This is a genomic window from Paenibacillus sp. FSL L8-0638, from assembly GCF_038593075.1.
Taxonomy (GTDB): domain Bacteria; phylum Bacillota; class Bacilli; order Paenibacillales; family Paenibacillaceae; genus Paenibacillus; species Paenibacillus polymyxa_D.
The window spans coordinates 1857230-1914083 of sequence record NZ_CP151960.1; the positions used below are offsets into that span (position 1 = coordinate 1857230).

A 56854-nucleotide genomic window follows, 5' to 3' on the forward strand; every position below is an offset into this window, starting at 1 on the left:
GGCATCTTGATTTTATGTGGGGTCTGGACGGTGTGGAAAAGGTACAGCTTTCGAACGGCTACCAATTCCAAGGTGTGGAAACAAGAGCGGAAACCGCACGCTTGTCCGGTAAAATCGGACATTCCCGTCATCCTTTCATTGAAGATTTCAAATTCTTGAAACAAGTAGCGGGTGAGGATGCTATCGCGCGCCAAACGATTCCGGCACCTGCGCAATTCCTGGCCGAGCTGTTGCGTGGAGAAAATAAAGAATCAACCGATACGTATTACAGCAATTTGGATGAACTGGTAACGGATATCGCCAAAGCCTACAAATCCGTGATTCAAGCGTTGTACAATGAGGGCTGCCGCAGCTTGCAACTGGATGATTGCACATGGGGTATGCTCTGTGATAAAAACTATTGGGAAGCTAGACAGCATGCGGGTGAGAATGTGGAAGATACCAAAAAGCTATTCGCTCGTGTGAATCAGGAAACGGTGAAGGATCTTCCAGCCGATTTGGTCGTTACGACCCATGTATGCCGTGGTAACTACCATTCCACCTGGGCATCTTCTGGCGGCTATGAGCCTGTAGCTGAAACTCTGTTTGGAATCGACAACATCGACGGCTACTATCTCGAATTCGATACCGACCGTGCAGGTGATTTCACACCGCTTAAGCATCTGAAAGATCAAAAGCAGGTCGTACTAGGCCTCGTTTCCTCCAAAACAGGTGAACTGGAAGACAAGCAGACGGTCATTAACCGTATTAAGGAAGCGACTCAATTCGTCGACATCAACCACATCTGCCTCAGCCCACAATGCGGATTCGCTTCGACAGAAGAGGGCAATATTCTGACAGAAGAGCAGCAGTGGAAAAAGCTTGCCTTCATTAAAGAGATTGCGGACGAGATTTGGAAGTAAGATTTGGTTTATGGAATTAAAAGATTCTATTAGTTAAAGATATTTTATTAAAAAACACGTCATATATTGACGTGTTTTTTAACCTTTACACGATTAGGTGTGATTATTCTTTTGATTCAATTCCATAACATATACAATATGGTCATATGATTTCGCCAAACTGACGGCGGGAAACTCTAAAACAGCACAATTTCTGAATATCCTAAAAAAGGCTAAGACTCTTTTATGTTTGTCCACTTCCTATTTACAACTCTTGCATACAATGGATTTTAGAATGGCATTAAGAGGGAGTGACAAAAAATGAGTCTTTATTTTCGAAACAGCACCAATTCTACCGTACAAGTAGCTATTTTCTATCACGCGAGTAAGTGTGGGTTTGTTTTTGTGGGACAAACTGGTATATTGTCTACCTGGTACCGTTTGGCGCCTGGACAAACGAGGGAAGTTGTTACTGGCAACGTAGGGGATAGAACAATTTATTATTACGCTGAGAGCGTATCAAGAAATCTTGTGTGGTCAGGTAGTTTCCCCATACATGTTCCTAATTATAACTTCAGTGGATGTTGGATCTGGAATATTAATGGGAATCTATGCAATAATTGCAGGAGAGTTGGTTTTAAAACACTTAACATCCAACGCGGTTTCGTGAACTTTACAGTCAACCTTATTACAAATAGTGCTCAAAGAAAAACGAAGCTAAAAAATGTTCGTATGGTATTGCCCACAAAAAGGGTAAAAAGAAAATCTAAATTGAATGACCGCAAGAAACTACCTAGAAGCCAATAATTTCATAATGGCGGGGGATCCTTGTAATTTCGTATTCGATTCAGTTCGCGGTTTTATATAAGGAACTTGAAATTAAGTTAATAGTGGATATATATTATTTTAATTTTCGATAGGGTATTGAACTTACGTAAAACAATAGTGCAATAGGAACTGCCTTATTAACTAAAGGTGGTTCTTTTATTTTTACAAAAAATCCTTTTAATTTGTAATCTCCCTTATCACATTCCTCGCCAAACGTACTTTCTCTGGACTCGACTTTTTGAGCATTGTAATAATTTCTATAATATCCTCATCAGACTCCACAATTTTAGGGTCCTCGCTTACATATGAAAATAACTGAATTAAGTTTACGTCTAGAGCTTTTGCGATCTTAGCTACATTTATCAAAGAAACATTCTTTTCTCCACGTTCGATCTGTCCAATGTATGTAAAATGAAAACCACCTTTTTCCCCAAGAGCTTCTTGTGAGAGGCCTTTTTCTTTGCGTAACACTCTTATTCTAGCTCCAACTAGCTTTAATACTTCTTTGTCCTGCATTTATCTACACCCCTTCTACTAAAAAGTGTAGACAAGATTTTCTTGGGTAAACATGAGATTAAGAATCGTATATTAAGTATATATTATATCTATAAGTATTATTTTAGAGTATAATAAGACTATTCTTAAAATTCTCTGGAGGAATAGATATGAAAGAAGCTCCTTCTACCTTTATTCCAAGTCCCACTCAACCGTCCAACCCCTCACAACACCTACATCATTCAATAACTGATTTTCACACTCTATCCCAATACCACATGAAACTAGCCCAAATCCTGTACAAGCACAATCAAGTCCAATGCTGCATTATCCTATGTGACCGGGCGTTAACCTCCATGTTAAAAGCTCTATATATGAAAGAAAACAACAGCCTTTTCCCTCCCGGGTTCATGTCCATGACTGATTTGCTGCACTTATTACATACCGAAACCAACCCCGGATTGGATATTGTCGTATTTATAGGTACCACTCAATTTCTTTCATCCCAGTTAGAAACCCCGCTCCTTCAAATGATGAAGCACAAGGATGTGAGCAGGCTGTTGCGCAGAACCGACGACATTCTCTGCCAGTTGTCATCCCGAGTGATTAGCGATCCATCCGAGACGTATCAGTCCAATTTCTGAGAGACGCCTCCAAGGCAAATAAACTTGCCAATCCGCCCTGTCGTAATCCGCTTTTCTTCATACGATAAGAGTAAGCTTTAACGCAAGGAGGGATTCAGACATGGGTGAAGTAGGTTACGGTGGAGCATGGACATCCACAGGAGCGATTTTGGTATTGTTCATTTTGTTGGTAATTATTACTAAGTCTTTTCTGATCTAACAGCAGGTTAGCATCGCTTAAATCCACAAATCGGCCTTCTTTCACGACATCGTGAGGGAGGGCTTTTTATGCAGAATGGGTGTTAGTCCAACATGTTGTCTGGCCCTGCAAGCATTGTTATACTTTACGTACAGGGATATTTTCCCTCAAGTGTATTGCAATACGGATAGCGTAAGACGTGGAAAAACGGAAATTCGCTGACCAAAATCAGGAGGATCGCATGATGAATACGGCAAGCAGTCCATTTCAAATTACAACAGATACGGCGACTCTTTGCCTATTTGATACGCAAGCTCTTAAGCATCGTTTGGACGATGACCCGGATTGGTGGTCCATCGAAGAGGACGAGCTGGGTGAGTTGAACAAAGGAAATGTAGCTTTTTTGAATCTGGAAGCGGACGGGACGTATGAGGTTGTGATGACAGATCATATCGACAAGCCTGCTGTGCGGCTGTTTTTGAAGGTTCCCTCAGGCAACCTGTTTATTGGAGCGGGGGAGGAAGCCACAAGTGGTGGACTGGAGCCTGAGTGTGTATGGGGAGGGACGTTCCTATCTGTGCAACCGGGACTTTATGAATGCATGGCAAGCAGAGAAGACAACCGTATTTACCTTTCTATAAAAAAAGGAAGCGAAGGCAGCAATAGCTTTACAGGTCTGATTCGATTGTAGATTGCAGAATCAATACGTGACGGCCATACATGCCGCTTGAACAGGTGGAAGCAGGAACAACCGAAGCTAGAGGAAATGGAAAAAGCTATCCCCACGGCTTACATATCCGTGAAGACAGCCCTTTATTCGTCTATTGATACTTTACAATAATGGCATTGCTGATTTGGCGGCCGGGTGTGGTGAGGTAGGAGCCGTTGTAATATAGCCCGCTGGAAGCACCGCCGTCCAGATTCATGGCCTGATAAGCGCCGGCCTGCTTCATCATATGGGCGAGCTGCGGTATAGTCGCTCCGCTTGTGGTCAGGAGGATCAGCTTATGATCCCGATTCATTCCGAGTGCGCTGCGGGCGCCGCCGCCTGTTAATATTTTAGGGTCCTTGAAGCCTTCGGCTTTGACATTTAGGGAAACCTGACCGTTCGTAACCAGACGAGGTCCAGCTTGAAGAGCACCTTCGACGCTGCCTTGACTTAAGCGTTGTTCAAAGGCAGAACCTGACACCAGCTCGGATAAATGGTTAGCATCGTAGGTGAAGACCGTCCGTTGGTCGCCGGAGCTCTTTTTCAACATCTTTCCATGGCTGACCAGGTAGCCGTAAGGCGTTTTGTAGGAGCTTTTGGTATAGGCATCAAAGAATGTACCGTTTATGGCTACAACCGCTTGATTACGTTTGGCGAGACTGCTTAAGTCTTCCACTTTACCAATGGTATCGCCTGCTAGAGCCACGTCTAGGCTTACCTTGGGATGGAGCATAGAGATGGTGACCACCTTAGCGGAAAAGGTACGAGACCCGACCTTGAAGCTTTTATGAGCCGTTGTAATGGGGGTAGTATTTCCGGGTAGCTTACCAGTAAGTACCGGAAGCGTGACGGACGTTGTACCCTGCTTAATGCGTACAGCTGAGGTTTCCTTTTGCCATGAGACTTGCAGGTTTAGATATTGGCTGATGAACTGCAAGGGTACATAGGTCGAACCATTATCGGTAAAAGGAGCGTTTTGCAAACGGACCGTCTGATCATTCACTTTGGCGGTAGATTGTCCGGTGAATAATGTGATCCGGGTATTGCCTTGCGCGATTTCTATTTTTTTGTCCGCGGCAGTCATGTTGAGTGTGATCCCTTCATAGCTGTTCAGGAGACGGAGCGGGATGAAGGAGTGGTTACTTTGGTCCACATAGACCAGCATAGGTGCTGGGGCAGCAGCGTAGATCGGGGTTACAAGTAATAGCAAGGACAGGATAACAAGTGCGGTGATTCTTTTCATGAATAGATCAATCTCCTTATGTAGTCTTGACACTTTACGAGGTGCTTGTAGTTATATCGGATTTTGTGAGTTGTAAATGTATGTTATACGAATGTTGAGTGTTTAACTGATATAGAAAGCGGGGTGGCTGGGGATGAGCAGGTATGAGACGAGACTTGAGGATTACCGTCGCAGAGAGCGCCCGTCTTATCGTGTGTTTGAAGGATTGCAGGAATTGGTGCGTAGCGTGGGGCAACTGCATAATAACTGGTTATATGTGAATGTAGATCAATGGGATCAGGACCCTGTTCACACACCGACTTATTATTGGGATGAGCATTGGCTAGAGGAATGTGCAGAGGAGGGTACAGCCGTAACCAACGAACATGACGAGTATATTCCCAAGTGGGTGCCAGATCGTCAGGTTCAAACCTGGTTTGAGTTGGCGACCTTCGAAAGTGTTGTGGAAGTCCTTAAGGCTGCTGGACAGCCAGTGACGCTTCAGATGGTGATTATAGCGGTAAAATACTATGACAAGCACGATGCCTATCTGGACTATGAAGAGGTGAAGGCAGTGACAGACCTGTGGTCTGTGCTGACAAAGGTGAGAAACCACCTAGCAGAATGAACAAGCCTGTAGATCAAACGGGGCATACATACACTGGATGGGGGAAGCGAATGAGTTGGTTGGATCATGAAATGGCAGCAAAGTGGCGACAGGAAGGAAAAAGGTATGCTGCAGATGTGAATGAATTTGTCAGAATCGGTATGGAAAGCCAGTGGCAGCAAGAGCAGCCAGAGCCAAAGCAAGACGAACGCTCCAAACTGGCCGAAGATATTTTTCGTATGATTCAGGACGCAAATCAGGCAGAGGAAACAGAGCAGTTACGTCGGGAAATTCCGGCTGCATCCTGGCCGCTTACAGCAGCGTTTGAGGAGGCTTTGCAAGCCGTTAGGCCGATAGCTTTTATGAATGGAGGCAATGAAGTCATTCTACATGCGGGCAATCCTCGGGAACGCGGACAGATCTATGTGACGGGAAAAGATGGAATCAGGCAAATCCCTGGAATGCACCGAGTAGGTTGTTCGCCGGACGGGAGTTATTTTGCGTTGGTGGATGGACAAGGGATTCGGATTGTTCGTCAACCGGACCGAAATCTGCAAGGAGAAGAGACAGCACATTTTCAGTGGAAGGATATACAAGGACGCTTAAAAGCATCCATTCCTGATTTGGAGTGCTTGGGAGATGAAGAGCATCCAGAGGATATATTAAATGAAGTGATTCCGTTTGGCGATGGACAGCGAGTTCTGCTGGTATGCGGTTACGGCGTTTATTTGTTGGCTGGTGATCAGGTGGATTTGATCCATCCCAAGACGTCTGAACGAAGAGAACTAGAGCTGGAAGACACGATTGTGGATATGGCCCATGGAGCTGTGTCGAAGGATGGACGCTGGATCGCTTACGGTAGCCAGATGAGTGAGCATATGCTTATGGATCTGTCCGATAAGACGGTGCATACATTGGAGTCAAATTCTAGTTATCCGCATTATGCTGTATTTTCCAAAGATGATTTGAATGTCTGGTACAATGCCTGTCATTTCTACAACGGCGCCACCATTCAAGTGTCGATTGCTGAGGTGGATCAGGGTCTTGCTCAGAATAAGGAAGAATGGCCGATGATAAATGAAGAAATGCGAGTATACGCTGCAACAGCACTGACGCAAGGATCTATTTTGGGTGATGCCTACGGTTATCTCCGTCTAATTGACAGGGAGGGGCGTGAACTTTGGCGCTATTTTGTCGGCAGTACGATATCCGGGCTGGTAGTTACACCCGATGAAGGCATATTGGCGGTTGGAACGTATGGCGGTATGCTTCATTTGATTGATTTGCAGAGCGGCACGAAGGACGAATATAGTATTGGCACCGCTCTAATTCACGAGACAGAACGTTGGATGATCTGGCGTAACTATGAGCCGTTGCGCTGGTAATACTAATATTCCGCAAATGGTGATAAAAGCAAGTTCTGATAAGCTGAACTTAAAAAGTGCAGTAACACATGAATACAATGCTATTTTCATATAGAAAGCATTTAGCATAAAACCATGATGCAAAATGTGAATAGAGAGGAAAGAGGTGTGAGGACATGGACAAGAAAGCGGATATTCGTACATCTATGAAGGAACTATTTGCACAGATGGATGAAGCCTTTTTTATGGATGTGGAAGAAAATGTACCGATTGAAATGCGTGATGGGAATGTCGACGAGGAGGGATGGATCAAGTGGAAGCCTCTCCCTTCACAGATTACTGAACAGGAAATTCGGGAGATGGAGGAAAAATACCAGTTTGAGCTGCCGCCCCTGCTAAGGAGTTTTATCATGTCCTACCATTATGTATCTTTACAATTCGATAATGAATCCATTCCGGGAGTATACTGGAGCGATTGTACGTTTGTTGAGTTTCCACGTCTGCCTGTAGGTCAAGGCTTAAAGGCATTTTATGATTTGCTCGATCAATGGTCACCTCTGCTGTCAGCAGGCTACATTCCTTTTGCAATAGCAGAGGACGACCAAGGTCCCGTTTGTTTAAATGTAGGCAGCAGACATAAGGACGGCGATTATCCTATTGTTTGGTTCTTTCATGAGGACCTACAGCATTTGGATGAGGATGAGCTGCGGATCAGGAGTAATCTGCTTCCCCATGTACAGGGGTTGTTTCCATCTTCTGTTGAAATGTTTAATGTTATGTTTAAGCACATTAGACACTAGTGATTTCCTAAAATGTAATTTTACTGCTCAGCCAACCGAGATATTGACATAAAAAATGAGGAGTGTTATAAAAAAGGTAGGCTAGCACTCGAATGATGGGAGTGCTAACAAAGCTGAATCGTTTGCATAGCTCATATCCGCTGGCCTTACTTACATAGGTTCATATCTGAAAGGAGATATCCGAATGGAGAAAAAACAGTTTCAGGCTGAGTCCAAGCGTCTGCTCGAAATGATGATTAACTCGATTTACACGCAAAAGGAAATTTTTCTAAGAGAGCTGATCTCCAATGCAAGTGATGCGATTGACAAAATTTATTATAAAGCATTGACGGATGATCAACTGGTCTTTGACAAAGAAAATTATTATATCAAAGTAACTGCCGATAAGGATAACAGAACGCTAACCCTGCGTGATACCGGGATTGGTATGACCAAGGAAGAACTAGAAAATAACCTGGGTGTTATTGCTAAAAGCGGCTCACTGGCATTCAAAAATGAAAATGAATCCAAGGATGGTCATGACATCATCGGTCAATTCGGCGTCGGCTTCTATTCAGCTTTCATGGTAGCAGATGTGGTTACAGTGACTACCAAGGCTTTGGGAAGCGATACTGCATATAAATGGGAATCCACAGGTGCGGACGGGTATACCATTGAGGCAGCTGAGAAGGACGAGGTCGGAACCGAGATTGTTCTGAAAATCAAAGCAAACACCGAAGATGAGTCCTACGACGAATATTTGGACGAGTATCGTTTAAAAGCACTGATTAAAAAATACTCCGACTTTATCCGCTATCCGATTAAAATGGATATTACAGGCAAGCGGTTGAAAGAGGGAAGCGACAACGAGTTTGAGGATTACGAGGAAGAACAGCGTATCAACAGCATGGTTCCGATCTGGAGAAAAAACAAAAGCGAGCTGACCGACGAGGATTATCAAAATTTCTATGCGGAAAAACGCTATGGCTACGACAAGCCGCTCCAGCATATCCATGTCAGCGCGGACGGCGCGGTAGTGTACCAAGCTATTCTGTTTATTCCTGAGAATATCCCGTTTGATTTCTACTCCAAGGAATATGAAAAAGGGCTGGAGTTGTATGCCAACGGTGTGCTGATTATGGAAAAATCCCCTGATCTGCTGCCGGATTATTTTAGCTTTGTCAAAGGTATGGTTGACTCCGAAAGCCTGTCACTCAACATTTCCAGAGAAATGCTGCAGCATGACCGTCAGCTGAAGCTGATTGCCAAAAATATCGAAAGCAAAATCAAAGGCCAATTGCTGACCTTGCTCAAAAATGACCGGGAGAAATATGATCAATTCTACAAATCATTTGGCAGACAATTGAAATTTGGTGTCTACAACGATTACGGCAGACATAAAGAAACTCTGCAGGATCTGCTCATGTTCTACTCTTCTACAGAGAAAAAGCAGGTTACTTTGGACGAATACGTATCACGTATGCCAGAAGATCAAAAGTATATCTATTATGCTTCCGGCGAGTCCAACGAGCGTATTGAAAAACTGCCGCAAACCGAAATGGTGGCCGACAAAGGCTACGAAATTCTGTACTTCACTGATGATATTGATGAGTTCGCTATTAAAATGCTCTTAAGCTACAAAGAGAAAGAATTCAAATCTGTATCAAGCGGTGATCTGGGCATTGAGCCTGACGAAACCGAGAAAGAAACAGGAGCAGAACAAAACGACAACAAAGAGCTGTTCGAGTACATGAAGGGCTTGCTGGAAGGCAAGGTATCCAGTGTTAAAGCCTCTAAGCGCTTGAAGACACATCCGGTATGTCTATCCGCAGACGGCGAAGTGACGATTGAGATGGAAAAAATCTTGAACGCCATGCCTAATAACGCTGATGTCAAAGCGAATAAAGTGCTGGAAATCAACATAAACCATGCCGTGTTCAATTCTTTGAAAGAAGCTTTTGCCGGGGATAAGGAGAAAGTAAACCTCTATACGGCATTACTGTATAATCAGGCTTTGCTGATCGAAGGCTTGCCGTTGCAAGATCCGGTTGAATTCACGAACGATATTTGCAAAATCATGGTTTAACAAGCTTTATTACTATATAGAGCCGTTCCCGTACTGGGAGCGGCTTTATTTATCATAAACGTTTCCTAAACGTTTCCTAAAGCTTCATGATAGATCATATAGCGCTTACAGAAGAAGGGATGGGCCCACACATTGCCGATCATACTCAATACAAAGGAGGCAATTATATGAGTCTGGATCAAGCCAACCAGGAACTCCAAAATTTAGATCGTTTAGATCGAAGTGAGCTTATACAGTTGGTAGAAAAAATCATCAGAGATGAGGGAACAGAAGAGGAAATCGACAGTATGCTGACCATAGTGATGCAAAATACGCCTCATCCGGGGATCAGTGATTTGATCTACTGGGATGACCGTGACTTGAGTGCGGCAGAGATCGTAGATGAGGCATTACGCTATCAGCCCATTATTTTACCACCCCATGAATCATCTTCATAGGATGCGGAGGGGTGGTCTTTTGTTTAGAAATAAGATAATATTAATTCTTTAGGGCTATGCGCATTATATTCAAAAAAACTTCCGTTAAACGTGTGCTGACTTCCCTGGGGTGTATGGGGTAATAGTTGTTTTCTGCTTACTTTACGAATTTTTATGCCTAATTTTGGGTTTTGTAAAGTTTTTGTGACATGTTCCTGTGAATTTTGATACAGCAAATTGTCGTTTTTCTTGATTATTTGGTGGGATGTCTTTATAATCATTTTGTTTGCAAGAATGATTAGCGATTAGCGTATGGAATAAGGAGGTTATTTATTTTGGGAAAAGCATTGATTATTGGCGCCGGTGGCGTGGCCAGCGTTGTGGTGCATAAATGTTGCCAAAACCCAGATGTATTTGAAGAAATTTGTATCGCAAGCAGAACTGTTGAGAAATGCGATGCGCTTAAAGAGAAGCTGGGTGGAGGTCGTACGAAGATACAAACGGCTCAGCTTGATGCTGACAACACCGACATGGTCATTGACTTGATTCGAAGCTTTCAACCGGATGTAGTTATCAATGTGGCTCTCCCTTATCAGGATTTGACGATAATGGATGCTTGCCTTGAGACAGGTGTTCATTACGTTGATACGGCGAACTATGAACCGCCGGATACGCCGAAGTTTGAATACAGCTGGCAATGGGCCTACAAAGAAAGATTCGAAAAAGCAGGAATTACAGCTCTGCTGGGCAGCGGTTTTGATCCAGGCGTGACTGGAGTATTTACGGCTTATGCTCAAAAGCACTACTTTGATGAAATTCATACGATTGATATTGTGGATGCGAATGCAGGGGACCACGGATATCCTTTTGCAACTAATTTTAATCCGGAAATCAATATTCGTGAAATTACGGCGAAGGGCCGTTACTTTGAAAACGGAGAATGGATTGAAACTGAGCCACTTTCTGAGAAAAAGGTATACGACCTTCCTGAAATTGGACCGAAAAATATATATCTTTTGTACCATGAAGAACTGGAATCTCTTGCAGTGAATATTAAAGGCGTGAAAAAAATCCGCTTCTGGATGACATTCTCGGACAATTATCTGAATCATTTGAATGTACTTCAAAACGTAGGCATGACTTCGATCGAGCCTATTGATTACGAAGGACAACAAATCATTCCACTGCAATTCCTGAAGGCTATTTTGCCAGATCCGGCTTCTCTGGGTCCAAGAACAAAAGGCAAAACAAACATTGGTTGCATCATCCAAGGTATGAAAGATGGAAAACCAAAAACGTATTATGTTTACAATGTTTGTGATCATGAGGAATGTTATGCAGAAGTTGGCTCCCAAGCCATTTCTTACACCACTGGTGTTCCTGCCATGATCGGCGCAATGCTTATTATCAAAGGTATCTGGAAAAAACCAGGCGTTTACAATGTTGAGGAATTTGATCCAGATCCATTTATGGAAGCCCTAAATAAACACGGATTGCCATGGCAAGAGAACTTTACGCCAACGTTGCTTGATTGAGGTCTGCGATGAATATTGATATTACAGGACTTCCATCACCTTGTTATCTTGTTGACGAAAGACTTCTTGTCAAAAACCTTGAGGTTTTAAATTCCGTTCAAGAACGGACAGGCTGCAGTATTTTGCTCGCTCTTAAGGGATTTTCGATGTTTTCGACCTTTCCTCTGGTTGGCAAATACTTAAAAGGGGTAACCTCCAGTTCGTTGTTTGAGGCTAGACTTGGTCGCGAAAAAATGGACAAGGAAGTTCACGTATACGCACCTGCTTATGTTGACAGTGAATTTGATGAGCTATTGGAGTATGTTGACCATATTGTTTTCAACTCCTTTGATCAACTGAAACGCTACAAAAGCAGAGTGCAAGGCGTAACTTCCAAAAAAATCGACATCGGCATTCGAGTGAATCCAGAGTATTCGGAAATCGAAACGCCGTTGTATGATCCTTGCTACAACAACTCCAGAATGGGTGTGACTCTGGCTAACTTTAGACCTGAGGATCTGGATGGCGTGGACGGTATTCATTTTCATACGATGTGTGAACAGAATTCAGATACGCTGGAGCGCACCATTAAAGTCGTGGATGAGAAATTCGGGCCATACATTAAAAACATGAAATGGCTCAATTTCGGCGGCGGTCACCATATTACCAGAGAAGACTATGATCTGGACACGCTGGTACGCTGTATTCAATATTTTCAGGATAAATATGGTGTGCAGGTTTATCTGGAGCCGGGCGAAGCTATTGCTTTGAATACTGGATATCTGGTGGCTACTGTATTGGATACGATGAAGAACGGAATGGATATTGCCATTCTGGATACTTCGGCTGAATGTCATATGCCTGATGTGCTGGCTATGCCTTACCGCCCGAATATCATTGATGCAGGCAAACCTGGTGAGTATGCACATACTTATAGACTTGGTGGGCTTACGTGCTTGGCCGGAGATGTAATTGGAGACTATTCCTTTAAAGAGCCATTGAAGCCAGGAGACAAGCTTGTATTCTGCGACATGGCCCATTACACGATGGTCAAAAACCACATGTTCAACGGAGTCAACCTGCCAGCCATCGCCAGCTACAACGACGAAGAAGGCATTAAGGTAATCCGTCAGTTCTCCTACGAGGACTTTAGCTCGCGTTTGTCGTAAGGAATAGGCAGGATTAAATGACTGTACCGAAGATGAATGAACTACAAAAGCCTCGCCCCTTGAGATAGGGACGCGGCTTTTCGACGTAGTTAGTGATTTATTGATTTTTATATGTGCCTTCTGTATGTGCCTTTTGTATGTATCCAATACAACAGCAGGCATTAAATAATGATTTAACTACTTGATAAGGTACATGATTTTAAATAGTTTACTCTACAACTTCAGAAGAGACTTTATAAAAGAATGTTTTTCCTGTGTAAGGTTGAAGTCCTGGCGCATCGACGGCTAGGTAGTACCACTTACCTTTTTCAACATCTGTATTTAAAAAGTATTGGCCGTTTCTTGAACGTTTAATTCTTTGACCATTACTATCGTAAATAGTCAGTTGCAACCAGGAATCAGGATATATGTCTCCCTGAATTGTAAAATGAACTTCTTGTGATTCAAAAGCCTTAAATCTATATACATCGTAGGCTTCCCAGACTCCGGGCACCCCCTCTTTACCGAGGGTTCCAATGAAAGCATCACCTATTAAAAATTCGTTAGCTTGGTCAAAATCATCATTTGGCTCCTGTTCATTACCTGTAAGTGAAGAGGCAAGAGTTGATTCCTTGGCGGCTGGTACGGAATTTGCTTCTTCCGCTAATGCGACACCAGCAGAAGTACTTAGCATAAGTGCAAAACCTAATGAAGCCAACAACATTTTTTTCATGAATAAGAGTCCTCTCTTTTTTTGGGATTTATATTCAATTATATGAATATATTAGTAATTATTTCTGAGTTAATTGTATATCAATCACCAGCAAATTGGAATAATAAAAAGGAATATTTATCAATAAAATAAATATAATAGAATATTTTGTTACAGAATTGCATTTTGCATGTTCACAAGTTTGTCCCAGGAGTTCCGTTTAAAGGTCACATTTCTTGGAGGAAAATATATATGGTATACTCATTGGATTAGGAACAAATTTGGACATGATTTGGGAAATAAATTGTAGCGATAGGCAGAGGTGAATTACACATGTTCGACCCAACCGTTTTTGATAATTTAAAAGTAGCCATGGAAAATGCAGTTTATGATCTGGATAATTTGGATTCACGTATTGACATTACTCAGCGGATCGACAGATTGGAAATGTCCGTGATGTCACGTGAATTTGCTGTCCAATTCAGTCTGAGAGAACAGCCGGGTGTGACGGCAGAGCTTCGACTAAAGATGGATTTAAACAACCTGGCTGCAGAAATTCTGGAAATAGAAGATCAAACTCCGGGGTGTAGCTTGTTGTTGTATTTTCATATGAAGATTCGAGAGATTGACACACAATGCAGCCAAATTGAAAGTATACTGACTGAAATTTGGAAGCCCGATCTTCGCCCAGTACAGATGTTAAGTCAGATTTACGGAGAGAAGACATCTACATACCAAAACAGGATTGAACTCCGATTTTCCAGACAAATTAACGAAGATCAGATGGAAGACATTCCAGAGCTGTTGGAACACATATTGCTGACGCTTATGGAATTAAACAAGGTCTAAAGGGTTAGGGCCGTAATGTAAATAACATTAGTAGACCAACAAGTTAACGTTAGAGGAGTTGAAAGTATAAATGAATGAACTTGAATTCTCTCAAGTATATGCGATTATGGAGGCTTCTTTTCCTGAAACGGAATGCAGGACATTCGAGTCACAGAGGGCTCTTCTTCATCATCCGTGTTATCGTTTACTTACCAAAAAAGACGAACAAGGGCAAACAATAGCTTTTTTGGCGGGCTGGGAGTTTACAGATTTTCGGTTTGTAGAGCATATTGCCGTAGATTCGGCTATACGGGGTGGCGGGTTAGGTAAAGAGCTTATGAGCAAGTTTATTTTACAGTCCGGTAAACCGGTAGTGCTGGAAGTTGAGCCACCAGTGGATGAATGGACTCAGAGAAGAATTGGTTTTTATGAACGTTTGGGGTTTCATCTGAACCATTTTGACTATGTACAGCCCCCTTTAAGAAAAGGACAGGCTGATCTGCGGCTTCAAATTATGAGCTATCCAGGTGCGTTGGCTGAACAGGATTTTGCTCCGTGTAAAGAGATTTTATATACCGAGGTCTATGGGTTAAATAAGAAGACTATATAGCTAAAGGTACTTCATTATCGTTCATGTTTTGTCCATACCATTACAAATTCTTTCTCGTCAGTTTCGGCATCCACAGATTCTGCTTGAACGGTAAATCCATTTTTAGTATAAAAGTTAAATGCTTTCGTGTTTGACTGATACACCTTTAATTGAATTTCGTCATGCTGCTTCTTCACCCAATCTAATAGTAGCTTGCCATAGCCCTTTCTTTGAGAATCAACACGTATAAACAGAGCCGCCAAGTATCCATCCAACATGGAAACGAAGCCGCCAATGCTATGATCATCTTGTATGATAACGTAGTTTTGAGCGAGAGGAAGGTACCTGTTTTCCATCTCGGTAACTTGGGATGTCCAATACTGCGGAGCAATAAAATGATGGGCTTCTATGGAAGCATCTAGCCAGATGGCTGCCAACTTGTTGAGCTCTTCCACATTTGCGGGTCTAATCGACATCGTGTCACCTCTTCACAGTACAGTATGTAATCTTATAGATGATGTTGAAATAAAAAAGACCGTCCGAGGACGGTCTTTTTACCCGTGGCGCTTAATTAAAGCTTTGATCCGTATCCCGCGCCTCCGTTAACTCTGTAAATTAGAGAATAACGGACCGGGTAAGGGATACGTTCAACATGTGATTATTGATGTTGACGCACCTCCTTTCCTGATGAACCCATTTTACCATATCTGGTTTGTGATATCCAGTGATTTTCTTATATTTACGGGAATGATTCATAGAAAATATAAGATAAAAATAGCTTGATTTTATGTTCTATGGAAGATATAATCTAAATTACCGTGATTGAAAAACATCGGTGTGAATACATAATATGCGGTCGTGGCGGAATTGGCAGACGCGCACGGTTCAGGTCCGTGTGGGCTAACCCCCCGTGGAGGTTCGAGTCCTCTCGACCGCATCATGCCTAACATTTACAGGTTCTTGGATTGGCTGGATGCCACCAAGAGCCTGTTTTTATATGGTTAAGATGCGTGTACTATTATAACTATTTTATTTATACTGAAATATATATTTGATATAATCCTTTGCACTCTGATTAATGTCTTCGTCGCTTGCTTGAAACGAGGCTCCAAAGACAGCGAAATAGGGTAATGTTATGGCGCCAACATGTACTGCGCTTGCTTTAAAAGGTGCTATAACTTCATCAACAGTGAAAGAAACGGAACCAGTAGGTAAGTAATTTTCTTTTTTATCGCCGATGGACATGGCTATCCCTAGCTTCTTTCCTTTTAACTTATCACCTTGTGAACCATAAGCCCATCCGTGAGTAAAAACATCATCAAACCACTTTTTTAATAAAGGTGGGTAACTATACCAATATAAAGGGAATTGAAATATGATATTACTATGTGTTTCAAGTAACTTTTGCTCTCTCAAAACATCAATGCTCCAGTTTGGATACTCTTTATAAATCTCATGAATTGTAATTTTATTGGTATACTGAAGTAATTCTTGTTTCCATCTTTGATTTACTCTGGAATCTTCAATATTCGGATGTGCTAAAATCACGAGAGTCTTCATCATAAATCACCTTTCTTACGTAACATATTTGCCTTTGTAGATGCTCTATTATTATTCTGTATGCTTTAAAAAAAGTAAATACACACAATAAAGTAAGATAGTTACTTGAAAGTGTGCATTGGACTTAGAGTGATGATATGCAATTATAGATTAGATAAACTTTGTTATTTTTAGCGTTGAAAAGGTGGTACTATGAAACAATATAATTTAGGCATAGAAGCAACACTTGAGATCATCGGAGGTAAATGGAAATCATTAATCATATGTTTATTAATGTCTGGTAAAAAAAGGACGAGTGAATTACAGCGTAGTATTCCGGGCATTTCTCAAAAGGTTCTTATACAGCAACTTCGTGAACTTGAAAAGGATGGTATCATAGGTAGACATGTGTATAATCAAATGCCTCCAAAAGTGGAGTATTATATAACGGAATATGGAATTACAGCAAATGAAATTATTGACTTAATGTGTTCTTGGGGAAGAGCTAATATCAAAATAAGACAACAGCAAGGAGAAGATGTGATGTTGTTAGAATATGATTCAAAATGAATAGTGGAGTAAAAAAGCGTTATAGACTACGATGTTTGCGGCGGTTTTCTTCGGCTGCCTTCAAGTGCTATGTTATATGTTGAGCCGCAAGCTGATTTGCTATATAGTAATGACTGGACAACCATTCCATCCATATTAAATGAATGCCAAAGTAGGGGGACCATTTACAATGATTATTAAACCGAAAATTCGTGGTTTCATATGTACGACTGCACATCCTGCAGGATGTGCGGCTCATGTTAATCGTCAGATCAACTACATCAAAGACAGTACATCAATACAAGGAGCTAAAAAGGTACTTGTGATCGGAGCATCTACTGGATATGGGCTGGCTTCTCGTATTGCTGCGAGCTTTGGGCTGGGAGCGGATACCGTAGGGGTATCCTATGAACGTCCCGCATCAGAGGGGCGCACGGCTTCAGCAGGCTGGTATAATACAGTAGCCTTTGAAAGAGCGGCCAGAGCAGCTGGCTACATAGCAGAAAGCATTAATGGAGATGCTTTTTCTCATGAAATTAAGCAGGAGACATTGAAGCTGGTAAAGGAAAAGCTGGGCAAGGTAGACCTGATTGTGTATAGTGTCGCTTCACCGCGACGGACACATCCCGATACGGGTGAAACTTTTAATTCCGTTCTCAAGCCTATCGGACAGTCTTTTTCTAATAAAACAGTGAATACGAATACAGGTGTCGTATCAGAAATTACGCTGGAACCGGCTACGCAGGAGGAAATTGAGAACACCATCACGGTAATGGGTGGCGAAGATTGGTCCTTGTGGCTAAAAGCGTTGGAAGAAGCTGATCTGCTGGCTGAAGGGGTAACCACACTGGCTTACTCGTATATTGGTCCCGAAATTACGGAGGCTATCTATCGTAAAGGAACCATTGGCCAAGCTAAAAATGATTTGGAAGCTACAGCACATACTCTAACAAAGCAACTGGAACGTTATCATGGAAAAGCCTACGTTTCTGTGAATAAAGCTTTGGTTACACAATCCAGTTCGGCTATTCCAGTCGTACCATTGTATATTTCTTTGCTGTTTAAGGTCATGAAGGAAAAGGGACTGCACGAGGGATGTATTGAGCAGGCACAACGTCTGTTCGAGACGCTATACAGTGGGTCCACGGTGGAAACGGATGAAGAAGGGCGCATCCGTCTGGATAACTGGGAAATGAGAGACGATGTGCAGCAGGCTGTCAAAGCAGCTTGGTCTGAAATCACTACAGAAAATGTATCTGAATTGGGCGATCTCGAACAATACCGTCTGGATTTCCTCCAATTATTTGGATTCGGGTTTGATGAAATTGATTATGAATTAGATGTTAACCCAGAGGTAGACACGACTTCATAAGTAAATATGTGTAAAATAAAAACGGGTACTCTCAAGCGATGCAATTGGCTTAAGAGGCCCGTTTTTTTATGTATTCTAGCAAAATACAAGTTGCACTCGTTTCACTAACAGCATTTATCGAGAATTAGACGTGGAAAGCGACTTACGGTGCAGCAAGCGAAAAACGGCAATGGTAATGATAATCCCCGCAATGCCAAAGATTGCAACAGAAGTCAGGGCCCGGTAAGCTTGCCAGCCGAACAAAAATGCAATACCACTGCCAAACGTTGTACCTGCCAGTAACCCAAGTGCGCAGGCAATATCCGTTCCAAATTTCATAAACATGTTCCTTTCAAATGTATAAATTAAAAAGTAACTTGTACTTTTTCTCTGGACTTAGACACACACTTGTGCGTACAATTAAATAGTAATCGTTTTCAAACGGAATCTATTAATCATTATGTATCATTCTTGTGCAAATTATTCCTTTTTCAGGAGGCTGATGAAATGAATATGAATGAACAGATCAAGCTGTGGAATGAAGAGGCGCAGGCTAGTAACGCTGATCATCCTCACCGAAAGGTTGAATTGTTTATCGAGGTACGAGATGGAGCATTGGAGGCTGTTGTTCCTTATTTGAACCAACAGGATTATCGTCATGTAACTCTGGTAGAAGATGAGCATACTTCGGTTGCGGCAGGAAAAAGAGTGGCTGAGCTGATCCGTGAGGCAGGTTTGACAGTTGATGTAGTCCGTTTACCTCCGAATGCTGTAGGGGATGTCATTGCTGATGAAATCTACATTATGAAAGTGCTGCTGGGTGTGGCGGATAAGAGTCAGGCTGTACTTGCTGTAGGTTCTGGCACGATTCATGATCTGGTTCGCTTCGTATGTTATAAAATGAATCGTCCCTTCTTGTCAGTACCGACGGCTGCTTCGGTGGATGGTTTTACCTCCGCAGGCGCACCACTGATTGTGGACGGCAGCAAGCAGACATTCCAAGCAGTTCCGCCAGAGGCGATCTTTGCTGATTTGTCCGTGCTGGCAAATGCGCCACAGACGATGACTGCCGCAGGTTTTGGCGATATGCTTGGTAAGTTCACCTCACTAGCGGACTGGCATGTTTCCAGAGATTTGGGAAACGAGCCGTATTCGCCTGTGGCTAATCGCATTACCGAGGAGGCTTTGCGTGCCTGTGTAGAGCATGTCGATGAGATTGCGGCAGGCAGCAAGGCTGGTGTCGAGGTATTGATGAATGCGCTGATTGCATCCGGTATTTCGATGCTGATGATAGATCATTCCCGTCCAGCGTCAGGGGGAGAGCATCATATTTCCCATCGAATTGAAATGGATTTTATTGCAGAGGGACGCAAGCAAGTTTTGCATGGTGCCAAAGTAGGCGTAGCATCCGCATTGCTGTCTGACCTGTACAGGGATTTAGCAGCCAGTCAGGATGTAGAGGCTTTTAAGGTGTATCAGGCTTTGCCTACGTCGGAGCAGATGCGTGCATGGCTGGCTCAGGTTGGAGGCCCATCTACCATTGCCGAGCTGGGAGTTACGGAGGAACAGCTCGCTCGTGCATTGCGCACGGCTCATACCTTGCGTGATCGCTATACTGGACTCAAGTATATGAACGAACATCAATTGCTTCGTTCGTAATGTGCAACATCTACGCAAATTGTCTTTAGATATTCAGCCAATCTTGTGTGGTAAGGAAGGGATAAGCGAATGGGTTTACACCTCCGGCAGCAATACGAGGATATCCTGCTCCTGTGACATTTGTATGTACAAATGAACGGTATGCTATAATCGTGGAATATAAACAGGTACACGATATTGCGAGTACGGAGGAAATTATGGCGCCAAAATATATACAAGTTAAACAGGAAATTTTGTCCTGGATTCATTCATCCAGACTTGAGCCGCAAAGTCAGCTTCCATCTGAGCATGAAATGTCTGAACGTTTTGCCGTTAGTCGACAAACGGTGCGTCAGGCGCTGGGTGAGCTGGTGCAGGAAGGCTGGCTGTTTCGGATGCAGGGCAAGGGAACCTTTGTTGCGACACGTGACAGTAAACAGCCCGAAGATCCAAAGATTGTTGGAGTCATTACAACCTATATTTCGGATTATATTTTCCCATCCATTGTACAGGGAATTGAATCCAAATTGAGTCGCCAGGGCTACAAGATGCTGCTGTCAAGTACAGGTAATGACCCTGAGCAAGAAAGTCAGTGCCTGGAAATGCTGTTAAGTCAACCGCTGAGCGGAATTATTATTGAACCGACCAAAAGTGGAGAGCGTAACCCCAATCTGAACTATTATTTAACCGTGGAAAATCGCCAAATCCCTTATTTGATGATCAATGCGCGTTATGAGGAAATGGATGCGCCATGTCTGCGAGTAGATGATGAAAAGGGTGGTTTTTTGGCGGCCGAGCATCTGATTAAACTGGGACATCGACGCTTGGCCGGATTTTTCAAAACCGATGATATGCAGGGGATTCTTCGTATGAAGGGATTTGTGGCCGCTCACCGCAAATATGGAGTGACATTACACCCGAACGCAGTAACGACTTACCGGACAGAAGAAAAAAATGAGATTCCGCTACAACGTGCGTCGAGGCTGCTGGCGATGGAGGCGGGGGAGCGTCCTACTGGATGGATGACCTATAATGATGAGTTGGCTGTTCGACTCCTGGATATTGTACGTTCGGCGGGTTTGAATATACCCAATGATCTATCGCTGGTTGGGTTTGATGATTCGTTTTTGGCGACAGCAACAGAAATCAAGCTAACGACAATTCGGCATCCAAAGGAAGAATTGGGGTTACGTGCTGCCGATACCATGCTGTCGATGATTGAAGAGAAGGGGTACCATGAAGAAGATCGTCAGTTAATTCTACCGCCTGAGCTCATCGTTCGTGAATCTACGGGGCCTGTCCAGATCATGTCTGGAGAACACTAGGCTGGGAGATCAGTCACTTTTATTACTTAACATGTAAGGACAGGTTAGTAAGTATACAGCTGTAACGCTTCATATTTGATGGGCATGGTTCTCGCCATACCGAACAGTCTGTTTTCTGGATTGCAGAAATAGACTGTTATTGTTATATCTTTTCTGAAAATAAGTACATAAATCTATCGAAAAAACATAAAAAGGTTAGCTGAGTTGTACGTACAAGTATATAATGAAAGCGGAACCAAGGATAAAGGGTCATTACGATCGGCCTGTAACTGTTCTCTGTTGGTCGACACCAACCTGACAGGGACTTATTCTCGGGTATACGTTGCTGACGAAGCCAGAGGAAGTGTATCGTACGTTGCTGGAAGCAACTGCGTTCGGAACACATAAAATTGTCGATGCATTCCATCATAACGGCATGCCAGTAGACGTATTGTATGCATGCGTTGAATTGCCGCAGAAAAATCATCTGCTGATGCAAATTTATACTGACGTAACCGGACGGGAATTTAAGGTTGCAGCTTCCACCCAAACTCCTGCGCTGGGTGCGGCCATGTTCGCAGCAGTGGCTGCGGGAGCTTAAACTGGAGGGTACAATGATATCGTCGAAGCAGCGCGTCATATGGCACGTGTACGGGACGAGAGCTTCAAGCCGATCCCTGAGAACGCGACCGTGTATGATAAGCTGTACGAGGAATACTGCCGTCTTCACTACTACTTTGGACGTGGAGGCAACCCGGTGATGAAAAAGCTAAAGTCCATTAAGGAAGAAGCCGGACGTTCAACTGAAGCGGCAAGCATTCATTCTTAAGATACTGATAAATATAAGCAAGAAATATTTAAATGCTCTGTTATCTAAAAAGCACAGTACACCGAGGAATCGGCAGACTGTGCTTTTTGCATTTTATATTCTGTGAAATTACATGATGTGAAAGTCTCAGCGAATGAAAGATGGTAATGCGTTCCTTTCAAAGACTTTCATGAAAATTACAATCATTTCTCTTTTACGGACATTTTTACTTTTTCAGCATGGCATCAGCAAACAAAATGGATTTTGGAATACGGAAAAACTGTTCCGCCTGATCCTGGAAGGTTTGCGAAGGAACGGTACCCTGATGCAACCATTTCCGAAATGTACCGGGGTGAACTCCAATCCAATGACTCACATCGGTCACCGAAATATCATGTACCATGCATAGACCCGCCAAAATCCGATTTTTAACCGGAGAACGAGTCACAGTCCGTTTCATAAAACGGGACGGCGCTGGTTGACAGATGAGTGGTGAACGCCGGACAACCTCTTCATTAAATAGGATATGGTGCGGATAACCAAGTGTATTACACGTCTTTTCCAGATTAGTGTTGCCGGGAATGCGACCTTCATATACCCACGCACTGACACTACGGGAGGAAATGGAAAGCTCCTCGGCAAGTTGGGACAGTTTAATGTCATTAGCCATCAAAACGGCAAGCAAAACGCGATTGCGCACTTGACAGCGTGTTGGTTTACGAAAACGTTTGACACGCACGCCTTTTCCCAAATATTTGCGATTGATCAGAGACCACGCCTGAATGGAATGTTTATCTTGTTGTTTAGGCATATACCCTCCGATTTTTTTAAACACATACTACTATACCCGAAGGGGGGTTTGCAAGTGGCTCCTCTCCTGATTTTCTTTTAATCCCATGGGCTTAACCGGTTTATGGAAAATAAGGTCCATTTGGCCTATAAAAATGGAAGTTTAAGGTGCCGATATATTAAAATGTGACATTTATAATGGAAATGGAGGTAACATGTTCTTCTCTTACAATTGTAAGGATTACAGAGGCTAATAAAAATGCCATCACTGTTAATCCTGCAGTACCTTCACTAGCTAAATATGGTTTAGTGTTAAGAACTATACCGCAACCGCAACCAGATATGTATATAAAATGGACTCAGTAAAAAATGCTTTGAAGGAGAAGAGGTATAAATGAAAGTGAAAAAAACATTGTTATTACTAAGCATTCCGTTGTTGTTGGCATTTGCAATCATAGCGTTCATTGCTTTACCTTGGCTTCTAATATTCATAGGGAATCAATTAGAACCTAATCCTTCACACCCTGAAATCACATATGGGAAATTTCCATTTCGTTTGGAATATGAAATTAATGGGCAACGAAAGGTTATTCAAGATACTTTAATATGCGAATATGATGGCATTGGTTCAAATGAAGCTCGCGGCAAATATCGTAAGTGGAAGGAAAGATTAGCCGGTGGAGATAGATTACTACCGGTGCTAGAAGTCAATAGCAGAATAGAAATATCCTATTATCCAGGGATTGCAGAGTACTATATGGGTGATTTGGATAGCACCGACGAGTATCAGCAAACCGTTGCTGACTCTATATTTATTGAACAAGAAGGCATTATCATTAAAAAAGATGGAAGGGTTTTCGAAAATGATGGAAGGACTATTAACACTCAATTTTCCAATTCAAATGAATTACTTGATAAGTACCATATTAAACTGATAAGCTGGGACTCTACCCCACCAATCAAGGATAATTTTCCTGAAGCCAAATAATGAGGAAGATGAAAATTCCTTTTTTCGAGAAGGGGCTTTATTAGACCACAAACGTGACTAATCCTCGCTTGTTTAGCAATAACCAGTTTTCAACGCGTGTATATTATGTCATTATCAAAGCTGCAAAGGACGACTATACGAGTAACTTAAAACTAAATTATAAAGCACTTGAAATTCCTTATGGTGATTTCAGGTGCTTTTTTTTTGCGTCCCAGTATAATTCTATAAATCTAGTAACATAACTTTGACATTTGAGGGATATAGCTTCTTCACAGGAGAAGGCATACAATCCATTCCATTTTTATTCTTCTGAACTCAATTGATTTATTCACAAATTTGTAACCTTCTCTGGCAGTGGGGTTGCGAGATTGTTTTCAAATTGTTTTACTATATTTACCTACTATAGTCTGGTAATCTATTAATATATATAGGGGGCCAAAAGACGTCCGGTTCAGTCGGTTGAGATGCGTTTATGTTCTTTATGTTGAGTGAATGTCTATATTGCCATGTCTATATCGTCATGTCTGTATAACTTCATAGACAAGCTAGAGATAGCTCCCGCACATTATAAAATACAGCACAGGATGGTGTAATGAATGAAGCTTTTAAACGTAAAATGGATGGCTGTATGCTTGATGGTAATCTGTTGTTTGGGTTTGCTAGGTATACATACGAATACGGCGAGTGCACAAGCGAAGGCTCCTTTGCTGGGGGTCAATGATGTGTTGCTAGATTCTAATACGGTTAAGCCCGTAATGGAAAATGATAAGTTGTATGTACCCATCGTTACATTAGGGCAAAAGATGGGCATTTCTACTTCTGCCAATGGAAATACATTGGTGCTGACTGGACATAATCGCAGCTTTACGCTGGATTTGAACAAGGGGGATGTGTTCGAGCGTGGAGGACGCACGATGGTGCCAATTCGCACTTTGACCGATGCATTCGGCTTCACTATTACGGTTCCTACAAGTAATCTGTATCGAATTCAGAATGCAAACGCTAGTTTGTCTGATGCTCAGTTCTTGAATACATTCGCGGCAGAAATTAAACAGTATACAGCTGTCAAACCGGGCAAAGCCAGCAATACAGGCAACAATGGAACTGCCTCATCATCCAGCCGTACGATTTATTTGAGCTTCGATGATGGTCCTACAGCGCATACGTCGCAGCTGCTGGATATTTTGGACAAATATAATGCGAAGGCTACTTTCTTCATGCTGGGACCTGAAATTCGCCAACATAGCGCAGTGATGAAGAGAATGGTAGACGCAGGGCATGGTTTGGGCCTCCATGGGATGACACACCAGGTGAAAAGGATCTATGCATCCCCGGCAGCAGCATTGGCAGAGATGAATCAGGATAACGACATTTTATTTAAGGCCACAGGGAAACGCACTTCTTTGATTCGTACACCTTATGGCAGCAAACCGTATTTGAAGAAAGCATATCGTGATCAACTGACGGGTGCAGGTTATCATATTTGGGACTGGAACATCGATTCCAATGATTGGCGTTATACTAAAAATCCACAGCATTTTGTACAGACGGTCCTGAGTGATATTAAGAGACTGAAAAAGCAAGGCAGAACACCAGTCGTTCTTATGCATGATAAGCCATCTACGATCAAGGTGCTTCCACAAATCATGGCGGCCTTGCAGAAAGAAGGATATTCGTTCGAGCCGTTGAATGATAACCTGACCCCGCTTAATTTTTGGAATGATCATCGTTAATTGAATAGCATGAAAGAAAAGGCACCTTTTCAACCATTTGTATAGTGGTTGAAAAGGTGTCTTTTTGTTGTATTTGCTCGAAAATGTGAAGTTTGCAGCATGGTTTATATGAATCTATGAATTCACGTCTATGCACAGGTCATATGACTTTACGGGTTATCACGTCGCTGCATATATTACAGTAACCGCCCCGAGAGGAGGAAGGTATGAATATTAATCCGAGTATGTTTAGTATGATTTGTGCTACCGCAGGAGCCTTTATTACGTTTGCCTTTGGCGGCTGGAATCAGCTAATGGTGCTATTCACGGTTGCAATGGCTGTCGATTATGTGACTGGAGTCGCCGCAGCAATTAAGACTGGGCAAGGTTTAAGCAGTAAAGCCGGCTTTTGGGGGTTGGCGAGAAAGGCTTTAATGCTAATGGTAATTTCTTTGGCGCATCATGTGGACCTCCTGATGGGTACCGAAATCATGAAAGGGGCAACAACGTACTTTTATTTATCCAATGAATTGATCTCTATTACGGAAAACTGTTCACGAATGGGTCTACCGCTCCCACCGAAGCTCAAGAATTTTTTTGCCCTATTAAAGGACAAGGAGTCTGATGGAAAAAATGGTGGAAAAGATCGCTAGAATTACAAAGTTTCTTTCCGTATGTGGGGCGTTATGATAAAATTTTCAAGAGAACATTTTAAGATAAGGAGCCTATACGCATGATTAAACATATTGTTTTGTTCAAATTGAAAGACCGCTCCCCCGAAAGCATTGAGCACACAGCATCCATTTTGCGCAGCATGAACGGCAAAATCAAAGAGCTGCTGTCACTCGAAGTAGGTACGGATGTGATTCGTTCGGAACGTTCTTATGATATTTCCCTTACCGCTGTTGTCGAAACACTGGAGGATTTGCAAACGTATCAGGTACACCCTGTGCACCAGGAAATTATTGTACACATGAATGAAGTGAAGGATGTATCTATCGCAGTTGATTATGAAATCTAAAGCGGTACTGGAGGTGCAGGATCTTGTATTATGTCAACCGGGAACAAATTGAGCTTCGACTAGGGGCTGTTCCCGACATTGTCGCCGGACTTCGGCAGACTTCTGCTGCCTGGAACGGTGATCTGTTGCAGGGGCTAGTGCAGGAGCGCTGTCTTCATCTGGCCATTGAGACGGTAACGGACGTAGGAAGCTATATCATCGACGGATTTATTATGCGTGACGCCAGTAGCTATGAGGATATTATCGGTATCATTCATGAGGAAGGTGTACTGGATGATACCGTATTTCATTCGCTAGTAGAGCTGGTAGGCTTACGTAAACCCTTAGTGCAGGAGTATTTCCATTGGGACCGGACGAGCCTTCACCCGCTTACATCTAAGCTACCTGGGTTGCTGGAGCTTTTTGCTTCTAATGTGCATGATTATTTAAATAAGGAATTGGGTCCCCAGCCCGAGGGAGTGTAAAGGCAAAAGTGACGGATAAGTATATCGTACCCGAAATGCCCACTAGGCGCATGATCATGACATTATTGAAAACCCAGGGACCTGTGGGCGTCGGAAGCTTGGCAGCTCAATTGGGCATTACCGAAATGGGAGTGCGTAGGCATCTCAAATTGATGGAGCAGGATGGTCTGATCGTGGCTACGATCGTGAGACAGGCGATGGGACGCCCGACGTTTTTATACAGCCTGAGCGAGCAGGGAAGCGAGCAGTTCCCTCGTAATTATGATCATCTGTTACTGGAACTGTTAGAGGAACTGGATGAAGAGCAGGGAATGGAAGCTGTTTACTCGCTGTTTGATGGTAGAAAACGTAAAATGATGAAGCGTTACGCCCCTCATATAGAGGGGGAGACTACACTGGCTTCACGTGTGGAAAAGCTTTCGGGCATCCAGAATGCTTCCGGATATATGGCAGAGTGGCGCGAGGAAGAGGATGGTAGCTACTCTATTGTGGAATACAATTGTCCTATCTCTCAAATTGCAGGCCGTTACCGCAAGGCTTGTGAATGCGAGCAGCAAATGTTTGAGGAGCTACTTGATGCCGAGGTTGTTCGTGAGGATTGTTTGGCAGATGGGGGCCGTTGCTGCCTGTATCGTATCCGCTCTAAAAAAAAGTAAAACTTTTCAGGCTTGTTTTCTGTATCATGACAAGCTCCCCGTGCTTATAATGCACTAACAGATGGGCATTCGCCCGGGCACAAGGGAGAGATGATGATGAAGGAGAACTGCAAAAGTTTTATCCGAGGCGCGTTGGCAGGCAGCATTGTTGGTTCGGTTGCTGCTTTGTTATTTGCCCCTAAGTCAGGTCGTGAGCTGCGTCAGAATATTACAGATCAGGCGCGCAACGTAAGTGATAAGGGACAGGAGCTAGCGGGGAAAATTTCAGACACCTCAATTGAGTATACTGACAAAATTAAGGAAACAGCCTCAGCCGTCATTCATGAAATTGGGCAATGGCGTAAAAAAGGTGAAATGATTCCTGAGGTTAGTATTTCATCAGCGACTGCTCAAGAAGATACGGAAAAAAATGCTCTGTAACGGTCTGTAAAAAATAGGTGAAACACTGAATACGGTTTGAATTCGTGGCTTCTCCCGTTGGGATGGAGCCTTTTTATTGATCACTTCCTCGTTTTAGGGTAATCTTTTGGGGTACCTTTTACACTGATACGACATAAGGTATGTAGCAACGGATAGCTTTCCGAGATGAAACAACTCATATTTGAACAAAAAAGGAAGCGGTGTGTACGTGCAGCAAGCGATTGCAATATTGGATTCCGGTGTAGGAGGTTTGACGGTTGTTAAAGAAGTCATGCGTCAGCTTCCACGGGAAAAAATCATTTATTTTGGAGACACTGCGCGCACTCCGTATGGCCCCCGACCATCGGAAGAGGTTAAAAAATTTACAGAGCAAATGGTTGATTTTCTGATTCAATTTGATCCGAAAGTCATTATTATTGCTTGTAACACGGCTACTGCCGCGGCATTGGACTATATAAGCCAAAAGGTATCCATTCCGGTGATCGGAGTCATTCACCCCGGGGCTCGTGCTGCGATTAGCGCGACTGCTACCGGGCATGTCGGGGTGATTGGGACTGTCGGTACGATTCGAAGCGGAGCGTATACAGCTGCGCTCAAGCAATTGTCTCCTTACGTAGACGTGGTGAGCCATGCTTGTCCTGCGCTTGTTCCATTGGTGGAACAAGGATTATTCCGCTCCAAGACGACATCGCAGGTTGTGGAGGAGACATTGAGACCTATTCAAACGTATCCGATTGATTGTCTGATTCTTGGTTGTACGCATTATCCTTTTTTGAAGGAAACGATTCAAGAAGTCATGGGGCCTGCAGTAAAGCTCATTAGCTCGGCAGATGAAACGGCGCGTGAGACGAGTACCATTTTGTATAATAAAGGCAAGTTGGAAGCTGGGGATGAAACGCCGGTACATCAGCTTTTTTGTTCCGGCGATCCTGAATTGTTCCAGCGCATTGCCGCACAGTGGCTCGGGGAGCAAATTCGCCAAACGCCTGTTGTCTGGCAAGTCACCAATCTGGATTAACGAGACAGCTGACTTTTTGTCATTGGACAAAAGAAGTCGGCTGTTTTGCTTTTCGCTACATCAAGACACGCCGCGTTTGCATAACATGCAGTAAGGCAGATGGAAGGGGCGTAGAAGATGAGGGAATATATCGTTCAAAAAGGAGATACATTGCACCGGGTCGCCTCGGCTTTTAAACTATCGGCGGATACTTTGATCGCAGATAATCCGTGGGCCGCCACGCAACCCTATCTGATTAGTGGTCAAGTGTTATATATTCGTCCGTCTACGGATCGTAAATACGTTATTCAGCCTGGTGAGTATGCAAGACAGATTGCCAAGCAGTTTGGTGTGGAGCTTGATGAGTTACGGCTAGCCAACCCCGGACTTGCGGAGCATGATTTTATGGAAGGAAAAACTATTGTTATTCCTGAAGACCATCAGGATCAGATTGTACGATTACGTGGAGAGTATGGATATGAAGATTTAAAGGAAGACCTAGCGGCCTTGGCCCGCAGATATCCGTTTATTGAAGTTGGCAGCATTGGAACCAGTGTCATGGGGAAGGATATTCCTTATGTACGTATTGGGCAGGGAACGCGTAAAATTCACGCCAATGCTTCAGTTCATGCTAATGAATGGCTGACGACGCCTTGTTTGCTGCGTTTTATAGAGCAATATGCACAAGGGATCGGTGGGACTGAAGAACATGTAGGGGCCACTCAATGGGTGTATGGAGGTTCTCCGCGGGATTTGCTGGAGCATACATCCTTATGGGTGGTTCCGATGGTCAACCCGGATGGGGTAGAGCTGGTGCAACAAGGTATACTCCCAACTCATCCGTTGTATCATGACCTCAAAAAGTGGAATGAAGGACGTGCTGATTATCGCGGTTGGAAGGCGAATATTCGTGGTGTCGACCTCAACGATCAATTTCCGGCATATTGGGAAGAAGAGGTGCGCAGACGCGGTAAAACAGGTCCGTCTCGACGAGACTATGCAGGGCCTGCACCTTTGTCTGAACCGGAGTCTAAGGCGCTTGCCGATCTGACGGAGCGCGAACAGTTCGACATGGTGTTATCTATACACAGTCAGGGACAGGAGATCTATTGGAATTATCGGGATCTAGAGCCTAAGGAGAGCCGAGATTGGGCCTTACGGCTAGCTGCCGCAACAGGTTACCGGGCGGTAAAGCTGGGTGGGAGCGATGCAGGGTACAAGGATTGGTTTATACAGCGATTTGGTAAACCGGGGTTTACCGTTGAAGTCGGTCTAGGCGTAAATCCGCTGCCCATGCGTGATTACGATGATATTGCAGCAGAAGTGGGCATGTTAATGGCAACAGTGCTGTCATGGTAAAAAATTCGGCCTACTGAAACGTATCGAATCATTTGCACGTATTAGGAGGAACACGTTTTTTATAAGTGTTCCTCTTTACATGTCCCTTCAATGGGGTATATATACTTAGGAGCATTGGAAATGGAGTGAACAACCTATGAAGTGGAAAAGATTACTATCTCTCCGTCAATGGTCACATGTATTTCGTCGTATGCCCCGATTGATTACTTCATCAAGGATTCCGCTGGGAGAAAAATTACTCTTTGCGGTGCCTGTGTTGCTCTATTGGGTATTACCTGATGTCATGCCATTTATGCCCATCGACGATATTGGTGTGACGCTATTGCTTATGAATTGGTTTGTCACCCGTGCCGAACGAAAATATCCAGATGTGCTTGAAAAGCAACATGTACGTGTTCGGTAGATAAGCTTATGAATTTCGTGATTGCGATTTTTCGCGATTTTCTTTACAATAGGAATATTGCCTTTTGCTATGCTAAACATAATTGTGATTTATCCAATAAACCACATTTCATTTAATGAATATGAAGGAGATGAAGTTTGATGAACTGCAAAATTACTCGTAACGCAGCTAAAGTACTGAAACTTGAACTGGATAAGGAAGAGAACCAAGGAAAGAGCCTGCGCGTTGTTATTACTCATGCTCATGGAGATCATGCTCATTACGGGCTGGATTTGGACACGCCTAAAGAAACAGATACTGTCGTATCTACAGATAAAGGTATTGACGTAATTTTGGAAAACGGCCAGACGCTGCTGGATGGTGTGAAAATTGATTACTTGTACTTCCCCGAAGAAGGATTTGTCATTACTAACCCTTCCCAAGGTAATCACGGCGACCACTAAGCCGGAGCTCGGAGGGATGACAGATGGCTAACGATATTCGCGTATGTGATGAATGCAATCATATTCGCTTGAAAACAATCTTGCCCAAGTTGCAAAAGATGGCACCAGATGCCGAGATCAAAATCGGCTGCAAATCGTATTGTGGTCCTTGTGGGAAACGGGCGTTTGTGTATGTGAACGGACGTTATGTGAGTGCGGCCACTGAGGATGAAGTATTGGAGAAGGCTGCGCGCTTTATCAAATAGTTCCAGTACGCAGCATTCGTAATTTTTGAATAGTTCCCCTTCTTCTGATCCATGCTAATGGATGTAGACCACTGCCCAGAAGGAGGAGTGACTCATGGCCCAATATGATTCCAATCTCGACAATCACAGTGTTGAGGCTCAAACACAAAACTCGGTGGACAGGCTCCACAATGCCGTCTCTCAGGCATTGTCACATCCAGCTGAGCAACTGATTGAACAGGCGGAGCAGTCTCGCACTCATGCTGAACATGCCATACAGCAGGCGAAGGATAGCCTTGGTGACGACTCAGTAGAAGTTGCGGAGGACATGCTTGGTGAAGAGGTACAACGGCTTGAACAGGCCAAAAAAACGTTGCGTTCCTAAGCATTTGTGACTGGTAACAACGAGCGCAGTCGAGTGACAATCCATAAAAAAAGCACGATCCACAGCACTTACAAGCCGATGGATCGTGCTTTTTTGTTATATACAGAGTAGTTATGCGGCGACATCGTTAAAGGGGTTTGGGAAGATGCTGTATCAGCAACCTCCCACATAAAGTCTATTAGATACAGATACAGAAGGAGTTACTTCTTTGTTTGTGGTTCCCATTCGCGAATAAGATCGTATGTGATAACCTGATCGGATATGTTCAACCGATTGAGAGCTTCGGTATATCCCGGTCCGCAGGCGTTTACGTCTGTAGGCTGGCCTGTACTCAGGTTGTAACAGGTCCCTTTGGAGAATGTACCGTCCTCAGATGGAATGTAGTACACTCGTCCATCCGTGAAAGCACCAGTACGCAGCACAACCATACGAGGCTTCCCGCTAAACAGATCGTTTCCCATAAAATGATATGGTTTTGTAGAAATCCCAAGCAGGTGCATTACGGAAGGAGTCAGATCCAACTGACCTGCCGGTTCTGTATACGTGCCCGCCTGACTTCCGTCAGGAAGATGCACAAGCAATGGCACCTGATTCATGATTTTCTGCATGTCCAGATCCGTAAGTGGCTTGCCTAAAAATTTCTCATACAGTGCTTTGTCTTTAATAGAATTATCATGATCCCCATAAAACATCAGGATCGTATCATCCCACAGTCCGTCTTTCTTCATCTGATCTACTAATTCGCCTAGTGCTTCATCTACATAATGAACAGATTTCAGATAGTCTCCGAACATGGTACCTTCAAACTCGCCAACGTCTAAATCTACCGCGTCAGGTGACAGATTGTACGGATGATGGCTCGAGATACCGACCATATAGGCGTAGAACGGCTGCTTAACTTCGGTGGTGAGGTCATTAAGTGTTTGACGGAAAAAGGATTTGTCTCCCAGGGACCAACCCAGTGGCTCATCTATTTTAAAATCTTTTTTACTGTAGAACTTGTCATAGTTCATTGCCTTATACATGGTGTAACGGTTCCAGAAGCTGCTGTCGTACACATGAAACGCATTGGGACTATACCCAGTATCCTTCAAAATAGAAGGTAACGTATCGAATTTATGGTCCGCATAACGGATAAATACGGAGCCTGTAGGGAGCGGATGCAGCGAAGCATGTGTAGAGAAGTCCGCGTCCGAAGTACGGCCCTGCGCAGTCTGGTGAAAATAATTGTTGAAATACATGCTTTCCTTCGTCAGTTTGTCAAAGTTAGGCGTAATCGCTTGACCGTTGATCTGTTTGCCGATAAAAAAGTTCATGAACGCTTCAGCTTGAATGACCATCACGTTTTTGCCCTTATACTTGCCAGATAGATCATTTTTTACCTGAAGCAACTTTTGGTGCTGATTAAACCATTCCTTATCCTTATCGGATTCCGCTTGAGCCAATGTAGGCTGAGGACCAAGGTGATCCTGACCATAGCGGTAGATGTCATATCCATGAAATCCGATCAACCCTGTTACGTTGTACAAGGCCATCGACCACCAGTTGCCGACAAATATGCCAGTTGCCCACGTGGAGGTATAATATTTGATCGGCCCAAATGTTAATACATAGCCAATCAGGAAGGCCAATGCTCCTTTAGAGAAGCGAAGCAGGAACCTCTTTGTGTAGGAGCTTCGGGATGCTTTTAAATAAGTATCATTCGTGGTAAGTCGACGTCGTAAGGAAGCCACAAATATGACATACGGAATGAATAGAATCCAGTCTGCAAAAAAGAGAATGTCCCCCCAGTACATAAGGGATGCGATACTTCCGCCCAGAGAATCAACTTGTCCGGCTTGAAGTAAGACGGGAATCGTAATGAAATCCTGGAAATACCGATAATAAACCATGTCGGAATAAATGAGCGCGGTGAGCAACATATCGAGCACCACAAGAGCAATCAAACGTCCGCGACGTGGCAGCCATAAGGTCCAGAAGCTCACAAGTAAAAGCGAACCAATAGCGATGACATAATCCAGCGGATTCATGTCAATATTTTGGGCATGCAAGTTATAGTGAATCAGTACGAGCTTGCCGATCATAAGCACAAAAAACAGACCTAGTCCAAAATATCGAGACAGCAGCATTCTGCTGAACGTGTTACCAGTGCGACTTGCACTGGACGTGCGAATAACCAACACTTTACCCCCTCTGGCAGAAATGTTCGGCTAGTATAAATTACATATTAACGTAATGTTAAAACCGAAATGCCTTTAATTATTATAGCGCTCATCTCGCGCATTTCAATGATTAAGTAAAGAAAATACAGCACAAATCAGGCCAGAACAACGAACGGAGAGTTCGTTTTCTGGCCTAGGCTTCATCCTATTTAAGGCTGCAACGGCGAAGTATCTTTGCGGCGCGGAGGCAGAGGGCCTAGATACTGATAGTATTGGCATTCGATCCGGCCGTTAAACAACTTCCGGCGCTTGTCTGCTTTACGGCCCCAATAATGCTCAAATTGCTTGGTGGAGCTGATGGCAAAGAAGGACCAGGTCTTCATTTCGGCTGCCGTGCGTGCGAGTGAACGGATCAGCTTTTCCACCTCGGATTGTTCGCTCAGTCTCTCGCCATAAGGTGGGTTTGTAATCATCACACCATATTGTCCTTCGAGTCTGACTTTAGTTACAGGCATCACTTTAAGAGGGATGTCTTTAGCAAAGCCTGCTGCTTTTACAGCTGCCTCAGCAACTTGTATGGCATTTGGATCGATATCGCTACCTGCAATTTCAAAAGGAATGTCATCGCGGGTCAAATCCATCGCCTCGTCGCGAGCCTGATCCCATAATTCTCTGCCAATGACAGGCCAGTCTTCCGAGTTAAAGGTACGTCTCAGTCCTGGCGCAATATTCCAGGCTTGCATGGCAGCTTCGACCAATAAAGTACCGGAACCGCAGCATGGGTCATAGAAGGGGCGGTCCGGGCTCCAGCGACTAAGCTGAATAAGAGCAGAAGCCATCGTTTCTTTGAGGGGCGCCTCTGTAACGAGCTTACGGTAGCCGCGTTTGTGCAGTCCTGGACCGGTTGTATCAAGAGTCAGCAACGCACGATCATTCAATAGAATGACCTCAATGACGTAACGAGGGCCATCTTCAGCAAACCAATCTGTGTGGTAGGTTTCCTTGAGCTTCTCTACAATCGCCTTCTTGACGATTCCCTGACTGGCTGGTACGCTACTAAGCTGTGATTTGTGCGAACGTCCCTCTACGGGGAATTCACCATCTACAGGAATCCAATCCTGCCAGGGTAATGCTTTGGTACCCTCGAACAGCTCATCGAAGGTTGTTGCAGCAAATTCACCCATTTTAATAAGTACGCGGTCTGATGTGCGAAGCCACAGGTTACACCGGCATATATCCATATAATCTCCGGTAAAAACGACGCGGCCGTTTTCGACGGTTAGATCTTCGTACCCGAGTTCTCTGAGTTCTCGGGCCACGACGGCTTCAAGTCCCATTGGCGCAGTTGCAATTAGTTGCAGTTGAGTCATTAAACGTATTCACTCCGTCCCCATAATCATGTAAGCTTGGTTCAATCCCTATAGTATAGGTCATTGTACTCGAAGAGACAAATCATTAAGGTAAAAAATTTACGAAGGACACCACGTCCTACCTGCGTTATGATTAAGCAATAAGGAGAGATGAACCGTGGAAATTACACCCAATATGACGCCTGAACAATATGTAGACCAGCTGGTACAAGAGGATGAAGCACTTCGCAGTATTAGGGAGGCTATCGTTAAAGAAGGTATGCCGGAAGTATCCGTTGCCCATCCTTATGGAAAACTGTTGACCTTTCTAATTGAAGTATCTGGCGCACAGCATGTACTGGAAATCGGCGCATTAGGCGGCTACAGTGGATTATGTCTGGCCCGTGGGCTGGGAGAAAAGGGTCGTATTGTGTCACTGGAGCTGAAAGAAGCGTACGCAGCGCTGGCACATCGACATATGGAAAACAATGGCTACGGTGACCGTGTCGAATATCGTATTGGACCCGCAGCGGACAGCTTGAAAAAACTTCAGGAAGAGGGAAGAACTTTCGATTTTTTCTTCATTGATGCAGATAAGGAAAATTACCCAGTATATCTGGAATATGCGATTGCTCTGGCGAATCCAGGTGCCATTATTGCGGGAGACAACTGTTTCCTTCGCGGACGGACGCTGAATACGGATAAGAACGGCCCTGCCGTTCAGGCCGTGAGACGTTTTAACGAAACGATAGCAACAGATCCGCGGCTGGTCAGCACGCTTTTGCCAGCTTACGATGGATTGGCGCTAGCTCGAGTTAAATAGCGTTCATTCTTCCCTATGTATAGCTATACAAAAAAGAACCTCCTTGTCCAATGTAGCGTGGACAAGGAGGTTCTTGTCTGTTAAGGCGGGCTTGTCTTACCTGAAGGTTTCTTACCTGAAATCAGGCGTAGCCTTACGATCAAAAAGCTTCATGCGTACCCAGAATATGTTGACGATTAACAGGACACCTGACATGATAAACAGTCCTTCGATGCCGATAAACCCGGATAGCACCCCGCCAATGACAGCACCCAGCATATTCCCAAGCGCGAGCGAGCTGGTATTGAAGCCGAAAGAACGACTTTCCATTCCTTCCGGTGTATACGTGCGAATCAGCGCATTTACGCTTGGTAGCAGACCGCCCATAAATACACCCATGAAAAAACGGATAATGACAAGTTGCCACACTTCATTGACAAAAGCCTGCGGAATGAGCATAACCGCCGTTCCGAGCAGTGCAATGGTCAAGATCTTGTGCGCTCCTATCTTGTCACTCAATCTTCCAAGGAGTGGTGCAGCAATCATATTGGATACGCCTGTTATAGCTGTAACGAACCCGGCAATCAGTGCAATTCCTTCTGCCGACCCATATAGTTTTTGCACATATAACGGCAGCAGAGATACCGTACTGATCATGGCAAATTGGAGCAGAAACGTTACGGTGAACAAAGCCGGAAGCTGGGGCGTATGGCTTAGCTCCTTTAATCCGGCAAGAACCGAAATTTGCGGTGTGCGTGCGGCTTCCGCTTTACTGAAATTTTCTTTAACCAGAAACATTGCAATGAGCGAGGCTATAAAAATCAGAGCGCCTGTAATATAAAAGATCGGTCTGAATCCGACCCAATCAGCCAAAAATCCGCCTAGCAGAGGACCGAGAATCGTGCCGGCCATCTGACCGGATTGCATAATCCCCATAGCGAATCCGGTTCGCTCTTTGGGAGTGGTACCCGATACTAGGGAAATCGATGCCGGATTGAAACCCGAAATCGTACCGTTCAGCAGGCGAAGCGCCAGCAGTTGCCACGGATGGGTGACCAAACCCATACATCCGATGACCAAAGCCATACCAAAGCCTGAGCGAAGCAGCATGACTTTACGTCCATATCGGTCAGCAAGCTTGCCCCACAAAGGCTGGAACATAAATGAGGTCAAAAAGTTAGCGGCAAAAATAACTCCAGCCCATAGACCAATATCGTGCTCTCCCTTCACATGAAGGTCCTGAGCCAGATACAGGGCGAGGAACGGAGTAATCATCGTAATACCCGCATTGACCAGAAACTGACCGAACCAAAGCACAATGAGATTGATTTTCCACGTCTCCCACGTTTTCAATGTGCTTTCACTTCCTTTCTGCCCATTCTCATCCTGTTGTAAATCCTACGTATCAACGCATAACTTCTCCGGAGCTTTAAAAAAAGCCATTTCTCTAGTATAGCACACTTCATTGAAACTTTATCCAAATGTCATGGGTTTGTCATGGTTTGTTCGAGAGCTACGGTTGTTACGACTCTTGAAAAAGGGCATAATTAAAATATAGTATTTATGATTCGAACTGGAGGCTGAAGTCATGACCTACAATGATACTTTTATCCGCGCTTGCCGCAAGCAAGCTGTGGATCATATTCCCGTATGGTACATGCGGCAGGCCGGAAGGTATGACCCTGAGTATCGCAAAATTAAAGAAAAATACACGTTGCTTGAAATATGCCGCCAGCCCGAGTTGGCCGCAGAAGTGACTTTGATGCCCGTGCGCAAGCTCGGGGTGGACGCTGCAATTTTATATTCTGATATTATGAATCCGGTGGCCTCGCTAGGGGTTGATTTTGATATTGTCAAAAATATTGGACCGGTTATTGATAATCCGATCCGGTCAGCTGCGGACGTAGACAAGTTGCGTCCAATTGATGTGGAACGCGATTTGGGTCATATTTTGGAAACGATCCGCATTTTGGACCGTGAACTGAACGTGCCATTGATTACGTTCGCTGGAGCGCCTTTTACCATTGCAAGCTATTTAATAGAAGGAAGGCCTTCGAAAGGATATATTCGCACCAAAGCGATGATGTATGGAGAGCCTGAGTTGTGGCATCGCCTAATGGATAAGCTAGGGGACATGGTTATTACATACGTGCGAGCTCATATCGCTAATGGCGGTAAGGCTTTTCAATTGTTTGATAGTTGGGTAGGTGCGCTCTCGCCCTATGATTTTCAAACTTTTGTGCTGCCGACTATCACACGTATTTTTCATGAATTATCTGATCTGGATGTACCTAAAATTTATTTTCCGGGCGTAAGCTCTGGTGAATTGCTCCCACACTTGAATGGGTTAAAAGCCGATGTGATTGGACTGGACTGGCGGGTAAGTATACCTGAAGGACGTCGCCGCTTGGGCAACGGTTTTGGTGTACAGGGAAATCTGGATCCTTATGTGCTTACTGCGCCAATCGATGTTATCAAGCAGTATGCGAAAACCATTGTAGATGAAGGTATCTTGGAGCCGGGTTACATTTTCAATCTCGGTCACGGTTTATTTCCTGAAGCCTCGCTAGATAAGCTAAGAGAGCTTACTGATTATGTACATGAGTATTCCCACTCGATTTTGTCAAAGAATTAAACCATTAGAAATGTTAAGAGGTGATCTGCTAATGAAAACCAAAGTGGGTGTACTGGTTATGTCCTACGGAACGCCAGAGAGTCTGGATCAGGTGGAAGCCTACTATACACATATCCGTCGCGGTAATGCTCCCTCGCCGGGGCAGCTAAAGGAATTAAAGGATCGTTATGAAGCTATTGTGGGCGGTGTGTTTCCGCTGCGTCAGAATACGGATCGGCAGGTTCAAAACCTGCAGGAAACCCTAAATCGGGAAAATCGCAACCCGGACATTGAATTTGCCTGTTATCAGGGACTCAAACATGCGAAACCGTTTATTGAGGACGGTGTGGAAGCCATGGTGCAAGATGGCATTCGTGCAGCGGTGGGTGTCGTGCTGGCTCCGCATTATTCCGTTATGAGTGTAGGCACTTATATTAAGCGCGCACAGGCTAAGGCACAGGAACTGGATCTGGCCATATCATTTGTGGAGAGCTATTATCTTCATCCAAAGTTGATTAAGACGCTAACTGAGCGTGTGAACGCCAAGCTGGTGCTTTTTGAAGAAGCTGGAGCCAAGCGGGATGAGGTTCGTGTTCTATTTAGTGCGCACAGCTTGCCTGAGCGGATTTTGGCTATGGGTGATCCTTATGTAGAGCAATTAATGGCTACTTCGCAGGCTGTTGCGGACAAGGCGGGGATTACCAACTGGCAGTTTACGTGGCAAAGCGCCGGTCGTACAGCAGAACCATGGCTGGGGCCAGACATTTTGGATACCATGCACAGTCTTAAAGAGGAGCAAGTGGAGTATGTGCTGGCTGCACCAGTTGGCTTTGTTTCTGATCACTTAGAGGTGTTATACGATCTGGATATTGAAGCACAGACGTTGGCGAAGGAATTGGATATGCGTTTTCAGCGTATTGATTCACTCAACAGTGATCCACTGTATATGGAGACGCTTAGTGATGTCATCATAGACCAATGGAAAAAGGGATGAGGACATAATGGAGCAAAGGTTACGTAATATTGTAATTGTAGGCGGAGGCTTGACCGGGCTTAGCACTGCTTTTTATACACGAAAAATGTACAAAGAAGCTGGCTACACACCTCGAATTACGCTGGTGGAGAAAGCATCCGTGCTGGGCGGAAAAATTGAAACACTGCATAAAGATGGTTTTGTGATTGAAAAGGGGCCAGATTCCTTTCTGGCCCGTAAAACGGCCATGATAGACCTGGCAAAAGAGCTGGAGCTGGATCATGAACTGGTGAGCACGAATCCTGAGGCTAAAAAGACATACATTTTGCATGAAGGACAGCTTCATCCGATGCCACCTGGACTGGTGCTGGGGATTCCAACGGAGCTGAAACCCTTTTTGCGCAGCGGCTTGATCTCTTTAGGCGGGAAAATGCGGGCTATGATGGATTTTGTCATTCCGCCTCGCCGTGTACCGGGAGATGAGGCGTTGGGTGATTTTATTGAACGCCGACTGGGCAAAGAAGTGCTAGAAAATGTAACCGAGCCACTACTGGCAGGGATTTATGCTGCCAACATGAAGACACTAAGTTTGCAAGCGACCTTCCCACAATTTGCTGAGGTAGAGCAGCAATACGGAAGTCTCATTCACGGAATGATGACAGGTCGAAAACCAGCTGAAACACATACGGGTACGAAAAAAAGCGCCTTTTTGACCTTCCGTCAAGGCTTGCAAAGTTTGGTGCATGCGTTACTGAATGATTTGTATGACTGTGATTTACGCACCGGAATTGCTGTTACAGAATTCACAAAGACACCGGAAGGTGAAGGCAGCCCATATCGCGTTATGCTGGACAATGGAGAGATGCTGGAGGCGGATGATATTTTTGTAACGACTCCCAACTTTGCTGCTGCGCCGCTATTGCGAGATCATGTCAATGTGGCTGCACTGGAAGCTGTTAATTACGTCTCCGTAGCAAACGTGGTCCTAGCCTTCAATAAAACAGATATTGAGAACGTCTTTGACGGTTCTGGTTTTCTGGTTCCTCGTAAAGAAGGACGCAGCGTGACCGCTTGTACATGGACGTCTGCCAAGTGGCTTCATACCAGCCCGGATGATAAGGTGCTGTTGCGCTGTTATGTAGGGCGAGCAGGAGCTGAAGACACTGTAGAGTTGCCGGATGATGAGTTGATTGGACTGGTACGTAAGGATCTGAAAGAGATGATGGGAGTTACAGCGACTCCGCTGTTCACGGAAATTACACGTCTTCGCAATTCCATGCCGCAATATCCGGTAGGGCACCCGCAGGCTATAGCTGATTTGCGTGAAGAGTTACGCACTGAGATGCCGGGAGTGTATGTGTTGGGCGCTGGCTATGATGCAATTGGCTTACCGGATTGCATCCGTCAGGCTAAGGAATGGGCCTCCAATGCCGTCCAAACGACACAACAGGAAGCAGTCAAGGTACAGGTGTAAATGTTCGATAATGAACCCTTCGCGATCCAGGCGAGGGGTTCTATTTATATTGAAATTTGATATATAATGGAGAAGGTGTAAAGTTCGCCAGCTAATAAAGAAGTTATGCAAATGCAATAGCATAGAAGGAGTGAAGAATGTACCCTCCCAGATCACAGCGAAATGAAGGTCGCAAAAAAGCAAGAAAACCAAAAATAGGCAAGGCTTGGATCATTACAAATCTGGTCCTACTGCTTATGATTGTAGGTCTTTTCGGTTATTATTACATATTTGAACACGACAACAGTGGCTCTCTTGCGGAAAATGCCGGGTATTCGCAAACGGAGAAGAAAATCCAAACAGGATCTGCTAGTGAAGATCGGTCTACTCCCTCGGTCAGTGAAAATGTTACAGCCTTGTCAAATAAACAGCTGGATGAAGGCCCCCATGCAGAAAATAAATTTGCCGACGATGAAACAAAGCAATCTGCTGCTTCAGACACAAGCAATCGTCCCGCGACAACGTCTGACACAAATGCTCCCGAAGGCAGTTCCACAGGAGCAAAATTGTCCTCGGGGAAAGACGGGCAAGCACAGAACGATACGTCCAATAAAGATATATACGACGGTAATCCATCCACCGATAAGGGAGGAACGGAGGATATAAAGAAATCCAAAACAGACGGTGCAGACTCTCCGACAGTCACGCTTCACTTTGTAGGGGATGTGCAGTTTTCCGGTAAAGTTGAGCAGCGTTTGGAGCAGAATGGGTTTGATTTTCCGTATCAATATCTCGGAAACTTGTTTCATAAAGACGATCTGACGATTGCCAATCTGGAAACGCCCGTGACAACGAATGGTGTGGGTGCGTTAAATAAAACGTATGTGTATAAATCTTCGCCCAAAGCGTTAACTGCGTTGGCTGCGGCAGGGATAGACGCTGTCAATTTGGCCAACAATCACATTTTGGATCAGGGCACAGGCGGATTACTGGATACACTGAAATATCTGGATGAAAAGGGTATAGCCCATGCTGGAGCCGGACGTAATGCAAAAGAAGCATATGCACCGCATTATTTTGAACGTAAAGGGATCAAAATTGCCTTGTTGGGGACTACACGTGTTATGCCTGAAGCCAACTGGAATGCGGGCGCCAAACTGCCCGGTGTAGCAGGAGCCTATGATTCGACCGCTATCGTAAAGTCTATCCGTGAGGCACGAATGCAGGCCGATTTGGTGATTGTCATTACCCATTGGGGGAAGGAGCGCGCAACTGCACTTGAGCCCCATCAAACCGAGTTATCGCACGCTTTTATTGATGCTGGAGCTGATCTTGTCATTGGCGGTCATCCACATGTGCTTCAAGGGATGGAGCAATATAAAGGTAAATGGATCGCATACAGCACAGGCAATTTTATTTTTTCTAAATCAACGGTGCCAGCCACTTGGGATACAGCGATATTTCAGGCAACCTGTACCCGTAAAGGGGCTTGCGAGATGAAGCTGACTCCTTATCGGGCGGAGCTGGGTCAGCCGATCCCATTGAAGGATACGGAGGCCAGCAAAATTTTGCAGAGAGTGGCGGCACTGTCACCGGGAAATGTCTCGATTGGGACGGATGGTACAGTAAGTGCTCAATAGGAATTTCGAAAGAAATTGTTAATATAGGAATTTCCGGAATGATCGTATGAGGGACTCCTTTGTGGATGGAGGTCATAACAAGATGAATAATTTGTGTGTGGCTCACCGCGGTTTTTCGGGGATTGCTCCTGAGAACACGATGGCAGCCTTTCAGCTTGCGTTGGAGCAACCATTTGTACACTGGATTGAGCTGGATGTACAGCTGTCAAAGGACGGTGTTCCGGTGGTAATTCATGATTTTACGCTGGAGCGAACGACGAATGGTACAGGGAGAGTAAAGGATTCGGACTGGAAAGCATTGCAACAACTTGATGCTGGTAGCTGGAAAAGTGCAGAATACCGTGGAGAAATAATCCCCTCCCTCGCACAGGTACTGGATTTATGTCGTGGCCGCGTATCGCTCAATATTGAGCTTAAAACAGCGGGAGATATGTATCCAGGACTGGAGAAAGCCGTACTCCGTGAAATTGCGATGAGAGGGATGGAGGGAGAGGTGGTATTAACCTCTTTTGAGCGTGCTGCATTACGCCGGACTAAGGAACTGTGTCCTGAGATCCGTACCGGATTGATTATTGATGCGCGTCCAGATGACTTGGCAAAGCAACTGGAACAGCTACAATGCACTTTTTTATCTATAGGCTATCCGCGTTTGGATCGAAACTTGATGAAAGATCTCACTGGACGCGGTATTACTGTCATGGCGTGGACGGTGGATGACCGCCGTATAATGCGGAAATTGGCCTCATTGCATCCTGAATTGATGATTTGCACCAATTGGCCGGATCGCTGGGAACAGGTTTTTTTGCTTTCCAAGCATCGGATGTGGCACTATATACGTAAACTTATACGTTAATAATTGGACTACATACGCGGGAAGGGTGAAGGGTCGTAATGAACGTGGAAATTCGTAATGTTTACTGTGTTGGGCGCAATTATAAACTGCATGCGGAGGAGCTGGGTAATGAGGTTCCAGCAGAACCAATGATTTTTTTGAAGCCGTCTCATGCGGTTGTGCCGCTGGATGGCGCCACGCTGGATCTTCCGCAGGGGCAGGGAGATATTCATTTTGAGACTGAGCTGGTTGTAGCTGTAGGACGTAAATACGAACCGGGCATGTCCGCAGATACGTGTCTGAACGCATTTGCATTCGGCATCGATTTTACCCTGCGTGATGTACAAAGTGTTCTCAAGAAAAAAGGCCATCCATGGACCGCCGCCAAAGGTTTTAAATCGTCTGCTCCCGTGACACCATTCCTGCCTTTAGAACAATTGGACATGCTGGAGCAGCAGGATTTTTCCTTGCTCAAAAATGGACAGGAAGTGCAGCGTGGACATGTCAAAAATATGATTTTTTCTATCCAGCACATCGTTGAATATATAGCGACTCATTATGGACTGGGCGAGGGAGATATTATTTTTACAGGTACTCCAGCAGGAGTAGGGCCTACAGCAAGCGGGGATCGCTTTGAGCTTTTCTGGGGGAGTGAGCGTCAGGGAAGCTTCACCATCGCATAAATTTGTGAACGGAATCCACAGAAGAGGATTAAAAAAGGGAATGTTTTGAAGGCCGTGTCCTGTGCCAAAGCATGGGACACGGCTTTTATATAAGCGTGGAGCGTTGTACAATAATATACAGAACGAAAAAAGAAAAACGGAGATTCATTTCAAAAGCGGGGGTATATCATGGACTGGATCATCGGATTGCTTTGTGCTGCTGTGGTGGCGGGAGCTGCATTTTATAAAAAATCCTTAACCTTATCTGGCTTTGCTGCGGCTGTACTGATGGGAACCGTATATTATGGGGCGGGTAACCTGTTCTGGTTCGGCACATTGCTCTTGTTCTTTATCACGTCAACCCTCCTGTCGAGGTTCAAAAAGGAGCGCAAGGCTGAGCTGGAAAAATCGTATGCCAAAACCGGCAACCGGGATGCAGGCCAAGTATGGGCTAATGGGGGATTAGGTATGCTGTTATGCCTGGGTTATGCGATATGGCCCCATGTTACGTGGCAGCTGGGTTTTGTCGGTGTCATGGCTACGGTCACTTCCGATACGTGGGCAACGGAATTTGGCAGCCTGAGTCGTAAGCCACCCCGTTCGGTGCTTAACGGGAAGGTGCTGGCACCTGGAACCTCAGGAGGAGTATCTGTATTGGGAACGGCTGCGGCCTTGGCTGGGGGTGTACTGATTGGCATAGGTGCATGGGGCTTTGGACACGCAATAGGAACGCCGAGCTTGCCGTTATGGCTGTGGGCACTGGTTGGAGGTATATCCGGTAGCGCCGGAGCCTTTGCTGATTCCTATCTTGGTGCTACGGTGCAAATGATGCGTTCCTGCACGGTTTGTGGACGGGAAGTAGAAGTAGACTCACATTGTGGACAAACGACAGTCTATGTACGAGGCTGGCGTTGGATGAGTAATGATCGGGTGAATAGCATTAGTTCTATTTTCGGAGGATTGGTCGCTCTTGCAGGTATTTTTCTTATACTCTGAACACGGAGATGGGGATCGTTACAAGGGAGTAATTATTATAAGAATTGACGGTGTTTCAATCTTTGTATAAGGAGGTCTAAGATGGGCGATATACACGGAGATAAATATGAAGCCATTTTGGACGCCGCTTACACAGTCTTTGGCACCAAAGGCTTTTATGAAAGCAAAATTTCCGAGATTGCAGAACAAGCGGGAGTTGCCAAAGGCACAGTATACTTGTACTTTAAAAGCAAAGAGCAGCTATTTACAGCAGTCACACGTAGAGATTGCGAGCAATACCTAGCCGAAATGCAAGGCGCATTAATCAATCGTACTTTGGGAGAAGATCTGCTGCGGATGGCAAATTTGCATCTGCACTACTATTTCAAGCGCAAGCAGCATACGAAATTATTTTTTATGACCCCCAACAGTGACCCCGATCTAATGGAGTATATGCGGGGATTTATTCAGGACTATACTGATTTGGTCAAAAATAAACTGGCGTCAGAGGATGTACAGCAGTCCGAGTTTCATGCGAAGGCATTCATTGGTATGTTGGAGCGCCTAAAAATGGATATTTTATTAAATAAAGATTTCCGAGAATGTGACGTGGATCAGACGGCTGAACTAGCAGCGAACTTATTTATGCATGGCTGTAAAGCCGGAATACAAAAATCCTGACATCTTATTGCTAAGAAACCGTACTGAATTCGTTCAGATAACGGTTTTTTTAATCATTGGCTGTGTCTGTGTTAAAATAAACAGGATGCATCACAAAATTGGGGAAGAGTAGGGAATCCGTATGAATATTATGACCGTTGAACATATAACGAAAAGCTATGGCGAGAAAATGTTGTTTGAGGATGCTTCCTTTGGTATGGATGAACGTGACAAAATAGGGGTCGTTGGTGTAAATGGCACCGGTAAATCAACATTTTTACGCGTGATTTCCGGTTTAGAGCCGCCGGATGATGGCAATATTGCAGTGAACAACGATGTGCGAATTCAGTATCTAGCACAAAATCCGGAGTTTGATCCTGAAATGAAGGTACTCCAGCATATTTTTCATGGCAGTCAGCCTGAGATGAAAGCGGTCCGTGAATACACAGAAACCATGGAGTTGTTGGAATTAAATCCGGGTAGCGAGGAGCTTCAAAAACGTCTATTGCGAGCAAGTCAGCAAATGGATACGTTCCAGGCATGGCAGCTGGAGAGTGAGGCCAAAAATATACTTACCCGACTGGGGATCACCCAGTTTGAGTCTCGTATGGGCGTTCTATCCGGTGGGCAGCGTAAGCGGGTGGCTTTGGCGGCGGCTTTGATCCAACCCTGCGAGCTGCTCATTCTGGACGAGCCTACAAACCATATTGATAATGAGTCCGTTGAATGGTTGGAGCAATATTTGCAAAAAAGACGTGGTGCGTTGTTAATGATCACGCATGATCGCTATTTTCTGGATAGAGTTGCAAATGTCATGCTGGAGCTGGATCATGGTCGCCTTTTCCGTTATGAGGCTAACTATACCCGTTTTCTGGAGCTGAAGGCAGAACGCGAGGAGCGGGAAGCGTCTACGGAACAAAAAAGGAAGAACCTGCTGCGTAATGAGCTGGCTTGGATTCGCCGTGGAGCAAAGGCTCGTTCCACCAAGCAGAAAGCGCGTATTGACCGATATGAGCAGCTTAGGGATCAGCAACCGGAAGCTCGTTCTGGATCTGTAGATATGTCCGTCGCCTCCACACGTCTGGGTAAAAAAATATTGGAGATCGAGCATCTGTCCAAATCGGTAGATTCCCGTAAGCTGATACAGGATTTAAGCTATATTGCGGTTCCTGGTGATCGTGTTGGTATCCTAGGTCCTAACGGTAGTGGGAAATCCACTTTGCTCCAAATGATTGCCCAGCATATAGAACCGGATTCCGGCAACGTTGTGCTGGGACCGACGGTGAAGCTTGGCTATTTTACTCAGGAACATCAGGAAATGAACGAATCTTTACGTGTTATTGAATATATTAAGGAAGAAGCCGAAGTGATTCGTACAGCAGACGGTTCGACGATTACAGCTGCACAAATGCTGGAGCGTTTTCTGTTCGCACCAAGCGCGCAATGGACGGTTATTTCCAGGCTGTCCGGGGGTGAAAAACGGCGCTTGTATCTGCTTCGTGTTCTGATGTCGGCACCGAATGTGCTATTGCTGGATGAACCAACAAATGATCTGGATATTCAAACCCTTTCCGTTTTGGAAGACTATCTGGATGAATTCCCGGGCGTGGTGTTTATTGTTTCTCATGATCGCTATTTCCTGGATCGAACAGTGGACAAAATACTGGCGTTTGAAGGGGATGGACAGGTACGTGTACATGTAGGCGACTATAGCGAGTATGCAGAATGGATTAGTAAAAATGCTCAATCTTCTGTGAATATGTCTGTCTCGACGAGTACGGTTTCCTCGAATCGCTCTTCCACGCCTAAGTCTACGGGTCCTTCCGATTCAGTCAAGGAGACAAGTAAAACCAAGCTTAAATTCACCTTTAAGGAACAGCGGGAATATGAGCAAATTGATGAGCTGATTGAACAAGCCGAACAGAAGTTGGCCGACATTCAGCGTCAGATGGAAGAGTCTTTCAGTGATTCAGCACGACTACAGGAGCTCATGGCTGAGCAAGCGAAGGCAGAACAGCATTTGGAGCACCAAATGGAACGCTGGACCTACCTGAATGAGCTGGCCGAGCAGATTGAACAAAGTAAATCTTAAGCAATAATAAAGCCACATTAATAGCATTCTGCCAGAGCTATTTCTTCATGTTGCTCAGACTAAAAAAGCAAGTATCCGAAAAACCGGAAGACTTGCTTTTTTATTTACTGATCTATTCGACGATGTAACAGGCTGATTATCGTTATTCGAATTAAACTGTCACATAAGCTGCAAGCAGATGGGCAGTGTTCACCACGGCCTGCTTGTGCGTGCGCTCCATTGCATGGGAGGCGTGTACACCAGGGCCGATCAACGCAGCACGGATGTTATTACCTGCTCGTAGTGCAGCCGAAGCGTCCGAACCGTAGTGTGGATAAATATCTACTGCATACGGAATATTCAGCTCTTTGGCCAGCTCAATTAGACGAGTCGTCATAGTATAGTCGTAAGGCCCGGAAGAATCTTTAGCACAGATAGAAACATCCGTTTCCTTGCAGCTCAGATCTTCACCCATACAGCCCATATCGACAGCTATCATCTCACTGATTCCTTCAGGTATGTAAGCCGCTCCGTGCCCCACTTCCTCATAGTTGGAAATGAGCAATTTAACGGTATGTCGAGGCTTCCAGTTTCCATGTACAGCAGATTCCAGTAAACCAAACAGTGCAGCTACACTAGCTTTATCATCCAGATGGCGTGACTTGATAAATCCACTGGGTGTTACGACTGGACGCGCATCGAACGAAATAAAATCGCCCACTGCAATACCGAGCTGAAGCACGTCTTCTTTTGACTCGACAAGCTCATCAATGCGTACCTCCATATGGCTCTCCTTGCGCTCAAAGCTCCGTGCATCATCATAGACGTGCACAGATGGATGGCTGGACAGAATAGTGCCTGTATACGTTTGTCCGCTTCTGGTATGAATAAGGCAGTATTCGTTCTCAATGCTGTTCATCATGAAGCCGCCGACGGATGTCAGACGTAGGGTGCCTTGTGCTGTAATGGAACGCACCATTGCGCCCAATGTATCCACATGTGCGCTCAGCGCCACCGTATGGTCCGTTTCCTGACCTTCCAGAGTCAAGATGGCACCGCCTTTTGCATTCCATTCGATTTGTACCCCGAGGCTTTCCGCTTCTTGACGAATCAGCTCCATCACATGGTGTGTATATCCACTGGGACTGGGTGTGTTCAGTAGCTGATTTAAAAAGTTCATCATATAATTCTCATTTAATTGAATCGTCATTTGTTGCTCCTCCTCATTTGGACAACCGATCAGAGTTAGAGGACGGTTGCTCTATATCTTGGTCGGATGTAGACCCTGTGCTGGAAGAACCAGTCGTGTCATAGGTCACATCCGCGTTTGCTTCTACCGTGGATGTGTGCTCTTCTTGTAGTGTATGAAGCTGAATCGTCAGACGTTTAATCTCCCTCTGAAGCCTATATTGGCGGAAAATACCGAAAGAACCGACAATAAGTCCACCTAGAAGAGTGCAACCGAGAATAAGCAGAATCAAAGGAATGCTGACCATACTGAATAGAAGGTTCACTTGAACCGAATTCACATTAATAACAGCAAATACAGCTGTTAACAAAGCAATAACAAGAGCTGCGATCAAAGACCATTGTGTTTTCAAAATGCCACCTCCTCCCGTTACATTATAAAATCCCTTGCCCGCCATGGACAAGGGATTTATCCGTGCATCATTTCAATGCTGGATTTTAAGTGCGCACGGTTTTACTTTCCTTCAGTTAGCTTTTCCATTTCTGTAATGACTTCTTCGAATACGCTCATCGCTTCACGAATCGGCTGCGGAGAGGACATGTCAACGCCAGCTTTTTTCAAAATATTGATTGAATAATCACTGCCACCACTCTTCAAGAAGCCCAAGTAACGGTCAACGGCTGGCTGGCCTTCTTCCAGAATCTGTTTCGAGAAACTGGTTGCTGCCGAGAAGCCAGTAGCATATTTGTAGACATAAAAACTGTTATAAAAATGGGGGATTCGTGCCCATTCCATTTCAATGTCTTTATCTACTTTCATGCCAGGTCCGTGATATTTCACATTCAGATCATAGTAAATCTCTGATAAAAGCTGCGGTGTAAGGGATTCCCCCTGTTCAGCGCGTTCATGTACAATTTTCTCAAATTCCGCAAACATGGTTTGACGGAATACCGTTGTTCGGAATTGATCTGCATAGTAGGTGAGAAGGTACATCTTCTCTTTCGGATCGGTTGATTTGTTCAGCAGGTAGTCCATTAGCAACGCTTCATTGGTTGTGGATGCCACTTCAGCCAGGAAAATGGTGTACTGTGCATCTCTATACTTCAATGCGTTGTCTGAATAGTACGAATGCAACGCATGCCCCATTTCATGAGCAAGTGTGAACATGCTGTTCAGGTTATTTTTATGATTCAGCAGCACATAGGGGTGGGTACCATAAGCTCCCCAACTGTATGCACCCGTACGTTTGTTTTCATTCTCGTATACGTCGATCCAGCGCTCATCATAGCCTTTTTGCAACGAAGCCAGATAGTCCGCGCCCAGTGGCTTAAGGCCTTCCTTTGTTTGCTTTTTGGCGTCTTCATACGTAATGTCCATCTTGTATTCGTCCACAAGCGGAGCGAACAAATCATACATATGGAGCTCATCCACACCTAACAACTTTTTGCGCAGCTTCATGTAACGATGGAGCAGGGGCAAGCTTTCATGAATGGTGTCAATGAGATTCGTATATACTTCCTTCGGAATATTGTCACCGTACAGTGACATTTCCAGTACAGAAGGGTATTTGCGAACACGAGAATAAAAAATATTTTTGTTCACATTGGCACTTAGTGTAGAAGCAATTGTATTTTTATTTTTGGCATACGTGTCATACACCGCTTTAAAAGCACGTTCGCGTACTTCGCGGTGCGGACTTTCGAGGAATTGAATGTAGCTGCCATGAGTCAGCTCAACCTCTTTGCCGTTCTCATCCTTAATTTTTGGAAACTTCAGATCAGCATTGTTGAGCATGCCGAAAATCGTTTGCGGGGCTTGAGCCAGATTGCCAACCTGAGCGAGCAGCGCTTCTTCTGTCTTGCCCAAAATATGTGCTTTTTCCCGCTTCATTTCTTGAAGGGTGAACCGATAATCTGCAAGCTTCGGATCTTCAATGAAGGCATCGAGCTGATGATCTGGCAGTGCCAAAATTTCAGGTGTCACAAAAGAAAGAGACTCGCTAACCTCAACGCCTAATTTTTTGGCTTTTTGCGAAAGACCCTGGTATGTAGGTTCAGCTGTATCCTCATCATGATGCAGATGTGCGTACACATATACACGCTCGGTTTTGAGCGACAATTCATCTTCCAATTTAAAGCAGTTGCCAATCGATTCTGCTGAATTGAGCTTGCCTTGGAATTGTTCAGCCTTTTTGGCTAGTTGTTTGACTTCTTCGTATTCTTGATCCCATGCTTTGCGGTTGGGAAACAAATCTTCCAGTTTCCATGTATTTTCCACTGGCGCATCAGCGCGTTTTACAATTTCACTCATGGAGAGCCTCCTCTGATCGAACGTAATGTGGGGTAGGGCTGCAGCAGTAAGGGACGGATGCCAAAACGAAGAAACCGCCACACTTACCGTAAGCAGCAGGGCAAGAGGTTTTACAGGATGCATGTAACGGCAGATCCTCCTTATACCATGGCTTGTTATGCCATAGTATGACCTCTTACGCCCGAAAGTATAATTTTCCTTACTGTGGGTTGGAACCTATATTTAATAAGCTGTATACAATGAGATAAAAGGCAAAGCAAACCATGATTACAGCAGTGAGGGCCATCCACTTTTTGAGAGGAGTCGGTATCGTATCACGCTTCATGATCAGCACTCCGCCCAGCGTGAAGGCCAGAATAATGAAGATGAGATAGCTGTTGGACACCATGAATAGGCTAGACCTGTTTGAAAGCGTTCATGATCCGCTGCCATTCTTCCTCATTATCTTGAAAGGACTGCTTGGGAAACCGATTTTGAGCCCAATGCATCAGCGCCGGACGGCTTAAAAACGTGTGGGCTTCCTCGCCCCAATCATCGGATATTTCCCGTAGAACGATGTAACGGCCCTGCACCTCGACAGTCATCATGTTCCAATTGTCTTTTTTGTATATTTCGTGTTTTTTCATCATATGCATGTCTCCGATTTTATAGATGTTTTGGTTCATGATACCGCAGTTTCTGCCGCAAAAGCAAATCATTCCAGCCCAAAAAACCCGGAAAAACATCAATTGCATTGTGAAAAAGCATGAAGTATAATATGGATATTCGCCATAGATGGCGGTATTTTTAGGAGGTTGTTCACTTGAAAGGTACAGTTAAATGGTTTAACGCAGAAAAAGGTTATGGCTTCATTCAAATGGATGGTGGCGAGGACGTATTCGTACATTTCTCCGCAATCCAAGGCGACGGCTTTAAAACTTTGGAAGAAGGTCAAGCGGTTGAATTCGAAATTACTGAAGGTAACCGTGGACCCCAAGCAGCTAACGTAATCAAACTGTAAGTGTAACTGAATTGTAAGAATGGTTCCGTTTCTACGGATGTCTTATATATTACGGTTAAACTATGAATTGAGAGCGCAGTTCCTTTATTTTAAGGGACTGCGCTTTTTTGCGTAAATACGTTTATGATATGAGAAGATTGAGCGGGGATAGGGTATTATACGTAATAAAACTAGGCAGAAGACATTATAGATTGAAGGAGTTGAGAAAATGAGTGCAGCAGAGGCTAGTCGTAAGCCTTCCTTGATTGAAGGTCCTATTGCTAAAACGCTGTTTATGTTCTCTTTGCCGATGCTGTTCGGCAATATTCTGCAGTCCCTGAATGGAACGATTAATTCGATCTGGGTTGGAAAATTTCTGGGAGAGGCCGCCTTGACTGCCGCTTCCAACGGAAATATTATAATGTTTTTTCTTATCAGTTCCATTTTTGGTGTCACTATGGCTGCCACTATTATGATTGGACAAAATATCGGAGCAGGAGACGTAGCTGAAACCAAGCGTGTAGTAGGTACAAGTGCAGTCTTTTTTCTGGTGCTCGCTTTTGCTATAGGTATTATCGGATTTTTGAGTGCGCCTTGGATACTTCATGTACTCAATACCCCTGCTGAATCGGTAGATATGGCGATCACGTATACGCGTATTATTTTCGCAGGCATGCCCTTTTTGTACGGCTATAATTACATCATGACTGTAATGAGAGGGGCTGGAGATTCCAAAACACCATTTTATTTTCTGATCGTTTCCGTCGTACTGGATGTACTACTCAACCCGCTGTTCATATTCGGATGGGGACCGATTCCTGCTATGGGCATTGGAGGTTCCGCTACTGCTACCCTGATTGCTCAAGGGATCAGCTTTGTGTTGATTCTCATTTATCTATATCGTGTAAAATATTTTTTGCGCATTACATCTTCAGAGCTTCACTTACTTAGATTTGATTGGAAGATTATTTGGACCCTAATCCGTAAGGGAGTGCCGATGGGGTTGCAAATGATTGCTGTCTCTACCAGCGCGATTGCTTTAATGAATCTGATTAACGGCTACGGGACAGTTGCAGCTGCAGCTTATACAGCAGCCAATAATTTGTCCAGCTATGTACAGATGCCGGCGATGGCGTTAGGTGCAGCTGTATCTTCCTTTGCCGCTCAAAATATCGGAGCCGGACGTTGGGATCGAGTGCGCACGACAACCTGGATTGGGATTGTGTATAATTTTGTATTGACTGGTGGAGCTGTGGTATTAATTTACGTGTTTAACCGTCAGGCCTTGCTCATGTTTCTTCCTTCTACGGGGGGTGCATTGGAATTGGGAATGCGGATTAATATGATCACCTTGTGGTCTTTTGTTATATTCGGTGTTACCAATGTCATTACAGGGGTTGTTCGATCAACGGGTTCCGTAATGATACCGCTTTTAATTACCATTATTTCATTATGGGGCATTCGTATACCTTTGGCCTATGCATTTGTTGATGAGTATGGTCTAGATGCTGTATGGTGGAGCTTTCCTGTTGGTTTTGCTATCTCTGCCGTAGCAGTCATTTTCTATTATGCTTTCGGGAAATGGAAGCAGGCAAGTATGGGAGAGGGAATCCAAGGCGTGAAGCCAGCAGAGGACAAGGATAGGTAGGCCCTTTATACTATTTTCGACTAATAAAACATTACAGGTATAAAGTCTTTTTATGAGAACAGCTCATTTTTCTTGAATTTTAAAGAAAAAAGTGAGGTTGTTCATTTGTGCTAAAAGGACGATCATATTATAATGGATATGGTTTGGATAGGTATAATTACGTAGACAACAATGTGGAGGCACCGTCATTTGAGTTATGTTGAGCAAGGACGTTATCAAGTACCGAGAGGCCCCATAGGTCTAATGAGCCGAATGTACAAGCACATTCTCCCTGAAACGAAACAAGAATTGAGTAACTGGAAGAGCAAGGCCGAACAAATTCCGGACCCTGAACTGCGAAGCCAGGCGCTTGCGAGCATAGCGGATAAGACATTTCACTGCGTGGGTGGAGCGGTTTATGCCGCAGCTAATATGTCTGCCCGGCAGACGTTAATTCCGCTGATCGTAGCGTATCAGACCATTAGTGATTATCTGGACAACCTGTGTGATCGCAGTACGTCCATGGACCCGGATGATTTTAGGCTGTTGCATCAGGCTATGCTGGATGCGATTAATCCGACGGCTAGGCCAGTGAATTATTATGAGTTGCGTCGTGAGCAGGAGGATGGCGGTTATTTGACTGGGCTGGTGACAACCTGTCAGTCTTGTGTAAGCAGGCTTCCGGGCTATGAGGCGGCAATGCCTTACGTTCAGGATTTGGCGCGATTATACACGGATTTGCAAGTATACAAGCATATTAAACCCGAGCTGCGGGAACAAGCGCTTTTGGACTGGTGGTCGCTTCATAAAGACCGTACACCAGAGTTGCGCTGGAATGAGTTTGCTGCGGCTACCGGTTCAACTCTGGGGGTCTTTATGCTGTTTCTTGCTGCCAGCGACCAGCATCTGACAGATGCGGGGGCTGCCTCAATACATGCATCGTATTTTCCACATGTGTGCAGTCTTCATATTTTGCTGGATTATCTAATCGATCAAGACGAAGACCGGAAGGGCGGAGATCTTAACTTTTGCAATTATTATGAAGATACCGACATGATGCTAAACCGGATCGCCTACGTTGTGAATCGGGCGCGGGCTGATATTGCAGATGTCCCTGCCAGCTCCTTTCACCGGATGATTATCGAGGGATTGCTGGCTTTATATTTATCCGACCCTAAAGTTAGCGAGCAGCAAGACGTTCGCGCTGTTTCGAGACGTTTAATGAAAAATAGTCCGCTCATGCGTTTGTTTTTCTTATTAAACAGTCGATGGATAAGAAGGCTTATATGATTATTTTGAGGAGGTCATAAACCATGACAGCAGTTAAGAAAATTGCAGTATTAACAAGTGGTGGAGATTCACAAGGGATGAACGCGGCAGTTCGCGCCGTCGTACGTAGCGGATTGTATTTCGGACTGGAAGTATTCGGGATTCAACGTGGTTATCAAGGCCTTTTGAACGACGATATTTTTCCAATGGATCTGAGAAGCGTCGGAGATATTATCCAACGTGGGGGTACTGTACTTCAATCTGCAAGATGCCTGGAATTTACGACTGAAGAAGGGCAGAAAAAAGGCGCGCAAATTTTGCGTGACCGTGGGATTGACGGCGTAGTCGTGATTGGTGGAGACGGTTCCTACCAAGGAGCTAACAAACTGACCAAGCAAGGCATTAAAACCATGTGTCTTCCGGGTACGATTGACAATGACATTTCCTTCACGGACTACACGATTGGCTTTGATACAGCGGTTAGTATTGTAGTGGACGCAATTAACAAGCTGCGGGATACAATGTCATCTCATGAACGTTCTTCCATTGTTGAAGTTATGGGACGTCATTGTGGTGATATTGCTCTGCATGCGGGTCTGGCTTCTGGCGCAGAAACAATTTTGGTGCCTGAGGTAGAATTTGACCTGAACGAAGTATCTGATCGTATGAAACAAAATTTCAAGCATGGCAAGCGCCACAGTATTATTATCGTTGCGGAAGGCGTAGGCAAAGGCGAAAATGTAGCAAAGGTAATCCAAGAAAACTGTCCGGATTATGAGCCTCGTGTTACAGTGCTTGGACACATCCAACGTGGAGGCACACCAACCGCGTTTGACCGCAACCTGGCGAGCCGTTTGGGTGACTTTGCTGTTCGCCAATTGATCGAGGGCATATCTGATAAGGCTTGCGGAACGATCGATGGTAAGTTGGTAGCTACAGATATTGACAAGGTTGTAAATACTAAAAAAGATTTCAACATGGAGCTTTATGAGCTTGCTTTGCGTTTGTCCCAATAATAAGAGCCTTCTACGTACAGTAGATCGGTTCTGATATTGGAAAAGATCAAAATTATGCGGATGACCCGAGTCATCCGCTATTTTTTAGCTTTGAGTTCTATCAGGAGGTAGTCATACATGTACCTATTCAAAATCGAAGTGGATAGTTCGGAAGGAGCGCTGACTGTCATTCTCGCTGCTGAAAATGAAGAACAGGCATTTGAAGAGATTGAACAACATGT

At 44.5% G+C, this 56854-nt stretch carries 60 protein-coding genes, 1 tRNA gene and 1 pseudogene (2 of these 62 cut by a window edge); 47 read left to right on the top strand and 15 right to left on the bottom strand.

The window, feature by feature from the left end:
- Positions 1-902 carry the 3' portion of a 5-methyltetrahydropteroyltriglutamate--homocysteine S-methyltransferase gene (locus tag MKY35_RS08425; protein ID WP_342446113.1) on the top strand. The gene continues 238 nt to the left of window position 1, outside the view, so the window shows 902 of its 1140 coding nt (coding positions 239-1140); its start codon lies beyond the left edge, outside the window; its stop codon occupies positions 900-902.
- A gap of 984 nt (positions 903-1886) precedes the next feature.
- On the opposite strand, the gene MKY35_RS08430 is transcribed toward MKY35_RS08425, so the two are convergent.
- Positions 1887-2225: a helix-turn-helix transcriptional regulator gene (locus MKY35_RS08430; protein ID WP_322251432.1), complete on the bottom strand. Its 339-nt coding sequence runs from the start codon at positions 2223-2225 to the stop codon at positions 1887-1889.
- Positions 2226-2620: 395 nt separating this feature from the next.
- On the opposite strand from MKY35_RS08430, the gene MKY35_RS08435 reads away from it, so the two are divergent.
- The 3 genes from MKY35_RS08435 (at position 2621) to MKY35_RS08445 (ending at position 3717) form a co-directional block, all read left to right on the top strand.
- Positions 2621-2848 carry a hypothetical protein gene (locus MKY35_RS08435; protein ID WP_342446114.1) on the top strand — a complete coding sequence of 76 codons (228 nt, stop codon included), beginning with the start codon at positions 2621-2623 and terminating at the stop codon, positions 2846-2848.
- A 100-nt stretch (positions 2849-2948) separates the two neighbouring features.
- Positions 2949-3047: a hypothetical protein gene (locus MKY35_RS08440; protein ID WP_014599622.1), complete on the top strand. Its 99-nt coding sequence runs from the start codon at positions 2949-2951 to the stop codon at positions 3045-3047.
- Between the two features lie 220 nt (positions 3048-3267).
- Positions 3268-3717 (top strand): DUF6386 family protein, encoded by a 450-nt coding sequence (locus MKY35_RS08445; protein WP_342446115.1) that lies wholly within the window; start codon positions 3268-3270, stop codon positions 3715-3717.
- A 130-nt stretch (positions 3718-3847) separates the two neighbouring features.
- On the opposite strand, the gene MKY35_RS08450 is transcribed toward MKY35_RS08445, so the two are convergent.
- A complete protein-coding gene (locus MKY35_RS08450) occupies positions 3848-4978 on the bottom strand; it encodes a phosphodiester glycosidase family protein (RefSeq protein ID WP_342446116.1) in 1131 nt (376 codons plus the stop codon).
- 133 nt (positions 4979-5111) lie between these two features.
- On the opposite strand from MKY35_RS08450, the gene MKY35_RS08455 reads away from it, so the two are divergent.
- From MKY35_RS08455 to nspC, 7 genes are all read left to right on the top strand, one after another.
- Positions 5112-5585, top strand: a complete 474-nt coding sequence (locus tag MKY35_RS08455) for a hypothetical protein (protein ID WP_322251436.1) — start codon at positions 5112-5114, stop codon at positions 5583-5585.
- A 50-nt stretch (positions 5586-5635) separates the two neighbouring features.
- Positions 5636-6949 (top strand): PQQ-binding-like beta-propeller repeat protein, encoded by a 1314-nt coding sequence (locus MKY35_RS08460; protein ID WP_342446117.1) that lies wholly within the window; start codon positions 5636-5638, stop codon positions 6947-6949.
- Between the two features lie 155 nt (positions 6950-7104).
- Positions 7105-7728 carry an SMI1/KNR4 family protein gene (locus MKY35_RS08465; RefSeq protein ID WP_039269949.1) on the top strand — a complete coding sequence of 208 codons (624 nt, stop codon included), beginning with the start codon at positions 7105-7107 and terminating at the stop codon, positions 7726-7728.
- Positions 7729-7912: 184 nt separating this feature from the next.
- Positions 7913-9793 carry a molecular chaperone HtpG gene (htpG, locus tag MKY35_RS08470; protein WP_342446118.1) on the top strand — a complete coding sequence of 627 codons (1881 nt, stop codon included), beginning with the start codon at positions 7913-7915 and terminating at the stop codon, positions 9791-9793.
- Positions 9794-9960: 167 nt separating this feature from the next.
- Entirely contained in the window at positions 9961-10230 is a 270-nt protein-coding gene (locus tag MKY35_RS08475) for a bacteriocin immunity protein (protein WP_342446119.1), read from the top strand.
- A 314-nt stretch (positions 10231-10544) separates the two neighbouring features.
- Positions 10545-11744 (top strand): saccharopine dehydrogenase family protein, encoded by a 1200-nt coding sequence (locus tag MKY35_RS08480; protein ID WP_209949814.1) that lies wholly within the window; start codon positions 10545-10547, stop codon positions 11742-11744.
- Positions 11745-11752: 8 nt separating this feature from the next.
- Positions 11753-12892, top strand: coding sequence for a carboxynorspermidine decarboxylase (gene nspC / locus MKY35_RS08485; protein ID WP_029516665.1), 1140 nt, complete (start codon positions 11753-11755; stop codon positions 12890-12892).
- Positions 12893-13100: 208 nt separating this feature from the next.
- Here the strand turns inward: nspC and MKY35_RS08490 are convergent, their stop codons facing one another.
- Positions 13101-13604: a hypothetical protein gene (locus tag MKY35_RS08490; protein ID WP_342446120.1), complete on the bottom strand. Its 504-nt coding sequence runs from the start codon at positions 13602-13604 to the stop codon at positions 13101-13103.
- A gap of 312 nt (positions 13605-13916) precedes the next feature.
- Between MKY35_RS08490 and MKY35_RS08495 the strand changes: the two genes are divergently transcribed.
- Positions 13917-14432, top strand: coding sequence for a hypothetical protein (locus MKY35_RS08495; RefSeq protein WP_342446121.1), 516 nt, complete (start codon positions 13917-13919; stop codon positions 14430-14432).
- Positions 14433-14502: 70 nt separating this feature from the next.
- The gene (locus MKY35_RS08500) at positions 14503-15021 is read left to right on the top strand and encodes a GNAT family N-acetyltransferase (RefSeq protein WP_342446122.1); all 519 of its coding nucleotides are present in this window, start codon (positions 14503-14505) and stop codon (positions 15019-15021) included.
- 14 nt (positions 15022-15035) lie between these two features.
- On the opposite strand, the gene MKY35_RS08505 is transcribed toward MKY35_RS08500, so the two are convergent.
- Positions 15036-15476: an N-acetyltransferase gene (locus MKY35_RS08505; protein ID WP_342446123.1), complete on the bottom strand. Its 441-nt coding sequence runs from the start codon at positions 15474-15476 to the stop codon at positions 15036-15038.
- Positions 15477-15852: 376 nt separating this feature from the next.
- On the opposite strand from MKY35_RS08505, the gene MKY35_RS08510 reads away from it, so the two are divergent.
- Positions 15853-15937: transfer RNA gene (locus MKY35_RS08510), tRNA-Leu, on the top strand.
- Between the two features lie 92 nt (positions 15938-16029).
- On the opposite strand, the gene MKY35_RS08515 is transcribed toward MKY35_RS08510, so the two are convergent.
- Positions 16030-16560 (bottom strand): NAD(P)H-dependent oxidoreductase, encoded by a 531-nt coding sequence (locus tag MKY35_RS08515; RefSeq protein WP_342446124.1) that lies wholly within the window; start codon positions 16558-16560, stop codon positions 16030-16032.
- A gap of 192 nt (positions 16561-16752) precedes the next feature.
- On the opposite strand from MKY35_RS08515, the gene MKY35_RS08520 reads away from it, so the two are divergent.
- Together MKY35_RS08520 and fabV are read left to right on the top strand one after the other, a co-directional pair.
- Positions 16753-17109 (top strand): helix-turn-helix domain-containing protein, encoded by a 357-nt coding sequence (locus MKY35_RS08520; protein WP_342446125.1) that lies wholly within the window; start codon positions 16753-16755, stop codon positions 17107-17109.
- A 169-nt stretch (positions 17110-17278) separates the two neighbouring features.
- Entirely contained in the window at positions 17279-18460 is a 1182-nt protein-coding gene (gene fabV / locus MKY35_RS08525; RefSeq protein ID WP_029516672.1) for an enoyl-ACP reductase FabV, read from the top strand.
- 114 nt (positions 18461-18574) lie between these two features.
- Here the strand turns inward: fabV and MKY35_RS08530 are convergent, their stop codons facing one another.
- Entirely contained in the window at positions 18575-18778 is a 204-nt protein-coding gene (locus tag MKY35_RS08530; RefSeq protein WP_069011059.1) for a hypothetical protein, read from the bottom strand.
- A gap of 168 nt (positions 18779-18946) precedes the next feature.
- On the opposite strand from MKY35_RS08530, the gene MKY35_RS08535 reads away from it, so the two are divergent.
- The 3 genes and pseudogenes from MKY35_RS08535 to MKY35_RS08545 all read left to right on the top strand — a co-directional run.
- Positions 18947-20098, top strand: coding sequence for a sn-glycerol-1-phosphate dehydrogenase (locus MKY35_RS08535; RefSeq protein ID WP_342446126.1), 1152 nt, complete (start codon positions 18947-18949; stop codon positions 20096-20098).
- Positions 20099-20295: 197 nt separating this feature from the next.
- Complete coding sequence (locus MKY35_RS08540; protein WP_342446127.1) at positions 20296-21402, top strand: GntR family transcriptional regulator; 1107 nt, start codon at positions 20296-20298, stop codon at positions 21400-21402.
- 267 nt (positions 21403-21669) lie between these two features.
- Positions 21670-22210: pseudogene (locus MKY35_RS08545) on the top strand (FGGY-family carbohydrate kinase); the annotation flags it as partial.
- 205 nt (positions 22211-22415) lie between these two features.
- Here MKY35_RS08545 and MKY35_RS08550 read toward each other — a convergent pair.
- Positions 22416-23000: a helix-turn-helix transcriptional regulator gene (locus MKY35_RS08550; RefSeq protein WP_007429779.1), complete on the bottom strand. Its 585-nt coding sequence runs from the start codon at positions 22998-23000 to the stop codon at positions 22416-22418.
- Between the two features lie 372 nt (positions 23001-23372).
- Here MKY35_RS08550 and MKY35_RS08555 point away from each other — a divergent pair, with 372 nt between their 5' ends.
- The 13 genes from MKY35_RS08555 (at position 23373) to MKY35_RS08615 (ending at position 32050) form a co-directional block, all read left to right on the top strand.
- Positions 23373-23966, top strand: coding sequence for a hypothetical protein (locus MKY35_RS08555; RefSeq protein WP_342446128.1), 594 nt, complete (start codon positions 23373-23375; stop codon positions 23964-23966).
- Positions 23967-24562: 596 nt separating this feature from the next.
- Positions 24563-25699 (top strand): polysaccharide deacetylase family protein, encoded by a 1137-nt coding sequence (locus MKY35_RS08560; RefSeq protein ID WP_342446129.1) that lies wholly within the window; start codon positions 24563-24565, stop codon positions 25697-25699.
- A gap of 206 nt (positions 25700-25905) precedes the next feature.
- Positions 25906-26331: a phage holin family protein gene (locus tag MKY35_RS08565; protein WP_316243524.1), complete on the top strand. Its 426-nt coding sequence runs from the start codon at positions 25906-25908 to the stop codon at positions 26329-26331.
- A gap of 80 nt (positions 26332-26411) precedes the next feature.
- Positions 26412-26699: a Dabb family protein gene (locus MKY35_RS08570; RefSeq protein WP_013309679.1), complete on the top strand. Its 288-nt coding sequence runs from the start codon at positions 26412-26414 to the stop codon at positions 26697-26699.
- A 23-nt stretch (positions 26700-26722) separates the two neighbouring features.
- Positions 26723-27163: a HepT-like ribonuclease domain-containing protein gene (locus MKY35_RS08575; RefSeq protein ID WP_039269973.1), complete on the top strand. Its 441-nt coding sequence runs from the start codon at positions 26723-26725 to the stop codon at positions 27161-27163.
- 8 nt (positions 27164-27171) lie between these two features.
- Positions 27172-27819: a metalloregulator ArsR/SmtB family transcription factor gene (locus tag MKY35_RS08580; RefSeq protein WP_029516682.1), complete on the top strand. Its 648-nt coding sequence runs from the start codon at positions 27172-27174 to the stop codon at positions 27817-27819.
- 96 nt (positions 27820-27915) lie between these two features.
- The gene (locus MKY35_RS08585) at positions 27916-28239 is read left to right on the top strand and encodes a YtxH domain-containing protein (protein ID WP_342446130.1); all 324 of its coding nucleotides are present in this window, start codon (positions 27916-27918) and stop codon (positions 28237-28239) included.
- A 208-nt stretch (positions 28240-28447) separates the two neighbouring features.
- Positions 28448-29257: a glutamate racemase gene (gene racE / locus MKY35_RS08590; protein WP_023987989.1), complete on the top strand. Its 810-nt coding sequence runs from the start codon at positions 28448-28450 to the stop codon at positions 29255-29257.
- A gap of 117 nt (positions 29258-29374) precedes the next feature.
- Positions 29375-30595: a M14 family zinc carboxypeptidase gene (locus tag MKY35_RS08595; protein WP_342446131.1), complete on the top strand. Its 1221-nt coding sequence runs from the start codon at positions 29375-29377 to the stop codon at positions 30593-30595.
- Between the two features lie 136 nt (positions 30596-30731).
- Positions 30732-30998: a hypothetical protein gene (locus MKY35_RS08600; RefSeq protein ID WP_029516685.1), complete on the top strand. Its 267-nt coding sequence runs from the start codon at positions 30732-30734 to the stop codon at positions 30996-30998.
- A 140-nt stretch (positions 30999-31138) separates the two neighbouring features.
- Positions 31139-31441 carry an iron-sulfur cluster assembly accessory protein gene (locus MKY35_RS08605; protein WP_342446132.1) on the top strand — a complete coding sequence of 101 codons (303 nt, stop codon included), beginning with the start codon at positions 31139-31141 and terminating at the stop codon, positions 31439-31441.
- A gap of 23 nt (positions 31442-31464) precedes the next feature.
- Entirely contained in the window at positions 31465-31686 is a 222-nt protein-coding gene (locus MKY35_RS08610; protein ID WP_007429791.1) for a DUF1450 domain-containing protein, read from the top strand.
- A 94-nt stretch (positions 31687-31780) separates the two neighbouring features.
- Complete coding sequence (locus MKY35_RS08615) at positions 31781-32050, top strand: hypothetical protein (protein WP_023987992.1); 270 nt, start codon at positions 31781-31783, stop codon at positions 32048-32050.
- Between the two features lie 200 nt (positions 32051-32250).
- Here MKY35_RS08615 and MKY35_RS08620 read toward each other — a convergent pair whose 3' ends face one another.
- On the bottom strand, positions 32251-34233 hold the full coding sequence (locus MKY35_RS08620; RefSeq protein WP_322251442.1) for an LTA synthase family protein: 1983 nt from the start codon (positions 34231-34233) through the stop codon (positions 32251-32253).
- A gap of 188 nt (positions 34234-34421) precedes the next feature.
- Complete coding sequence (locus MKY35_RS08625; protein WP_023987994.1) at positions 34422-35582, bottom strand: class I SAM-dependent RNA methyltransferase; 1161 nt, start codon at positions 35580-35582, stop codon at positions 34422-34424.
- A gap of 157 nt (positions 35583-35739) precedes the next feature.
- Here MKY35_RS08625 and MKY35_RS08630 point away from each other — a divergent pair, with 157 nt between their 5' ends.
- Complete coding sequence (locus MKY35_RS08630) at positions 35740-36384, top strand: O-methyltransferase (RefSeq protein WP_342446133.1); 645 nt, start codon at positions 35740-35742, stop codon at positions 36382-36384.
- 111 nt (positions 36385-36495) lie between these two features.
- On the opposite strand, the gene MKY35_RS08635 is transcribed toward MKY35_RS08630, so the two are convergent.
- Positions 36496-37716 carry an MFS transporter gene (locus MKY35_RS08635; protein WP_029516688.1) on the bottom strand — a complete coding sequence of 407 codons (1221 nt, stop codon included), beginning with the start codon at positions 37714-37716 and terminating at the stop codon, positions 36496-36498.
- Positions 37717-37951: 235 nt separating this feature from the next.
- Here MKY35_RS08635 and hemE point away from each other — a divergent pair, with 235 nt between their 5' ends.
- From hemE to MKY35_RS08680, 9 genes are all read left to right on the top strand, one after another.
- Complete coding sequence (gene hemE / locus MKY35_RS08640) at positions 37952-38998, top strand: uroporphyrinogen decarboxylase (protein ID WP_029516689.1); 1047 nt, start codon at positions 37952-37954, stop codon at positions 38996-38998.
- A gap of 31 nt (positions 38999-39029) precedes the next feature.
- A complete protein-coding gene (hemH, locus tag MKY35_RS08645) occupies positions 39030-39971 on the top strand; it encodes a ferrochelatase (protein WP_342446134.1) in 942 nt (313 codons plus the stop codon).
- Positions 39972-39978: 7 nt separating this feature from the next.
- A complete protein-coding gene (gene hemG / locus MKY35_RS08650) occupies positions 39979-41424 on the top strand; it encodes a protoporphyrinogen oxidase (RefSeq protein ID WP_342446135.1) in 1446 nt (481 codons plus the stop codon).
- 137 nt (positions 41425-41561) lie between these two features.
- Positions 41562-43043 carry a CapA family protein gene (locus MKY35_RS08655; RefSeq protein WP_342446136.1) on the top strand — a complete coding sequence of 494 codons (1482 nt, stop codon included), beginning with the start codon at positions 41562-41564 and terminating at the stop codon, positions 43041-43043.
- Between the two features lie 82 nt (positions 43044-43125).
- Positions 43126-43896 carry a glycerophosphodiester phosphodiesterase family protein gene (locus MKY35_RS08660; RefSeq protein WP_342446137.1) on the top strand — a complete coding sequence of 257 codons (771 nt, stop codon included), beginning with the start codon at positions 43126-43128 and terminating at the stop codon, positions 43894-43896.
- A 38-nt stretch (positions 43897-43934) separates the two neighbouring features.
- Positions 43935-44558 (top strand): fumarylacetoacetate hydrolase family protein, encoded by a 624-nt coding sequence (locus MKY35_RS08665; RefSeq protein WP_342446138.1) that lies wholly within the window; start codon positions 43935-43937, stop codon positions 44556-44558.
- Positions 44559-44726: 168 nt separating this feature from the next.
- Positions 44727-45533, top strand: a complete 807-nt coding sequence (locus MKY35_RS08670; protein WP_342446139.1) for a DUF92 domain-containing protein — start codon at positions 44727-44729, stop codon at positions 45531-45533.
- An 81-nt stretch (positions 45534-45614) separates the two neighbouring features.
- Complete coding sequence (locus MKY35_RS08675) at positions 45615-46193, top strand: TetR/AcrR family transcriptional regulator (RefSeq protein WP_342446140.1); 579 nt, start codon at positions 45615-45617, stop codon at positions 46191-46193.
- 121 nt (positions 46194-46314) lie between these two features.
- Positions 46315-48264, top strand: coding sequence for an ABC-F family ATP-binding cassette domain-containing protein (locus tag MKY35_RS08680; protein ID WP_342446141.1), 1950 nt, complete (start codon positions 46315-46317; stop codon positions 48262-48264).
- A gap of 151 nt (positions 48265-48415) precedes the next feature.
- Here MKY35_RS08680 and MKY35_RS08685 read toward each other — a convergent pair whose 3' ends face one another.
- The 5 genes from MKY35_RS08685 to MKY35_RS08705 form a co-directional block, all read right to left on the bottom strand.
- Positions 48416-49453 (bottom strand): M42 family metallopeptidase, encoded by a 1038-nt coding sequence (locus MKY35_RS08685; protein WP_342446142.1) that lies wholly within the window; start codon positions 49451-49453, stop codon positions 48416-48418.
- A 13-nt stretch (positions 49454-49466) separates the two neighbouring features.
- Complete coding sequence (locus MKY35_RS08690) at positions 49467-49889, bottom strand: lipopolysaccharide assembly protein LapA domain-containing protein (protein ID WP_340885009.1); 423 nt, start codon at positions 49887-49889, stop codon at positions 49467-49469.
- A 56-nt stretch (positions 49890-49945) separates the two neighbouring features.
- Positions 49946-51742 (bottom strand): oligoendopeptidase F, encoded by a 1797-nt coding sequence (pepF, locus tag MKY35_RS08695; RefSeq protein ID WP_029516700.1) that lies wholly within the window; start codon positions 51740-51742, stop codon positions 49946-49948.
- Between the two features lie 199 nt (positions 51743-51941).
- Positions 51942-52130: a hypothetical protein gene (locus tag MKY35_RS08700; protein WP_029516701.1), complete on the bottom strand. Its 189-nt coding sequence runs from the start codon at positions 52128-52130 to the stop codon at positions 51942-51944.
- Positions 52131-52137: 7 nt separating this feature from the next.
- On the bottom strand, positions 52138-52371 hold the full coding sequence (locus tag MKY35_RS08705) for a hypothetical protein (RefSeq protein ID WP_013309704.1): 234 nt from the start codon (positions 52369-52371) through the stop codon (positions 52138-52140).
- A 173-nt stretch (positions 52372-52544) separates the two neighbouring features.
- On the opposite strand from MKY35_RS08705, the gene MKY35_RS08710 reads away from it, so the two are divergent.
- The 5 genes from MKY35_RS08710 to MKY35_RS08730 form a co-directional block, all read left to right on the top strand.
- The gene (locus MKY35_RS08710; protein WP_013309706.1) at positions 52545-52742 is read left to right on the top strand and encodes a cold shock domain-containing protein; all 198 of its coding nucleotides are present in this window, start codon (positions 52545-52547) and stop codon (positions 52740-52742) included.
- A gap of 208 nt (positions 52743-52950) precedes the next feature.
- Positions 52951-54369: an MATE family efflux transporter gene (locus tag MKY35_RS08715; RefSeq protein WP_342446143.1), complete on the top strand. Its 1419-nt coding sequence runs from the start codon at positions 52951-52953 to the stop codon at positions 54367-54369.
- 189 nt (positions 54370-54558) lie between these two features.
- The gene (locus MKY35_RS08720; protein WP_039269998.1) at positions 54559-55638 is read left to right on the top strand and encodes a tetraprenyl-beta-curcumene synthase family protein; all 1080 of its coding nucleotides are present in this window, start codon (positions 54559-54561) and stop codon (positions 55636-55638) included.
- 23 nt (positions 55639-55661) lie between these two features.
- The gene (gene pfkA / locus MKY35_RS08725; protein WP_029516704.1) at positions 55662-56633 is read left to right on the top strand and encodes a 6-phosphofructokinase; all 972 of its coding nucleotides are present in this window, start codon (positions 55662-55664) and stop codon (positions 56631-56633) included.
- A 117-nt stretch (positions 56634-56750) separates the two neighbouring features.
- Positions 56751-56854: the beginning of a DUF3906 family protein gene (locus MKY35_RS08730; RefSeq protein WP_013309710.1), read on the top strand. Its footprint extends 106 nt past the window's final position; only the first 104 of its 210 coding nucleotides appear in the window; it begins with the start codon at positions 56751-56753; the stop codon falls past the right edge of the window.

What these genes read in the sequence shown, in the direction of transcription:
- pfkA (WP_029516704.1), top strand. Translation starts at nt 55,662, where the DNA reads ATGACAGCAGTTAAGAAAATTGCAGTATTAACAAGTGGTGGAGATTCA.
- htpG (WP_342446118.1), top strand. Translation starts at nt 7,913, where the DNA reads ATGGAGAAAAAACAGTTTCAGGCTGAGTCCAAGCGTCTGCTCGAAATG.
- MKY35_RS08500 (WP_342446122.1), top strand. Translation starts at nt 14,503, where the DNA reads ATGAATGAACTTGAATTCTCTCAAGTATATGCGATTATGGAGGCTTCT.
- MKY35_RS08685 (WP_342446142.1), bottom strand. Translation starts at nt 49,453, where the DNA reads ATGACGATTCAATTAAATGAGAATTATATGATGAACTTTTTAAATCAG.
- MKY35_RS08595 (WP_342446131.1), top strand. Translation starts at nt 29,375, where the DNA reads ATGAGGGAATATATCGTTCAAAAAGGAGATACATTGCACCGGGTCGCC.
- MKY35_RS08665 (WP_342446138.1), top strand. Translation starts at nt 43,935, where the DNA reads ATGAACGTGGAAATTCGTAATGTTTACTGTGTTGGGCGCAATTATAAA.
- MKY35_RS08540 (WP_342446127.1), top strand. Translation starts at nt 20,296, where the DNA reads ATGGCGCCAAAATATATACAAGTTAAACAGGAAATTTTGTCCTGGATT.
- MKY35_RS08465 (WP_039269949.1), top strand. Translation starts at nt 7,105, where the DNA reads ATGGACAAGAAAGCGGATATTCGTACATCTATGAAGGAACTATTTGCA.
- MKY35_RS08515 (WP_342446124.1), bottom strand. Translation starts at nt 16,560, where the DNA reads ATGAAGACTCTCGTGATTTTAGCACATCCGAATATTGAAGATTCCAGA.
- MKY35_RS08495 (WP_342446121.1), top strand. Translation starts at nt 13,917, where the DNA reads ATGTTCGACCCAACCGTTTTTGATAATTTAAAAGTAGCCATGGAAAAT.
- MKY35_RS08460 (WP_342446117.1), top strand. Translation starts at nt 5,636, where the DNA reads ATGAGTTGGTTGGATCATGAAATGGCAGCAAAGTGGCGACAGGAAGGA.
- MKY35_RS08705 (WP_013309704.1), bottom strand. Translation starts at nt 52,371, where the DNA reads ATGATGAAAAAACACGAAATATACAAAAAAGACAATTGGAACATGATG.
- MKY35_RS08610 (WP_007429791.1), top strand. Translation starts at nt 31,465, where the DNA reads ATGGCTAACGATATTCGCGTATGTGATGAATGCAATCATATTCGCTTG.
- MKY35_RS08625 (WP_023987994.1), bottom strand. Translation starts at nt 35,582, where the DNA reads ATGACTCAACTGCAACTAATTGCAACTGCGCCAATGGGACTTGAAGCC.
- MKY35_RS08700 (WP_029516701.1), bottom strand. Translation starts at nt 52,130, where the DNA reads ATGGTGTCCAACAGCTATCTCATCTTCATTATTCTGGCCTTCACGCTG.
- MKY35_RS08565 (WP_316243524.1), top strand. Translation starts at nt 25,906, where the DNA reads ATGAATATTAATCCGAGTATGTTTAGTATGATTTGTGCTACCGCAGGA.
- MKY35_RS08670 (WP_342446139.1), top strand. Translation starts at nt 44,727, where the DNA reads ATGGACTGGATCATCGGATTGCTTTGTGCTGCTGTGGTGGCGGGAGCT.
- MKY35_RS08535 (WP_342446126.1), top strand. Translation starts at nt 18,947, where the DNA reads ATGAATATGAATGAACAGATCAAGCTGTGGAATGAAGAGGCGCAGGCT.
- MKY35_RS08455 (WP_322251436.1), top strand. Translation starts at nt 5,112, where the DNA reads ATGAGCAGGTATGAGACGAGACTTGAGGATTACCGTCGCAGAGAGCGC.
- MKY35_RS08520 (WP_342446125.1), top strand. Translation starts at nt 16,753, where the DNA reads ATGAAACAATATAATTTAGGCATAGAAGCAACACTTGAGATCATCGGA.
- MKY35_RS08600 (WP_029516685.1), top strand. Translation starts at nt 30,732, where the DNA reads ATGAAGTGGAAAAGATTACTATCTCTCCGTCAATGGTCACATGTATTT.
- MKY35_RS08530 (WP_069011059.1), bottom strand. Translation starts at nt 18,778, where the DNA reads ATGAAATTTGGAACGGATATTGCCTGCGCACTTGGGTTACTGGCAGGT.
- MKY35_RS08655 (WP_342446136.1), top strand. Translation starts at nt 41,562, where the DNA reads ATGTACCCTCCCAGATCACAGCGAAATGAAGGTCGCAAAAAAGCAAGA.
- nspC (WP_029516665.1), top strand. Translation starts at nt 11,753, where the DNA reads ATGAATATTGATATTACAGGACTTCCATCACCTTGTTATCTTGTTGAC.
- MKY35_RS08445 (WP_342446115.1), top strand. Translation starts at nt 3,268, where the DNA reads ATGATGAATACGGCAAGCAGTCCATTTCAAATTACAACAGATACGGCG.
- MKY35_RS08560 (WP_342446129.1), top strand. Translation starts at nt 24,563, where the DNA reads ATGAAGCTTTTAAACGTAAAATGGATGGCTGTATGCTTGATGGTAATC.
- MKY35_RS08690 (WP_340885009.1), bottom strand. Translation starts at nt 49,889, where the DNA reads ATGGCGGGCAAGGGATTTTATAATGTAACGGGAGGAGGTGGCATTTTG.
- hemH (WP_342446134.1), top strand. Translation starts at nt 39,030, where the DNA reads ATGAAAACCAAAGTGGGTGTACTGGTTATGTCCTACGGAACGCCAGAG.
- MKY35_RS08555 (WP_342446128.1), top strand. Translation starts at nt 23,373, where the DNA reads ATGAAAGTGAAAAAAACATTGTTATTACTAAGCATTCCGTTGTTGTTG.
- MKY35_RS08490 (WP_342446120.1), bottom strand. Translation starts at nt 13,604, where the DNA reads ATGAAAAAAATGTTGTTGGCTTCATTAGGTTTTGCACTTATGCTAAGT.
- fabV (WP_029516672.1), top strand. Translation starts at nt 17,279, where the DNA reads ATGATTATTAAACCGAAAATTCGTGGTTTCATATGTACGACTGCACAT.
- MKY35_RS08715 (WP_342446143.1), top strand. Translation starts at nt 52,951, where the DNA reads ATGAGTGCAGCAGAGGCTAGTCGTAAGCCTTCCTTGATTGAAGGTCCT.
- MKY35_RS08505 (WP_342446123.1), bottom strand. Translation starts at nt 15,476, where the DNA reads ATGTCGATTAGACCCGCAAATGTGGAAGAGCTCAACAAGTTGGCAGCC.
- MKY35_RS08660 (WP_342446137.1), top strand. Translation starts at nt 43,126, where the DNA reads ATGAATAATTTGTGTGTGGCTCACCGCGGTTTTTCGGGGATTGCTCCT.
- MKY35_RS08585 (WP_342446130.1), top strand. Translation starts at nt 27,916, where the DNA reads ATGAAGGAGAACTGCAAAAGTTTTATCCGAGGCGCGTTGGCAGGCAGC.
- pepF (WP_029516700.1), bottom strand. Translation starts at nt 51,742, where the DNA reads ATGAGTGAAATTGTAAAACGCGCTGATGCGCCAGTGGAAAATACATGG.
- MKY35_RS08605 (WP_342446132.1), top strand. Translation starts at nt 31,139, where the DNA reads ATGAACTGCAAAATTACTCGTAACGCAGCTAAAGTACTGAAACTTGAA.
- MKY35_RS08675 (WP_342446140.1), top strand. Translation starts at nt 45,615, where the DNA reads ATGGGCGATATACACGGAGATAAATATGAAGCCATTTTGGACGCCGCT.
- MKY35_RS08550 (WP_007429779.1), bottom strand. Translation starts at nt 23,000, where the DNA reads ATGCCTAAACAACAAGATAAACATTCCATTCAGGCGTGGTCTCTGATC.
- hemG (WP_342446135.1), top strand. Translation starts at nt 39,979, where the DNA reads ATGGAGCAAAGGTTACGTAATATTGTAATTGTAGGCGGAGGCTTGACC.
- hemE (WP_029516689.1), top strand. Translation starts at nt 37,952, where the DNA reads ATGACCTACAATGATACTTTTATCCGCGCTTGCCGCAAGCAAGCTGTG.
- MKY35_RS08680 (WP_342446141.1), top strand. Translation starts at nt 46,315, where the DNA reads ATGAATATTATGACCGTTGAACATATAACGAAAAGCTATGGCGAGAAA.
- MKY35_RS08430 (WP_322251432.1), bottom strand. Translation starts at nt 2,225, where the DNA reads ATGCAGGACAAAGAAGTATTAAAGCTAGTTGGAGCTAGAATAAGAGTG.
- MKY35_RS08615 (WP_023987992.1), top strand. Translation starts at nt 31,781, where the DNA reads ATGGCCCAATATGATTCCAATCTCGACAATCACAGTGTTGAGGCTCAA.
- MKY35_RS08440 (WP_014599622.1), top strand. Translation starts at nt 2,949, where the DNA reads ATGGGTGAAGTAGGTTACGGTGGAGCATGGACATCCACAGGAGCGATT.
- MKY35_RS08435 (WP_342446114.1), top strand. Translation starts at nt 2,621, where the DNA reads ATGACTGATTTGCTGCACTTATTACATACCGAAACCAACCCCGGATTG.
- MKY35_RS08570 (WP_013309679.1), top strand. Translation starts at nt 26,412, where the DNA reads ATGATTAAACATATTGTTTTGTTCAAATTGAAAGACCGCTCCCCCGAA.
- MKY35_RS08475 (WP_342446119.1), top strand. Translation starts at nt 9,961, where the DNA reads ATGAGTCTGGATCAAGCCAACCAGGAACTCCAAAATTTAGATCGTTTA.
- MKY35_RS08450 (WP_342446116.1), bottom strand. Translation starts at nt 4,978, where the DNA reads ATGAAAAGAATCACCGCACTTGTTATCCTGTCCTTGCTATTACTTGTA.